Annotated in this window: 49 protein-coding genes, 4 tRNA genes and 1 pseudogene (1 of these 54 only partly in view); 35 read left to right on the top strand and 19 right to left on the bottom strand. The window is 59.8% G+C overall.

The window, feature by feature from the left end; all coding sequences use genetic code 11:
• Together mfd and AA0535_RS05800 are read left to right on the top strand one after the other, a co-directional pair.
• Positions 1-2,581, top strand: partial view of a transcription-repair coupling factor gene (mfd, locus tag AA0535_RS05805; protein ID WP_264814975.1) — the 3' portion only. The gene continues 875 nt to the left of window position 1, outside the view; only the last 2,581 of its 3,456 coding nucleotides appear in the window; the start codon falls outside the window, past its left edge; it ends in the stop codon at positions 2,579-2,581.
• 533 nt (positions 2,582-3,114) lie between these two features.
• Positions 3,115-3,912 carry an SDR family NAD(P)-dependent oxidoreductase gene (locus AA0535_RS05800; protein ID WP_264815020.1) on the top strand — a complete coding sequence of 266 codons (798 nt, stop codon included), beginning with the start codon at positions 3,115-3,117 and terminating at the stop codon, positions 3,910-3,912.
• On the opposite strand, the gene AA0535_RS05795 is transcribed toward AA0535_RS05800, so the two are convergent.
• Together AA0535_RS05795 and AA0535_RS05790 are read right to left on the bottom strand one after the other, a co-directional pair.
• Positions 3,900-4,610: a hypothetical protein gene (locus AA0535_RS05795; RefSeq protein ID WP_264814974.1), complete on the bottom strand. Its 711-nt coding sequence runs from the start codon at positions 4,608-4,610 to the stop codon at positions 3,900-3,902. The genes AA0535_RS05800 and AA0535_RS05795 overlap by 13 nt on opposite strands.
• 283 nt (positions 4,611-4,893) lie before the next feature.
• Positions 4,894-5,805 carry a DUF2125 domain-containing protein gene (locus tag AA0535_RS05790; protein WP_264814973.1) on the bottom strand — a complete coding sequence of 304 codons (912 nt, stop codon included), beginning with the start codon at positions 5,803-5,805 and terminating at the stop codon, positions 4,894-4,896.
• A gap of 110 nt (positions 5,806-5,915) precedes the next feature.
• On the opposite strand from AA0535_RS05790, the gene AA0535_RS05785 reads away from it, so the two are divergent.
• Entirely contained in the window at positions 5,916-7,319 is a 1,404-nt protein-coding gene (locus AA0535_RS05785; protein WP_264814972.1) for a pyridoxal phosphate-dependent decarboxylase family protein, read from the top strand.
• Between the two features lie 56 nt (positions 7,320-7,375).
• On the opposite strand, the gene AA0535_RS05780 is transcribed toward AA0535_RS05785, so the two are convergent.
• The 3 genes from AA0535_RS05780 to AA0535_RS05770 form a co-directional block, all read right to left on the bottom strand.
• Positions 7,376-9,238: a cobaltochelatase CobT-related protein gene (locus AA0535_RS05780; protein ID WP_264814971.1), complete on the bottom strand. Its 1,863-nt coding sequence runs from the start codon at positions 9,236-9,238 to the stop codon at positions 7,376-7,378.
• 13 nt (positions 9,239-9,251) lie between these two features.
• Positions 9,252-10,268 (bottom strand): AAA family ATPase, encoded by a 1,017-nt coding sequence (locus tag AA0535_RS05775; protein WP_264814970.1) that lies wholly within the window; start codon positions 10,266-10,268, stop codon positions 9,252-9,254.
• A 97-nt stretch (positions 10,269-10,365) separates the two neighbouring features.
• Positions 10,366-10,953 (bottom strand): DnaJ domain-containing protein, encoded by a 588-nt coding sequence (locus tag AA0535_RS05770; protein WP_264814969.1) that lies wholly within the window; start codon positions 10,951-10,953, stop codon positions 10,366-10,368.
• Positions 10,954-11,004: 51 nt separating this feature from the next.
• On the opposite strand from AA0535_RS05770, the gene AA0535_RS05765 reads away from it, so the two are divergent.
• Both AA0535_RS05765 and AA0535_RS05760 read left to right on the top strand, forming a co-directional pair.
• Positions 11,005-11,292, top strand: coding sequence for a BolA family protein (locus AA0535_RS05765; protein ID WP_373319283.1), 288 nt, complete (start codon positions 11,005-11,007; stop codon positions 11,290-11,292).
• Positions 11,289-11,888, top strand: a complete 600-nt coding sequence (locus AA0535_RS05760; protein WP_264814968.1) for a LolA family protein — start codon at positions 11,289-11,291, stop codon at positions 11,886-11,888. The genes AA0535_RS05765 and AA0535_RS05760 overlap by 4 nt, the downstream gene beginning before the upstream one ends.
• Here AA0535_RS05760 and lipB read toward each other — a convergent pair.
• Positions 11,831-12,556 carry a lipoyl(octanoyl) transferase LipB gene (gene lipB / locus AA0535_RS05755; RefSeq protein WP_264814967.1) on the bottom strand — a complete coding sequence of 242 codons (726 nt, stop codon included), beginning with the start codon at positions 12,554-12,556 and terminating at the stop codon, positions 11,831-11,833. The genes AA0535_RS05760 and lipB overlap by 58 nt on opposite strands.
• Before the next feature lie 57 nt (positions 12,557-12,613).
• On the opposite strand from lipB, the gene AA0535_RS05750 reads away from it, so the two are divergent.
• The 10 genes and pseudogenes from AA0535_RS05750 (at position 12,614) to AA0535_RS05710 (ending at position 18,736) form a co-directional block, all read left to right on the top strand.
• Positions 12,614-12,699, top strand: a tRNA-Leu gene (locus AA0535_RS05750).
• A gap of 290 nt (positions 12,700-12,989) precedes the next feature.
• Complete coding sequence (gene galU, locus AA0535_RS05745) at positions 12,990-13,865, top strand: UTP--glucose-1-phosphate uridylyltransferase GalU (protein WP_264814966.1); 876 nt, start codon at positions 12,990-12,992, stop codon at positions 13,863-13,865.
• Entirely contained in the window at positions 13,865-15,295 is a 1,431-nt protein-coding gene (locus AA0535_RS05740) for a phosphomannomutase/phosphoglucomutase (RefSeq protein WP_264814965.1), read from the top strand. The genes galU and AA0535_RS05740 overlap by 1 nt, the downstream gene beginning before the upstream one ends.
• On the top strand, positions 15,292-15,468 hold the full coding sequence (locus tag AA0535_RS05735; RefSeq protein ID WP_264814964.1) for a DUF3553 domain-containing protein: 177 nt from the start codon (positions 15,292-15,294) through the stop codon (positions 15,466-15,468). Before AA0535_RS05740 ends, AA0535_RS05735 begins: the two co-directional genes overlap by 4 nt.
• Positions 15,468-15,659, top strand: a pseudogene (locus AA0535_RS15745) (double zinc ribbon domain-containing protein); the annotation flags it as partial. The gene AA0535_RS05735 and the pseudogene AA0535_RS15745, both read left to right, overlap by 1 nt.
• 27 nt (positions 15,660-15,686) lie before the next feature.
• The gene (locus tag AA0535_RS05730) at positions 15,687-16,259 is read left to right on the top strand and encodes a ComF family protein (RefSeq protein ID WP_264814963.1); all 573 of its coding nucleotides are present in this window, start codon (positions 15,687-15,689) and stop codon (positions 16,257-16,259) included.
• A gap of 9 nt (positions 16,260-16,268) precedes the next feature.
• On the top strand, positions 16,269-16,529 hold the full coding sequence (grxC, locus tag AA0535_RS05725; RefSeq protein WP_264814962.1) for a glutaredoxin 3: 261 nt from the start codon (positions 16,269-16,271) through the stop codon (positions 16,527-16,529).
• Positions 16,526-16,951, top strand: a complete 426-nt coding sequence (locus AA0535_RS05720) for a DUF1178 family protein (protein WP_264814961.1) — start codon at positions 16,526-16,528, stop codon at positions 16,949-16,951. Before grxC ends, AA0535_RS05720 begins: the two co-directional genes overlap by 4 nt.
• Positions 16,899-17,438 (top strand): DUF2147 domain-containing protein, encoded by a 540-nt coding sequence (locus AA0535_RS05715; RefSeq protein ID WP_264814960.1) that lies wholly within the window; start codon positions 16,899-16,901, stop codon positions 17,436-17,438. Before AA0535_RS05720 ends, AA0535_RS05715 begins: the two co-directional genes overlap by 53 nt.
• Before the next feature lie 35 nt (positions 17,439-17,473).
• A complete protein-coding gene (locus AA0535_RS05710) occupies positions 17,474-18,736 on the top strand; it encodes a lactonase family protein (RefSeq protein WP_264814959.1) in 1,263 nt (420 codons plus the stop codon).
• Between the two features lie 94 nt (positions 18,737-18,830).
• Here the strand turns inward: AA0535_RS05710 and ubiG are convergent, their stop codons facing one another.
• On the bottom strand, positions 18,831-19,580 hold the full coding sequence (ubiG, locus tag AA0535_RS05705; protein ID WP_264814958.1) for a bifunctional 2-polyprenyl-6-hydroxyphenol methylase/3-demethylubiquinol 3-O-methyltransferase UbiG: 750 nt from the start codon (positions 19,578-19,580) through the stop codon (positions 18,831-18,833).
• A gap of 157 nt (positions 19,581-19,737) precedes the next feature.
• On the opposite strand from ubiG, the gene AA0535_RS05700 reads away from it, so the two are divergent.
• The 6 genes from AA0535_RS05700 to prfA all read left to right on the top strand — a co-directional run bounded on the left by AA0535_RS05700 (position 19,738) and on the right by prfA (position 27,081).
• Positions 19,738-20,985 carry an aspartate kinase gene (locus AA0535_RS05700; protein WP_264814957.1) on the top strand — a complete coding sequence of 416 codons (1,248 nt, stop codon included), beginning with the start codon at positions 19,738-19,740 and terminating at the stop codon, positions 20,983-20,985.
• Between the two features lie 2 nt (positions 20,986-20,987).
• On the top strand, positions 20,988-22,076 hold the full coding sequence (locus tag AA0535_RS05695; RefSeq protein ID WP_264814956.1) for an NAD(P)H-dependent flavin oxidoreductase: 1,089 nt from the start codon (positions 20,988-20,990) through the stop codon (positions 22,074-22,076).
• Between the two features lie 2 nt (positions 22,077-22,078).
• Entirely contained in the window at positions 22,079-23,464 is a 1,386-nt protein-coding gene (locus AA0535_RS05690) for a helix-turn-helix domain-containing protein (protein WP_264814955.1), read from the top strand.
• Between the two features lie 146 nt (positions 23,465-23,610).
• Complete coding sequence (gene ispG / locus AA0535_RS05685; protein WP_264814953.1) at positions 23,611-24,765, top strand: flavodoxin-dependent (E)-4-hydroxy-3-methylbut-2-enyl-diphosphate synthase; 1,155 nt, start codon at positions 23,611-23,613, stop codon at positions 24,763-24,765.
• A gap of 4 nt (positions 24,766-24,769) precedes the next feature.
• Positions 24,770-26,014, top strand: coding sequence for a histidine--tRNA ligase (hisS, locus tag AA0535_RS05680; protein WP_264814952.1), 1,245 nt, complete (start codon positions 24,770-24,772; stop codon positions 26,012-26,014).
• A gap of 2 nt (positions 26,015-26,016) precedes the next feature.
• A complete protein-coding gene (prfA, locus tag AA0535_RS05675; protein ID WP_264814951.1) occupies positions 26,017-27,081 on the top strand; it encodes a peptide chain release factor 1 in 1,065 nt (354 codons plus the stop codon).
• A 20-nt stretch (positions 27,082-27,101) separates the two neighbouring features.
• On the opposite strand, the gene AA0535_RS05670 is transcribed toward prfA, so the two are convergent.
• A complete protein-coding gene (locus AA0535_RS05670) occupies positions 27,102-27,542 on the bottom strand; it encodes a hypothetical protein (RefSeq protein WP_264814950.1) in 441 nt (146 codons plus the stop codon).
• A 32-nt stretch (positions 27,543-27,574) separates the two neighbouring features.
• On the opposite strand from AA0535_RS05670, the gene prmC reads away from it, so the two are divergent.
• On the top strand, positions 27,575-28,456 hold the full coding sequence (prmC, locus tag AA0535_RS05665; RefSeq protein ID WP_264814949.1) for a peptide chain release factor N(5)-glutamine methyltransferase: 882 nt from the start codon (positions 27,575-27,577) through the stop codon (positions 28,454-28,456).
• A 253-nt stretch (positions 28,457-28,709) separates the two neighbouring features.
• Positions 28,710-29,114 carry a DUF4167 domain-containing protein gene (locus AA0535_RS05660; protein ID WP_306310223.1) on the top strand — a complete coding sequence of 135 codons (405 nt, stop codon included), beginning with the start codon at positions 28,710-28,712 and terminating at the stop codon, positions 29,112-29,114.
• Between the two features lie 16 nt (positions 29,115-29,130).
• On the opposite strand, the gene AA0535_RS05655 is transcribed toward AA0535_RS05660, so the two are convergent.
• Both AA0535_RS05655 and AA0535_RS05650 read right to left on the bottom strand, forming a co-directional pair.
• Positions 29,131-29,994 carry a glycosyltransferase family 2 protein gene (locus tag AA0535_RS05655; protein WP_264814946.1) on the bottom strand — a complete coding sequence of 288 codons (864 nt, stop codon included), beginning with the start codon at positions 29,992-29,994 and terminating at the stop codon, positions 29,131-29,133.
• Positions 29,995-30,048: 54 nt separating this feature from the next.
• Positions 30,049-30,123 (bottom strand) — tRNA-Met (locus AA0535_RS05650).
• A gap of 188 nt (positions 30,124-30,311) precedes the next feature.
• Here AA0535_RS05650 and AA0535_RS05645 point away from each other — a divergent pair.
• A complete protein-coding gene (locus tag AA0535_RS05645; RefSeq protein ID WP_264814945.1) occupies positions 30,312-31,520 on the top strand; it encodes a mechanosensitive ion channel family protein in 1,209 nt (402 codons plus the stop codon).
• A 213-nt stretch (positions 31,521-31,733) separates the two neighbouring features.
• On the top strand, positions 31,734-32,021 hold the full coding sequence (locus tag AA0535_RS05640; RefSeq protein ID WP_264814943.1) for a hypothetical protein: 288 nt from the start codon (positions 31,734-31,736) through the stop codon (positions 32,019-32,021).
• A 146-nt stretch (positions 32,022-32,167) separates the two neighbouring features.
• On the opposite strand, the gene AA0535_RS05635 is transcribed toward AA0535_RS05640, so the two are convergent.
• Positions 32,168-33,160 (bottom strand): bifunctional enoyl-CoA hydratase/phosphate acetyltransferase, encoded by a 993-nt coding sequence (locus tag AA0535_RS05635; RefSeq protein WP_264814942.1) that lies wholly within the window; start codon positions 33,158-33,160, stop codon positions 32,168-32,170.
• A 1,640-nt stretch (positions 33,161-34,800) separates the two neighbouring features.
• A tRNA-Val gene (locus AA0535_RS05630) sits at positions 34,801-34,875 on the bottom strand.
• 85 nt (positions 34,876-34,960) lie between these two features.
• On the opposite strand from AA0535_RS05630, the gene AA0535_RS05625 reads away from it, so the two are divergent.
• From AA0535_RS05625 to AA0535_RS05600, 6 genes are all read left to right on the top strand, one after another.
• A complete protein-coding gene (locus AA0535_RS05625) occupies positions 34,961-35,881 on the top strand; it encodes an N-formylglutamate amidohydrolase (RefSeq protein WP_264814941.1) in 921 nt (306 codons plus the stop codon).
• Between the two features lie 317 nt (positions 35,882-36,198).
• Positions 36,199-37,677 carry a malate dehydrogenase (quinone) gene (gene mqo, locus AA0535_RS05620; protein ID WP_264814940.1) on the top strand — a complete coding sequence of 493 codons (1,479 nt, stop codon included), beginning with the start codon at positions 36,199-36,201 and terminating at the stop codon, positions 37,675-37,677.
• A gap of 1,026 nt (positions 37,678-38,703) precedes the next feature.
• A complete protein-coding gene (locus tag AA0535_RS05615; protein ID WP_264814939.1) occupies positions 38,704-41,496 on the top strand; it encodes an ATP-binding cassette domain-containing protein in 2,793 nt (930 codons plus the stop codon).
• Positions 41,493-42,554 (top strand): ABC transporter permease, encoded by a 1,062-nt coding sequence (locus tag AA0535_RS05610; protein WP_264814938.1) that lies wholly within the window; start codon positions 41,493-41,495, stop codon positions 42,552-42,554. Before AA0535_RS05615 ends, AA0535_RS05610 begins: the two co-directional genes overlap by 4 nt.
• A gap of 108 nt (positions 42,555-42,662) precedes the next feature.
• Positions 42,663-43,688, top strand: a complete 1,026-nt coding sequence (locus AA0535_RS05605) for a rhamnose ABC transporter substrate-binding protein (protein WP_264814937.1) — start codon at positions 42,663-42,665, stop codon at positions 43,686-43,688.
• Between the two features lie 57 nt (positions 43,689-43,745).
• Positions 43,746-44,840 carry a LacI family DNA-binding transcriptional regulator gene (locus AA0535_RS05600; RefSeq protein WP_264814936.1) on the top strand — a complete coding sequence of 365 codons (1,095 nt, stop codon included), beginning with the start codon at positions 43,746-43,748 and terminating at the stop codon, positions 44,838-44,840.
• On the opposite strand, the gene ruvX is transcribed toward AA0535_RS05600, so the two are convergent.
• Complete coding sequence (ruvX, locus tag AA0535_RS05595) at positions 44,798-45,265, bottom strand: Holliday junction resolvase RuvX (RefSeq protein ID WP_264814935.1); 468 nt, start codon at positions 45,263-45,265, stop codon at positions 44,798-44,800. The genes AA0535_RS05600 and ruvX overlap by 43 nt on opposite strands.
• 74 nt (positions 45,266-45,339) lie before the next feature.
• Between ruvX and gatC the strand changes: the two genes are divergently transcribed.
• The 4 genes from gatC to AA0535_RS05575 all read left to right on the top strand — a co-directional run bounded on the left by gatC (position 45,340) and on the right by AA0535_RS05575 (position 48,740).
• Positions 45,340-45,627, top strand: coding sequence for an Asp-tRNA(Asn)/Glu-tRNA(Gln) amidotransferase subunit GatC (gene gatC / locus AA0535_RS05590; protein ID WP_127102495.1), 288 nt, complete (start codon positions 45,340-45,342; stop codon positions 45,625-45,627).
• Complete coding sequence (gene gatA, locus AA0535_RS05585) at positions 45,627-47,105, top strand: Asp-tRNA(Asn)/Glu-tRNA(Gln) amidotransferase subunit GatA (RefSeq protein WP_264814934.1); 1,479 nt, start codon at positions 45,627-45,629, stop codon at positions 47,103-47,105. Before gatC ends, gatA begins: the two co-directional genes overlap by 1 nt.
• Positions 47,102-48,559, top strand: coding sequence for an Asp-tRNA(Asn)/Glu-tRNA(Gln) amidotransferase subunit GatB (gatB, locus tag AA0535_RS05580; protein WP_264814933.1), 1,458 nt, complete (start codon positions 47,102-47,104; stop codon positions 48,557-48,559). Before gatA ends, gatB begins: the two co-directional genes overlap by 4 nt.
• 88 nt (positions 48,560-48,647) lie before the next feature.
• Positions 48,648-48,740, top strand: a tRNA-Ser gene (locus AA0535_RS05575).
• Positions 48,741-49,445: 705 nt separating this feature from the next.
• On the opposite strand, the gene AA0535_RS05570 is transcribed toward AA0535_RS05575, so the two are convergent.
• From AA0535_RS05570 to AA0535_RS05545, 6 genes are all read right to left on the bottom strand, one after another.
• Complete coding sequence (locus AA0535_RS05570) at positions 49,446-49,694, bottom strand: hypothetical protein (protein ID WP_264814931.1); 249 nt, start codon at positions 49,692-49,694, stop codon at positions 49,446-49,448.
• Between the two features lie 48 nt (positions 49,695-49,742).
• Positions 49,743-50,237, bottom strand: a complete 495-nt coding sequence (locus AA0535_RS05565) for a lysozyme (protein ID WP_264814930.1) — start codon at positions 50,235-50,237, stop codon at positions 49,743-49,745.
• An 86-nt stretch (positions 50,238-50,323) separates the two neighbouring features.
• Complete coding sequence (locus AA0535_RS05560) at positions 50,324-50,641, bottom strand: hypothetical protein (protein WP_264814929.1); 318 nt, start codon at positions 50,639-50,641, stop codon at positions 50,324-50,326.
• Between the two features lie 54 nt (positions 50,642-50,695).
• Positions 50,696-52,378: a hypothetical protein gene (locus tag AA0535_RS05555; protein WP_264814927.1), complete on the bottom strand. Its 1,683-nt coding sequence runs from the start codon at positions 52,376-52,378 to the stop codon at positions 50,696-50,698.
• Positions 52,375-52,893, bottom strand: coding sequence for a hypothetical protein (locus AA0535_RS05550; protein WP_264814925.1), 519 nt, complete (start codon positions 52,891-52,893; stop codon positions 52,375-52,377). Before AA0535_RS05550 ends, AA0535_RS05555 begins: the two co-directional genes overlap by 4 nt.
• Positions 52,894-54,748: 1,855 nt before the next feature.
• A complete protein-coding gene (locus AA0535_RS05545; protein WP_264814924.1) occupies positions 54,749-56,113 on the bottom strand; it encodes a Hint domain-containing protein in 1,365 nt (454 codons plus the stop codon).
• Between the last annotated feature and the right edge of the window lie 1,079 nt (positions 56,114-57,192).

The following is a 57,192-nucleotide window of genomic DNA, read 5'->3' as shown; positions in this document are numbered from 1 at the left end:
CGCGGACCATTTCGAGGCGCGCAAGGCGCCTGCCCGTGAGGGGGAAGCCATTTACCGCGCTCTGCCGTCACATCTGCTGTATCTCAACCGCGCGGGCTGGGACGCCATGCTGGCGCGCGTACCCTGTCTAGCGCTCAACCCCTTCGCCAAGCCTGACATGGCCGAAGGGATCGATGCCGGTGGTCGTCCCGGGCCAATCTTCGTGCGCGGCAAGGATGGCACGCGCGAGGGCGCCTTCGAGGCGCTTCGTACCCAGCTCGAGGGCTGGGAGAAGGCCGGACGGCGCTGCTACGTCACGGCCTGGACCAAAGGCTCACGCGAGCGCATCGCATCGCTGCTCAAGGAGCACAAATTCACAACCGAGTCCCATGACAGCTGGGCGAGTGCGGCAGGTATTGCGCCGGGCACGATCGGGCTGGTTCTACTCGGGCTCGAACGTGGTTTCGTGGCCGAACGCATGGCCTTCATTTCGGAGCAGGACCTGCTGGGTGAGCGTATAGCCCGGCCGCCGCGCCGCAAGCGACGCGCTGAACAGTTCATTACCGAGGCCTCTGAAATTGCCGAGGGGGATCTCGTCGTTCATGCCGATTACGGGATCGGAAGGTACGAGGGGCTCGAGACGGTCAGCGATGGCGTCGCGCCTCATGACTGCCTGAGGCTGCTTTATGACGGGGCGCAGAAGCTCTTCCTGCCCGTCGAAAACATCGAATTGCTGAGCCGCTTTGGCTCCGAACAGGGCGGCGTCGCGCTGGACAAGCTGGGCGGTCAGGCTTGGCAGGCCCGCAAGGCCAAGATGAAAGAGCGTATCCGCGATATGGCGGGCGAGCTGATCCGCACGGCTGCGGGTCGCGCCATGAAGGAAGCGCCTTCTCTCATGCCTGCGGAAGGGATGTGGGATGAGTTCTGCGCCCGCTTCCCCTTTGTGGAAACCGAAGACCAGTCCCGCGCGATTGCCGACGTGCTGGAAGATCTGACCTCCGGCCGTCCCATGGACCGCCTCGTTTGCGGCGACGTAGGTTTCGGCAAGACCGAGGTGGCGTTGCGTGCGGCTTTTGTTGCTGCGCTTTCGGGCGTGCAGGTGGCCGTCGTGGTTCCCACAACGCTTCTGGCGCGTCAGCATTTTCGCAGTTTCTCGACCAGGTTCGAGGGCTTTCCTGTGCGCATCGCGCAGCTTTCACGTCTCGTCACGGCGAAGGAGGCTGCTGAGACACGTCGTGCCCTGGAGGAGGGTCAGGTCGATATCGTGGTTGGAACCCACGCTTTGATCGCCAAATCGATCAATTTCGCGAATCTGGGTTTGCTGATCATCGATGAGGAGCAGCATTTTGGTGTGGCGCATAAAGAGCGCCTTAAGACCATGCGCGAAGATGTGCATGTTCTCACGCTTTCGGCCACGCCACTGCCGCGAACCTTGCAGCTTTCGTTGACCGGCGTGCGTGAAATGAGCCTGATTGCCACGCCGCCGACCGACAGGCTCGCGGTACGGACTTTCATCACGCCTTTTGACAGTGTGATGATCCGTGAAGCTATCCAGCGTGAGCGGTTCCGTGGTGGTCAGGTCTTCTGCGTTGTCCCGCGCATCGAGGATATGGACCGCATGGCGGATCGTCTGCGCGATATCGTGCCCGATGCGAAAACCGTCCAGGCACATGGTCGCCTGACCCCGGCTGAGCTCGAGCGCGTCATGACCGAGTTCTCTGACGGGCGCTACGATATTTTGCTTTCTACCAATATCGTGGAGAGTGGGCTTGATATGCCCGCAGTGAATACGCTCATCATCCATCGGGCCGACATGTTCGGCCTGGGGCAGCTCTACCAGCTTCGCGGGCGCGTCGGGCGCGGCAAGCAGCGTGGCTACGCGTATCTGACCTGGCCGCAGAGCCATCGCCTCTCCCCCGCGTCTGAGAAGCGTCTTGAGATCATGCAGACGCTCGATACGCTTGGCGCAGGGTTCACCCTTGCCTCGCACGATCTCGATCTGCGTGGGGCTGGCAATTTGCTGGGTGATGAACAGTCCGGGCATATCAAGGAGGTTGGGATCGAGCTCTACCAGCAGATGCTCGAAGATGCCGTGACCACGATGCGCCTGCAGAAAGACCAGAAGCGCGCGGAGGACAAGGACTGGACGCCGAACATCATTCTCGGACTGCCAGTGCTCATCCCCGACGCTTATGTGCGCGATCTTCCCGTTCGGCTGGGGCTGTATCGACGGATTGCGGGTCTCGAAGGGGAGGCCGAACTGGATGCCATTCGCGCTGAACTGGTCGATCGTTTCGGCTCTCTGCCGCAGGAGGTCGAAAACCTGCTCGATGTCGTCGTGATCAAGCGGCTCTGTACCGCTGCCGGAGTCGATCGCCTCGAGGCGGGTCCCAAGGGCATGGTCATCCAGTTCCGCAACCGCAAATTCCGCAATCCCATGGGGCTGCTGAAATGGGTGGAACGTCACAAGGATCAGGGCGTGAAGCTGCGCCCCGATCAGAAGCTGGCAGTCGTGCGCGAAATGACGAACGCCCAGCGCATTACGATGGCCCGCAAGGTCATGGGAGCGCTGAAAAAACTCGCTGAAAAGGCGGATAGCTGAACGCGGTGAGTGGCACCTGACCGTTTTGGGTTAGTCATAGATAGGGAGCCTAGACGGTGTGCTACCTCGCCACTTCCAAGAGGGCGGCTCCCTCTTGCGCAGCTTATGGCGCAGCCTGTTCCTCAGGGGGACTATTCTCTGGCGAGGTATGTCAAAGCTCTGGTGGTTCCGTCTGCAACGTCGCCATCCTTCCGTAAGGCCGTGCCCCGCTTTCCTCGGAAAGACCGCCCTTATGAACGATGCCTCGGTCATTGCGGGTTTCGAAAGGATGACCGTCCGTCGGTGAGGGATTGAAGAAAGCCCCATTGCAGCGGTTCGGGGTATTGCTATCTCCCGTGAGGCGCTCCTTCGCCCTCCTGGAAGACTGCCTTGCGGTCGTATGCGAGGCAACTCCCCTTCGCCATTGTTGTCGTCCCGGCCTGGGGCGCGTGCGAATGCGCGTCTCTTGAGTGGGAGGTCGGGCGTACATCGGTGCTACGCAACTTCCTCGCATGTCACTTGTTCGATTGATATCGAATAAATGGAGACAAATGATGCTCAAACTGGATCTTTCAGGAAAGAAGGCACTGGTCACAGGGTCGACAGGCGGGATCGGATTGGCGATTGCGCAGCGGCTTGCCGAGGCAGGCGCGCATGTGATCGTGAATGGTCGAGGCGAGGAGCGGACAAACGCTGCCATCGAGACCATCAAAAAGGTGGCACCCGAGGCCAAGCTGACCGGGTTCGCGGGGGATGTGGCGAAACCCGAAATCATCGCCCAACTGGTCGAGGCGCATCCCGGGGTCGATGTGCTGGTCAATAATCTGGGTATTTTCGAGGAAGTGCCGTTCGGCGAGATCAGCGATGAGGAGTGGCTGCGCTTTTTCGACATCAATGTCATGAGCGGAGTGAGGCTTTCGCGCGCTTATCTGCCTGGAATGGTGGACCGCAAGCAGGGACGTATCGTCTTCATTTCAAGTGAGTCGGGTCTCAATATCCCTGCCGAGATGATCCATTACGGGTTCAGCAAGGCCGCACAGATCGCTATCGCGCGTGGGTTGGCGGAGAGCGTCAAGGGGAGTGGCGTGACGATCAATAGCGTTCTTCCAGGCCCGACACGCACCGAGGGGGTCATGAGCATGATCGACAAGGCGGCAGAAAAATCGGGTCGAACGGCGGAGGAAGTGGAAGCGGGCTTCCTGAGGGAGAACAGGCCGACCACGCTGATCGATCGACTGGCCGATCCGGAGGAAGTGGCGAATATGGTCGCCTATGTCTGTTCGCCGCTGGCCTCGGCGACTTCTGGCGCTGCGTTGCGGGTCGAGGGTGGGTTGTTGCGTCATCCCGGATGAGAGCGGGCGCGTCCCTGCTCCGGCAGGAGCCGATCGATGAAACAGCGATCGCCGGCGCGACCTGCGATGTCGATCAGGACGCCGCTCAGAATCCCTCGCTTGTCGTACAGGGAGGCAGCACCAAAGCCTCCGTCGCTCCCCGTACTGGCGATGAAGAGGGATGCATGGCCGGTGGAGACGGAAAGAGTCACGGCGAAATGGGCGCCGGGTGGAATTCGGGCGGTGAGCCATTCGAACGTGGTGCCCGGCCCTTCGACTGCGTCCAGTTTGACTAAGGCGGTGCGACCTGTCTCGGTAAAGATCCCGATACAGCCAGCATCTACGCTGAATTCGAGGACCATCTGCTTTGTGTGCGGCATGGTCCCCGCGGCCTCAAGCCAGATGAGGCTGTTGGTATGAGCGTAATAGGCGTCGCTTTCATCCCCCGATTCGAAAACCCATGGGGTCAGGGGAAAGGCCGCTTCGGGTAAGGTCACATGCCCCAAAGTCTCGATGTCGCTGAGGGGATCGCCGAGATAGAGAGTCGGCCCCTCGGGGAGGGGGTCGAACGCCGTCCATGAGAAAGGTCGGCCAGACTGGATGGCGAGCCACTCGCGTGCTGCTGATAGGTGAGACGCATTCTGTCCTGTTCTGCCCAAGAGGGGCTCGCGTCGCGCCGCACCTTTACTGCCTGGTACAAGGCGCGACCACCAAGCCATGCCTCTGCTCCCGAACACGGTTTTCCGAATCAGCGCTTAAGGTGCACCCAGGCATTGGCCTCGACCAAACCATGTTGTCGTGATCGAGGGCGACGATCTGCTTCGTGGCTAGGCGGGGAGTCAATATGTCGACACGAGCACTATGGGGGGCGGCTTTATGACCTCATAGGAGATTGCCGTATGGCAGGGGTGCTTCACCCGCTACACCAGAACGGTGACTCCCACGCCGCGCAACTGCGTTGCCCCATACCACCCGTCCAATGCGCCTGGGATTCTCTGCTTCTCAGTTAACCGGGATAGGGATGGAATTGACCTTGAGAATGCCGCTGGAGAGCGTCAGATCCCAGGTCACCTTGTTTCCGTCACGATGTCCCATGAACTGGGCTACAGAGAGCGCAGTGCTGACGCCGGTCGGCAAGACAGGCCGGATGACGGCAAGCAGATCGTTGAGATCGGTGATCGTCAGGTGAAGCTCGCCCGAACTCGAACCCGCGGTATGACCCGGGGCGACCCAGCCATTGCCGTCCAGCCGGCCCTTTGCCCAGATCCCCTCAAGAGACGAAATCGTGATGCGCCCGGTAGGCGATTTGGTGTCATCGAGCATCTGCTCGGGGATCGTCAGTGTCGTGCGTACGCTGCCTGGCAGGGCCGAGCCGCCAGGCGAGGTCAGCCCGTTCGTTGCGAAGACAATATCGATACTCCCCCGTGCCTGACCGGCTCTCAGCGTAGCGGTAATCTGATCCGCCGCGTAACGGGAGTCTCTTTCAGAGAGGCCGACCTGGTGCCAGACGAGCTCCGCAACAGCGCCCTTATGCAGGGCTTCACGCAAATTTTTTAGTGCGGGGCGTCCATCGACGCCGCGGCAACCGGCAGGACTGCCGTCATGGACGAGTTTGAGCAGCCCGAAGGAGATCAGGGCGTTCGCGTCGCGCAGATTGGGCAGGGTGAGATGGCCCTGTCGATCCTGAACTGAAACCTGCCCTACCGTCAGATGGGCGCTGTTGCCTGAAAGCGTGGCCCCGTATCCCGTCATCGCGAGGCTGGCCGAGCCCATGGTACGTGAGGCGGCAGAGACGCTCATGCAGGCGGCGGGGATAGCATCGGCGCGTGCCTGACCCGACAGGGTACCCAGAGCGATCAGACCGATGAGAGAGGCGGCAGCTATTTTCATATGGGAGAGGATGGGGCTCTTCATACCGGCACACAACCGGAATTTTGCGGCAGGAGTTAGGCGCGCCGCCTCTCGCCCGCTATGAGAGAGGAAAGGCCGGTCAGGCTGGGTCATGTCGTGGGGGAGTGGTGTCGATGAGTGGTCTCGATCCGAAAGACTGGACGGCGCTGCGCGCCTTGTCGCATCGCATGCTGGATGATGTATTCGATCGTGCCGAGCATATGGGGGAGGGGCCGGTCTGGCAGCCTATGCCCCAAGAGGCACGTGACGCGTTTCGCCACGACCTGCCACAGGAGGGTGAGGCGGCCGAGCTTCTATACTCCCGGTTTCTGGGGCAGATACGCCCCTATTCGAATGGCAACACCCATCCCGGTTTCATGGGGTGGGTCCAGGGCGCGGGTACGCCCATCGGCATACTGGCCGAATTGCTGGCGGCAAGCCTCAACGATAATTGCGGCGGGCGGGATCATGCGGCCATCGAGGTCGAACGTCAGGTGATCCGCTGGGCGGCTGAGATGGTGGGGATGCCGGTCGATTCCTCGGGCTGTCTGGTCACAGGCTCGTCACTGGCCAATTTCATCGGGATCATCACAGCCAGCCGTGCGGCTGATCCCGGATTACGGGCAGGTGGGGTAGGGCAAAGCAAGCTAATTGGCTATGCCGCCGAGACCGCCCATGGCTGCGTGAGCCGCGCCTTTGATCTCGCCGGGCTTGGGAGCGACGCACTGCGGCTGATTCCTGTCGATGAGCTTTATCGCATGGACAGCGCAGCTCTTGCGGCGCGCATCCGGCAGGACCGACAGGCAGGGTATGCCCCTTTCATCATCGTGGGCACAGCCGGCAGCGTGGATTGCGGCGCGGTCGATCCGCTCGATGAATTAGCCGCCATCGCCCGTGCAGAGAAATGCTGGTTCCATGTCGATGGTGCGTTCGGCGCCTTCGCAAGGCTCTCCCCTGAGCATGCGATCATGCTGGACGGAATCGAGCAGGCGGATAGCCTTGCCCTTGATTTCCATAAATGGGGGCAGGTGCCCTATGACGCGGGGTGTGTCCTCGTGCGTGACCGGGCGCTCCATGCCCAGGCCTTCGCGCAATCCCTTAGCTATCTGACGCGCGCTGACCGAGGGCTGGCGGGTAACGCGCCCTGGCCCTGCGATTTTGGCCCTGATCTTTCGCGTGGATTTCGGGCGCTCAAGGTCTGGATGACCATTGCCCATTATGGCGCTCGCCGCCTGGGGGAGATGGTGGCGGAATGCTGCGCCGTGGCCCGATATCTGGCAGAGCGCGTGGAGGCCGATGCGCGTTATCTGCTCATGGCACCGGTAGCTCTCAATATCGTCTGTTTCACTCTGGCTGATCGCGATGATGCGGCGATCGATGAACTGGTGAAGGATCTGCATGAGAGTGGCGTTGCGGCTCCCTCGACCACCCGCATCGAGGGGCGGATGGTCATCAGGGCTGCTATCGTCAATCATCGGACAACACGGAAGACTATCGACGCCATGCTATCTAAAATCGAAAGACTCGCCTGTATCTGACGTCTCTCCACCGGCCTTCAGGGGCCGGTGGGCGCGGTTCGATTCAGGATAGCCTCTCAGCGGGCGACAAAGAGATCCGAAAGCTGTTTGATCATGGTTCCGCCGAGTTCTTCCGCATTGGTGAGCGTGACTGAGTTCCGGTAATAGCGCGTCACGTCGTGGCCGATCCCGATAGCGAGGAGTTCGGTTTCGGGTGAGGCTTCGATGCGGGCAATGACCGAGCGCAGGTGATCCTCCAGATACGAACTCGGATTCGTCGAGAACGTGCTGTCATCCACGGGTGCGCCGTCCGATATCACCATCAGGATGCGCCGGTGTTCAGGGCGGCGGCGCAGGCGTTTCCAGGCCCAGACAAGGGCTTCGCCGTCGATATTTTCCTTGAGGAGCCCTTCGCGCAGCATCAGCCCGAGATTATTGCGCGCGCGTCTCAGTGGGGTATCGGCGTCCTTGTAGATGATATGGCGCAAATCATTCAGACGTCCCGGATCGGGCGGGCGTCCGGCCGCAACCCAGCGTTCGCGGCTCTGGCCGCCTTTCCATGCGCGTGTTGTAAAGCCGAGCACCTCGGTTTTGACGCCACAACGCTCCAGCGTACGGGCGAGGATGTCGCCGCACATGGCGGCCACTGAAATCGGTCTTCCGCGCATCGAGCCCGAATTATCGATCAGCAGCGTCACCACGGTGTCGCGGAATTCGGCCTGACGCTCGATCTTGTACGACAGGGACAAGGTCGGATTGGCCACCACGCGGGCAAGCCTTGCCGCGTCGAGAATGCCTTCTTCCTGATCGAAAGCCCAGGAGCGCTGCTGCTGCGCCATGAGCTTGCGTTGCAGGCGATGAGCAAGGCGCGAAACGACGCCCTGCAGGCTACTCAGCTGCTGATCGAGCTGCTGACGCAGGCGAGCAAGTTCGTCGGGATCGCAAAGATCCGCGGCATCGGCTTCCTCGTCGAAGGCCGTGGTGAAGACTTTATACGCCGGGAGGGCAGAGGCGCCCTCGCTTTCCTTGCCCTCGTCGTCTTCGAGGGTTCCTGCGGGCTGCTCAGCGCCTTCATCCTGGAGCTCGGAGTCGCTCGCCTCGCGGCTGTCAGGCTGCTCGGTCGGCTCGGGCTGAAAGCCGTGTGTCTCGCTGTCGTCCTGATCCTGGGGGGAGGGCTCGTCATCCGGCTGGTCCGACTCGGTCTGACTGTCATCATCCTCGTCCGGATCATCCGCCTCGCTCTGATCTTCCTGTTCGGGCTCCTCGGTCAAATCGAATGCCTTGAAGAGCCCCGAACAGGCCTCGGCAAAGCGCGTCTGATCCATTTGCGCCGAGGCCAGACGCGCAAGGGCGTGCTGAGCCTCGGGGGAAAGCGTGTCGCGCCACGATTTGAGGGCGGGGCCAGCCTGGTTTGGTGATTTCTCACCCGAGAGGGCCTCGCGCACCAGGAGGGGTAGAGCAACAGTCGCGGGCATGTCGTCACGCGCGCTCATGCGACCGTAGCCGCCTTCATTGCAGTCGAGGGCGAGTTTCTGCCTCAGATTAGCCTGAACCCCCGCCATATGACGCGCGCCGAAAACCTCGCAACGCACCTGCTCCAATGCGTCGTAGAGCGGTCGCGTTTCGGCACTGTCGGCGTTGGCGGGCAGGGGAGAGAGCGTCGCGTCATGATGCTTGAGACGCAGGGCCGCCGCATCGGCCGCGCCTCGCACCCGTGTCATCTCCTGCGGGGTCAGCGCACGCGAGACGTAGGGAAGCTGGATACCACTGCCGGATTTGGCAGCCGCAGAAGCTGCGAAGCTGATTTCCGTCTCGGGTTCGCCGGACATAGCACGCAGGGCAGCAGTCGTTGCGCGACGAAAGGCATCCGTGCGTTCGCTGCCCGGAAGAGCCAGATCGGTCGTGCTCCTGTCAGGGGTCTTTGCTCTGGGAGAGGCCATGAGCGCGCGCCTGTCAGCTGTTCAACGGTGAGTGATTGAAACAGCGCTGATAATATTCGGCCACGATTCCGCGCTCGGCCTCGTCGCATTTATTGAGAAACGTCAGGCGAAAGGCGAAAGCCAGATCACCGAAGATGCGCTCGTTCTCGGCCCAGGTAATCACCGCGCGCGGTGACATGACGGTTGAGATATCACCTGCCATGAACCCGGCGCGCGTCAGGTTGGCCAGCGCGACCATGCTCTCGAGGCGCTTGGTCACGGTGGCGTCGTCGTTTAGGCCAAGCTTGGCACGGACAATCCCCACTTCCTGCTCGAGGGGCAGATAATTGAGCGATGCCACGATGTTCCAGCGATCCATCTGGCCCTGATTGATCTGCTGCGTACCGTGATACAGCCCGGTTGTGTCGCCCAGCCCCACGGTATTCGCCGTGGCGAAAAGGCGGAATCCGGCGTGAGGGCGAATCACGCGGTTCTGGTCGAGCAGGGTCAAATGCCCTTCGGCCTCGAGTACGCGCTGGATCACGAACATCACATCCGGGCGCCCCGCATCATATTCGTCAAAAATGAGCGCCACAGGGTGCTGCAGGCACCAGGGCAGGAGCCCTTCGCGGAATTCAGTGATCTGCTTGCCGTCGCGCAGCACAATGGCATCCTTGCCGATCAGATCAATACGCGAAATGTGGCTGTCGAGATTGATGCGCACAGTGGGCCAGTTCAGCCGTGCCGCAATCTGTTCGATATGCGAGGATTTGCCAGTCCCATGAAAGCCCTGCACCATGACACGGCGATTATTGGCAAACCCGGCAAGTATGGCGCGCGTGGTATCGCAATCGAACTGATAGCTCGGGTCGATATCGGGGACATGTTCTGTGCGTATCGAGAAAGCTGGCACTTCCGTGTCGCAATCGATTCCGAAAACGTCACGTGCAGAGACGATCCGGTCCGGCGCGCCGAGGACATGGGTCGGCACCGCGTTCTGTTCGGCAGTGACAACCGTTTCCGGCGCGTCGATGGAGGCGAGATCGCTCATGGTTTCAATCCGTCTTTCACTCAGTCATGTCAGGTTCCGGCCAAGGATATGGTCATGTTTCCCCCCATGGCCAGAGGCAAAAGCGCATTAATCCGGTCTACAGACTGACCAGATGGGCGCGAATCGCACTATAGGCGACGCTCACGGTCTTGAAGCGGTCCTCAGAGGCAGGATCACCCGCATTGGCATCGGGATGATGCTTGCGCGCCAGTTCCTTGTACCGGATCTTGAGGGCATCCACTGTGACGGGCCAGTCCAATGCGAGGGCGCGCAGATGATCGCGCAGGGCAGGGGGGGCGGATTCACGACCCCGGTCATGACGCTGCTTGGCGGCCTGCGCACGTCGCGCGCGCGTGGAAGAGAGGATATCGAGCGGGTCGAGTACTTCCTCTTCATCGAAACTCTGGCCCCCTCGCGTACCGAGCTTCCATGAAGGGCGCTGCCATGAGATGTCGGCGCGCAGCTGGGCTTCAATCTGTCCCGGTGTCATGCCCTTATAGAAATCCCAGCGTGCATTGTACTGACGCACGTGTTCGAGACAGAACCAGAAATACTGCCTGAGTTGCGTACGGTCCTTGGGCGCACGATATCCGGCATGTTCGGTGCAGCCGGGCATGTCGCAATAGCGCTCGGGCGCGTCTGGATCCGGGTCGAATGCCCTGTGTCTGGTGGATTTGCGCTGCATGATCGGGTTTATGTGCGTCCTAAGAGACGCCGATGCAAGAAGGGAGTGCTCATGACTGAACTGAAGGAACGCGCCGCCAGAATGAAGGCGCGGCTCGACGAGGCGCTTCAGCCGGAAACCCTGACCATTCGTGATGACAGCAAGCGTCATGCAAAGCACGCTGGTCGCAATGGTATCAAGGGGGACGAGACCCATTTCACTCTGACGATCGTGAGCGCCCAGTTCGATGGCCTCAACCGCGTCGCGCGGCACCGGTTGGTCAATGGGCTTCTCAAACCCGAGTTCGAGACGGGGCTGCATGCGCTGTCGCTCACGCTGTCCACTCCGGGTGAGGCATGAGCCGCGTTGCGCGACGGGGAGGCCAACTGGTTGCGCTTTCCCTGAGCGTGGCGCTGGCAGGCTGTGCGGTGCGAGGGATGGACGGGCTGACCGACCAGCAGAAAAAGCAGGCCCATCGTGTTGAGGCCTATCTCAACCGCCCTATGACCCTGGAAGGCCATTTCACTCAGGTCGGACCGCAGGGAAATGGCGGGGCGGGGGAGTTCACATACAGCCCCGGTGCGCTCGCACTTGACTATACAACCCCCCACGCAATGACACTTAGAGCAAGCGGCACCCATCTGGTGCTGAACGACTCGCAGACGGGCGCTGTCACACGGGTCAGTCTGTCCCGCAATCCGCTCGGTCTGTTGCTTCATGAGCCGGTGCGGTTCGGCGGGTCGATCCAGGTGACGAATATCAGTTCGGTTCCCGGAGCGAGCCAGATATCGCTCGCGCAAGCCGATAATCCGTCACAGGGGCTATTGACCCTCCGTTTCGCAGAGCGCGACCAGAGGCTTGTTCTGGAAACGCTCGACGGTGTGGATGCACGTGGCAATCACATCGTGCTGTCTCTGTCGGAGGTGAGCGAGACCGGGGCCTCGCCGAAAAACTGAGGCCATTGCGTCAGAAGGGCTCGGTCGAGATCGTCCATTGTGAGATCGGGATTGAAACGTCTGATACTGGTCACCCCGTATTCCCGGATGCCACAGGGGATGATCCCGTCGAAATCGGCAAGGTCGGGGTCAAGATTGATAGCGATCCCGTGCCAAGACACCCAGCGACTTACCCTTATGCCCAGGGCGGCGATCTTGGACTCCTCGCCTGTGGTGGGGTCATTCACCCACACGCCGATTCGACCGCACTCGGTTCGTCCGGAGATTCCGAGCGAGGACAGACTGGCGATGATCCAGCGCTCCAGGCTCTGGACGAAGGCGCGCAGATCGCGCGGGGGTGTCGGGCCGTGCTCGCGCATCAGATCGAGCATGACATAGACGATTCTCTGACCCGGCCCGTGATAGGTCCACTGGCCACCACGCCCTGCTTCGTAGGTTGGCAGGTTCTCCGGATTGATCAGGTCGGCCGGTTTCGCCGAAGTGCCCGCGGTGTAAAGGCGCGGGTGTTCAAGGAACCACAGCAGTTCCCCGCATTCGTCTCGCCGTATTGCGGCAGCTCTCTCCTGCATAACGGCAAGGGCATCGTCATAGGAAACGAGGCCTTTCTCCCTTTTCCAGGATATTTTCTCAGAAATCGCCTTTTCCGCGATTGCCTGCTCATCGGTCATCGGCTATAGCCCCCTTCACACGAGCGGTATCGCCCAGAGCGGCCCGCTTGTCACGATGCGGTCGTGGCGGAATGGTAGACGCGCAAGCTTGAGGTGCTTGTGGGGGCAACCCCGTGGAAGTTCGAGTCTTCTCGACCGCACCATGAGAACTGGAAGCACCCCCTTCGGGGGGTGCCAGTTCACCCGGCGCCGGCCTGAACGGATCCCCAAAAATTATCGCGATCGAAATGAACTTTCGTTAACGCTACGCCTTCTTCCTGTGTGGCATTTGATTCTTTTCTTTTTCTGCCATCACTTTGTCGAAGTCTTGTGGCCGGATAGTGGTTACGGGACAATCGTCGTGTAAGCTGGTGTCCCGGCGGTAGGTAATTGCTCAGACGAGACCCGGCCGCCGCAGCACCATGCTCCTACAGAGATCTAAAGGTCGGATAACGTGATCAAGCCGCTCAGAAAAGCAGTACTTCCCGTTGCGGGTATGGGAACGCGCTTTCTTCCCGCCACCAAGGCGATGCCGAAGGAAATGCTGCCAGTCGTCGACCGTCCACTGATCCAGTATGCGATCGATGAAGCGCGCAAGGCGGGGATCGATCAGTTCTGTCTGATCACCGGTCGTGGCAAGGACAGCCTTATCGATTATTTCGATGTTGCGTTCGAACTCGAGACGACATTGAAGGAGCGCGGCAAGAATGCCCTTCTCGAAACGCTTCAGCCCAGCTCGATTGAAGCCGGTTCGCTCGCCGCAGTCCGTCAGCAGGAGCCGCTCGGTCTTGGTCATGCCATCTGGTGTGCACGTTCTTTTATCGGGAACGATCCATTCGCCATTCTCCTGCCCGATGACATCGTCCAGGGCGAGAAGGGCTGCGTGGCGCAACTCGTCGACGTCTATAACCAGACGGGCGGCAACGTGGTCGCGGTGTCCGAGGTACCCAAGGAGCACACCAACCGCTACGGTATTCTCGATGTGGGACAGGATGATGGAAAGCTCGTGGAGGTGAAGGGGCTGGTCGAGAAGCCGAACCCCGAGGACGCGCCTTCCAACTTGTCGATCATCGGCCGCTATGTGCTGCTGCCCGAAATCATGACCCATCTTTCCAAGCTTGAGCGTGGCGCGGGCGGCGAGGTGCAGCTGACCGATGCCATGGCGAAGATGATCGGTCATTCGCCCTTCCATGGCCTTCGCTATGAAGGCACACGCTATGATTGCGGTGACAAGGCCGGGTATCTCGAGGCTCAGATTGCTTTTGCGCTCGAGCGTCCTGACCTGCGTGAGGCCATGCGCGGCTTCATCAAGAAATACGCCAATGCCTGATGGGTGCTCTGTTCCGGCATGAGTTCCATCCTTCGATCCTGCGGGAGTATGATATCCGCGGGGTTGTTGGAAAGACGCTTTTCGAAGACGACGCCCGGGCTCTGGGCGTCGTTTTTGCGTCTGAGCTGAGTGAGGACGGGCCACGGCGGATCTTCGTCGGGTATGACGGCCGACTGAGTTCTCCGGCGCTTGAACAGGCTCTGACGGAAGGCCTCGCGAGCCAGGGCGCGAGCGTGACCCGCCTTGGCTGTTGCTCAACGCCAGCCCTTTACCACGCCTCTCACCGCGCGCGCGCCACTGGTGCAATCATGGTGACGGGAAGTCACAACCCCCTGGGGTATAACGGTTTCAAGCTGCTCCGGGATAACCGGCCTTATTACGGCTCCGAGCTCCAGGCACTTGCCATGCGGCTACGAAACGGCGTGCCGGAGAAGGGTCAGCGAGGAAGCATAGAGCGTGCAGACCCGCTCGCGGATTATGTGGCGGCGCTACGATCAGGCCTGCATTCAGGCGGGCGGTCGCTTGTCGTTGTCTGGGATAATGCCAATAGTTCCGCGGGACCCGTCCTCGAGGCGCTGGTTTCGTACCTGCCGGGAACGCATATCGTGCTCAACGGTGAGGTGGACGGGCTTTTCCCGGCGCATCATCCCGATCCGACCTTGCCGGAAAACATGGTCCAGCTTCGTGAAGCCGTTCTGCGTTACGGTGCAGATCTGGGCCTGGCATTCGATGGCGACGCGGATCGTCTGGGCGTCTTGGACGAGACGGGTGCAATCATTCCGGCGGATATGCTCAGCCTCCTCCTGAGCGAAGCCGTGCTTCAAGAGCGGCCCGGAGCTGTCATCCTGGGCGATGTAAAGATGTCGCAGGTGGTGTTCGACGGTGTGAGAACGCTGGGTGGCGCTCCGGCTATGTGCCCGAGCGGGCACTCCGCAGTGAAAAATGCCATGAGAGAGACCGGTGCGGCTTTTGCGGGAGAGATGTCCGGCCACTTCTTTTTTGCAGATCGTTGGCCCGGCTTCGATGATGGCCTGTATGCGGCACTGAGGGTGATGGAGGTTGTGGCTGCCGGGTCACGACCATTGTCGTCGCTCCTGAATGCGCTCCCTCTTGTGGCTGCAACGCCCGAACTAAGATTCGACTGTCCGGACGATCGCAAATTCGGGGTGATTGAGGCAGTGATCAAGCGATGCCAGGAGGAGAGACTTGAGATGACCCTGATCGATGGCGTCCGGGTGCGTGAGGCCGAAGGGTGGTGGTTGCTCAGAGCCTCCAACACCCAACCCGCTCTGGTGGCCAGGGCGGAAGGGAAGAACGCAGCATGTCGCGACATGCTGCTTGCGCGCATCGATTCCATGCTTGCCCATCAGGGAATACAGCGCCCCAAGGAGACGACGCACGGCGTTTTTCCTGCGGATCTGAATTCATGACGTATGAGGCGGGGTTTTTCGAACCTGGACAATTCGTCACCCATCCACGGTGTCCTGAATGGGGTGTCGGGCAAATCCAGAGCGTGATCGGTCACCGTGTCACGGTCAATTTCGAGCATCAGGGCAAGGTTCTGGTCAACACAATGCTCGTCGAGCTGGTCGTTATCGACTGATGGCCCCGAGAGTGGCGACGGGTAGTTTGCGGAACTTGACCCGCGTCGGGCTCGACTTCGTCTTTCCTCCCGTTTGCCTGGCCTGTGACACAGAAACCAGCTCGTCAGGTCTGGTCTGTGTATCATGCTTCAGTCGGCTGTCTCATCTCGTCGGGGCCTGCACCCGTTGCGCCTTGCCGCTTCCTGCCGGTGACTACGCGGATGCGACAGGCCAGTGCATGAGTTGCGCGTCTTCTCCGCCGCCATGGGCTGCTGCTAGGGCGGCTTTCATCTATGAGGGTACGGCACGCAAGCTTGTGCTTCAGGCCAAATACGCAGATCGGCTCGACATCCTGCCTTTTCTGGCAAAAGCCATCCTGCAAGAAGGCGCGTCATTGATGCGTGACGCGGATTATGTTGTTCCGGTGCCGCTCCATCGGACCCGATTCCGGCGCAGGCGTCTCAATCAGGCGGCTCTTCTGGCGCGGTTCATCGCCCGGTCCTCCCGGCAGGTAAGGCTGATTCCGGATGCCCTGATCAGAACGCGCGCAACCACGACTCTTGCACGGCTCAGGCCCGATGAGAGACGGCTGGCCCTCGAGCAGGCCTTCACGGTCGCGGCATCGGCGCGTGGCCGTCTGCTTGGGAGCCATATCGTTCTGGTCGACGACGTCTTGACCACAGGCGCGACCGCCTCCATCTGCGCAACACTGCTCCTGCAGTCGGGCGCAAGACGTGTGGATCTGCTCGTGGCAGCGCGAACGGTCAAACTGTCCGACATGGCTGGGGCGGATGAATACGCAGAGGAGTGACCCCGCATCGTGCCGAACATCGAAATCTATACCCAGCCTGGCTGCCCGTACTGTGTCCGCGCCGTGCAGATCCTCGCCTCGAAGGGTGTCAAGTTCAACGAGATCAACGCGCCGCATGGAACACAGGAGCGTCTTGATTCCATCAGCCGCTCGGGTGGTGCGCGGACTGTGCCTCAGATCTTTCTCGATGACCGCTCCCTCGGCGGCTGCACGGATCTGATGCATCTCGAATCGACGGGCGAACTCGACAGGCTCCTTACCCTGGGATGATCTGCTACCGCCTGCACTGTGCGACAGGACATGAATTCGAGGGGTGGTTCCCTTCGGGCGAGGCCTTTGATCGTCAGAGGGATGCGGCGCTAGTCACGTGTCCCGTTTGCGGAGTGACCGAGATTGCGAAGAGCCTCATGGCGCCGGCAGTGGCGAAAACGGTCGAAACGCCCCCGCTCCCGGCAGTAGAGCAGATCCGGCAAGCATTGCGTCGGCTTCGAAAAGAGGTGGAGGCGCAATGCGATAATGTCGGGACGCGATTTGCCGAAGAGGCTCTCAAGCGGCATGATGCAGGCCTCGAAGGTGACCGGCAATCGGCGCGCGGCATCTATGGCACGATGAGCGATACCGAACGCGAAAGGCTTGAAGATGAAGGTGTGGATTTTACCCCGGTACCGTGGATCGATCTCACCGAAAACTGAAAACCGTGGCGTCGTTCGAGCGCCACGTCGTTCTGCATTTTTCGCCACAGTGGTGGCGACCCTCTCGCTCGGCTTCACGCTTCACGCATCCATGGCGCAGAGCATTGGAAACCCGCCCGCCGCCGAGGAGGGGTTGTGGCTGGCGCAGGACCACGATGGCGTGTTCCAGATCGGTCATTGCGGCGATACGCTCTGCGGAAGGCTGATCGGCATGCAATATGACGGGCCTGTTCCCAAGGATGTGTGGGGACGTTCACAATGTGGGCTGGTCATGCTGACCGATTTCCGACTAATCAGGGACGAGAACGTGTGGCGGGGGCATATCCTCGACCCGGAGACCGGACGGACCTACGACGCCCGTATCCATGCCGAGTCGTCTGAGGTGCTCAAGCTGCGCGGGTTCATTCTGGGAATCCCCCTCTTCGGCAAGACGCAGACCTGGACCCGTTATCACGGCACGATCGGTCCGGCGTGCAAACTGCCCTGAGCGGGAGGATCGCTCGAGGAGCTTGAGAGCAGAACATGACGACTTCGCTTTCCCGTCGCGGCTTTGCGTTGGGTACATTGGGACTTCTGGGCTGTGGCCACGCGCTGGCACAGGACGCAACGGATCAGGCACCGGCCACACCGCCGCCGCCGCCCAAACCGGTCTCCAAGACCATCTGCTTCGTAGGCGGCTACACCAAGCATGCGCCTCCGGGTGGCGCGGGCAATGGCGAGGGTATTGCGGTGTTCGAGATGGATCGCCAGACCGGCGTTCTGACTCCGGTGACGACTTTTACCGATATTGCCAGCCCCTCTTTCATCACCCTGTCTCACGACAAGCGCTTTCTCTATGCACTGAGCGAGATCGACGATTTCAACAAGGATGGTGACGGCTCGGTCACGGCCTTCGCGGTGGATCGCAAGACCGGTTCGCTCAAGAAGCTGAATGCCGTCAGCTCCGGTGGCGCGGTACCCGCGCATCTGAGCGTTCACCACTCGGGTCGATATGTTCTGGTGGCGAATTACATGGGTGGCTCTGTGGCTGTACTGCCCATCCGTCCCGATGGCTCGCTCGGACCGGCAACCGATGTGGTGCATAATACGGGACCCCGCCAGCCCGAGCGCGCCGCTGACAACCCCCAGGGCAATTTCGCGGTTTCGGATCACTCGGGCTCGCATCCCCACATGATCCAGAGCGATCCGAGCGGAAAGTTCGTAATCGCCGATGATGCAGGGCTCGATCGCGTCTATGTCTGGACGCTCAACCTCCAGACCGGCAAGCTCGTTCCGGCCAAGACGCCCTATTACGACATGACGCCGGGCAGTGCTCCCCGTCACTTCCAGTTCAACCGCTCCGGCAAGCTGATGTATAATCTGTGCGAGCAGGACTCGAAGATTGTTGTCAGCGCCTTCGATCCCCAGACCGGGGCAATTAACAACCTGCAATCGGTCAGCACGGTCACGTCGCATTTCCGGGGCAGCACTCTGGCCGCCGAGATCCTGATCTCAGCGGATGACCGTTTTGTCTATGCGTCGAACCGTCTGGGTGACTCGCTGGCCGTGTTCAAGGTTGGGGAGGATGGAACCCTGACCCTGCAGGACGAAGCCTGGATGCATGCCGATTACGGCCGCGCCATGATGTTCGACCCCTCGGGCAGCTTCCTCTTCTGCGCTAATCAGCGCAGCGATGCCGTGACCTCGTTCCGCATCGACAAGGCCAGCGGCCAGCTCGGATTTACCGAGAACTTCACACCGGTGGGCAGCCCGACCACCTTTGCTTTCATGGATACCGAAATCTGAGGGTCATGCGGCGCGTAACGGGAGATCATCTCCCTGTGCGCTGCAGGGGAGAGGGGAAACCAGCTGGGTTTTCCCCTTCGATCCCGGAGGGCCCTCAATCCCTCACGAACATCGTGATGTAATTGATGCTTGTATCGCGTGTGATGCGCCAATGCATCGGGCGATAGCTCATTCCGGCCACGTCGATCATGCGCAGACCGACCGCGCGACCCATTTTGTGCAGTTCATCGGGTTTGATGAATTTCTGCCAGTCATGCGTGCCTACCGGCAGGAGCCGCGCGATGTATTCAGCGCCGATCTTGGCAACGGCCAATGAGAGCAGCGTGCGATTGAGCGTGGACACGGCGATCAGACCGCCCGGACGCGTCAGGCTGCGCAGCAGACCGAGAAATTCCTGCGGGTCATTGACGTGCTCGATCACTTCCAGCGCCGAAATGGCATCGAAGCTCTGCCCCTCCCGCACCAGCGCCTCGGCGCTGCCATTACGATAGGTGAGGGGGCCGGAATTATCGGGGAGCGGATGCTCAGCCAGATGCGCCTGAGCCGCGCGGATTCCCTCTGGAGAGGCGTCGAGCCCGAGAACGTCATGCCCCATGTGCGCATAGGCCTCGCTCGCAAGGCCTGCACCGCAGCCGATATCGAGCAGGGACAGCCGACCGCCCCGTAGCCCTTCCAGTCGGCGAAGATGGGCATTGACCCATTCCGTACGCATCGGGTTCATGTCGTGCAGGGGCTTCATGGGACCTTTGGGGTCCCACCATGTGGCGGCCAACTGGTCGAAATGGGCGATCTCGCGATCGGAGACGGAAGAGGCTGCGTGATCCGGCATTGTGGTTCCAGGCATACAGAAATGGGTCCGTTGTTCCAGAGTATCTGGACGGCGCGATCTGGACTTAGTATGTGACCGGCCTTTCCTTGCGCAACATCGCAGGCTGGAAAATCCTTCCCCGGCGCTCTGTGATCGACCGCTTTCTGCTACGTACGGAGCCAGGTGCACAATTATGACGTCTTCAGACCCGTGCCCAACCCGGATCGTCATGAAGTTTGGCGGGACCTCTGTCGCTGATCTGGACCGCATTCGCGCCGTTGCCGAGCGCGTGCGCAAGGAGCGTGAAAAAGGGCATCATGTCGCGGTGGTGGTTTCAGCCATGGCGGGAGTCACCAATCAGATGGTCGGGTATGTGAATGCCCTCGACCCGATGGCCGATGCCCGTGAATACGATGCCGTCGTCGCCAGCGGAGAGCAGGTCACGAGCGGTCTCACCGCCATTGCGCTTCAGGCGCTCGGCGTTCCGGCCCGATCCTGGCAGGGCTGGCAGATCCCCTTCCGTACCGACGAGGCGCATGGCAAGGCTCGTATTGGCGACGTGGAAGGTGCGGCGTTGATCGCCTGCATGGAGCGGGGCGAGGTGCCGGTCATTGCCGGGTTCCAGGGTGTCGCGCCGGGTGAGCGGATCAGCACGCTGGGTCGTGGTGGCTCCGATACCTCGGCGGTTGCCGTGGCGGCGGCCATCAAGGCCGATCGTTGCGATATCTATACCGATGTCGATGGTATCTACACCACCGACCCGCGTATCGTGAAAAAGGCCAAGAAGCTGGATCGTATCACCTTCGAGGAGATGCTCGAGCTGGCTTCTGTAGGGGCCAAGGTACTCCAGACGCGCTCAGTCGGTCTGGCCATGAAAGAAAAAGTGCGCGTGCGCGTGTTGTCGAGTTTTGAACCCGAGACGGAGCTTTCGGGATCGCTGGTGGTGGATGAGGACGAGATGATGGAAAAGGAACTGGTCACGGGGATCGCCTATTCTCTGGACGAGGCAAAGATCTCGGTCAGCCGCATCCCGGACCGTCCGGGCATCGCCGCCGCCATTTTCAGCCCCCTGACCGAGGCGCGGGTGAATGTGGACATGATCGTCCAGAGCGTCGGCTCCGATGGCTCGACCAACATGACCTTCACCGTTCCCAAGGGCGATCAGGCGCGCGCGCTCGCCGCGCTCGAGGCTGCACGAGCCGATATCCAGTATGGCGAGATCCACACCGCCAATGACGTGGTCAAGATCAGCGTCGTGGGCATTGGTATGCGCTCCCATTCCGGCATGGCCAGCACCATGTTCCAGACCCTTGCCGAGCGCGGGATCAATGTGCAGGTGATCTCCACCAGCGAGATCAAGATCTCGGTGCTGATCGACGCCGAATACATGGAACTCGCCATGCGCGCCCTGCACACGGCTTACGGTCTGGATGGGGAATGAGCATGACCGATACTGATCAGGCTCGGCAGCAAGCCCGTCAGAAAGCCCGCGCAACGCTTGAGCGCCTCTGGGCACCGGGCTGTGCCTTCCTGGGTACCCCGACCGCCATTCTCGGCGGCGCGATGTCGTGGGTGAGCGAGCGCAATCTGGTCTCCGCCATTTCGAATGCTGGCGGTTTCGGTGTGATCGCCTGCGGTGCGATGAACCCGGATCGTCTGGCCGAAGAAATTGCCGCGACCCAGGCCCTGACCGACAAGCCCTTTGGTGTCAATCTGATCACGATGCATCCCGAGTTGGACAAGCTCGTCGATGTTTGCGTCGAGGCCAGGGTTGGTCATGTGGTTCTGGCCGGTGGCGTGCCCAGCGGCGCGACCATCAAGCAGGTGCGCGACGGTGGCGCCCGGGCAATCGGTTTCGCCCCGGCCCTCGCGCTCGGCAAGCGTCTGGTCAAGCAGGGGATTGAAGCGCTCGTGATCGAGGGTTCCGAGGCTGGCGGTCATGTCGGTCCGGTGTCCCTCAATGTGCTGGCGCAGGAGATCCTGCCCCATATCCATGATGTGCCGGTTTTCGTGGCGGGCGGTCTGGCCCGTGGCGATGCGGTGCTGGGCTATCTCGAGCAGGGGGCCTCGGGCGCGCAGCTCGGAACGCTTTTCGCCGCCAGCAGCGAGAGCATTGCCCACGAAGCCTTCAAGAAGGCCTTTGTGCGCGCCTCAGCCCGTGATGCGATCACCTCGAATCAGATTGATGAGCGCTTTCCGGTCATTCCGGTGCGTGGCTTGAACAATGGGGGGACGCGTCGTTTCATGGCGCATCAGGCGGCCACGCTGACGCGCTTCACCTCCGGGGAACTGAGCAAGGAAGAAGCCCAGCTCGAAATCGAGCATTTCTGGGCGGGCGCCCTGCGTCGTGCAGTGATCGAGGGCGACGTGGAACAGGGCTCGGTCATGGCCGGTCAGTCGGTAGGTATGGTGAAGGCCGTGCGTCCGGTTGCCGAGATCATGCATGATCTGGTTGAGCAGGCCGTGGACGCGCTGGTTGCAAGAGAGGCCCGTTGCGGGCATCTTCACCCCACAGAGACCGCAATCGGGTAATCATGCCAGAGAAGACGACAGACCGTATTCCGGGATGGCAGGGCGGCAACGCCGAGGGCGCGCGCGGCCTCGGGGCCGATCTGCGCGCCAGGCGCGATGAACTCGGCTGGGCCCTGCCAGATGTGGCCAACTGGCTGCGTATTCGCGAAAGCTATCTGCGCGCGCTCGAGGAAGGCAATCTGTCAGTTTTTCCGGGCAGCGCCTACGCGTTGGGTTTTCTGCGCAGCTATGCCCAGGCCCTGGGTATGGATCCCGATCAGGCCGTAGCGCGTTTCCGGCAGGATGCCCGTGGCGCGCTGGCGGCCAAGCCCGAATTGAGTTTTCCTGAGCCCGTCTCCGAGCGTGGCGTGCCAGTGGGGCTCTGGGTCGGAGCAGGCCTTGCTGTTCTGGTGGGGACCTATATCGGGTATTATCATTTCTTCGGCGCCGATCCTGCCCCGACCCATCAGATGCCGCCAGTGGCGGAAATCATGCCCGGGGTCACCCAGCATGGCACGACGTCACCGCAGATTGCGGCGGTCATGCCCGATCGCGGTCTCGCTCCGTCTCCTCAGCTTGCTCCAGCCCAGACGAATGCCGCGCAGTCGGGAACTAGACAGGGGAACGCGGCCAGTGCGGATAATGCCGGGAATGCCGTTCAAGGCGCGGCGAATCAGCCCGGTGCCGTGCCGCTTCCAGCCAATGCCATACCGGCTGGGCAGGATGGCCAGCAGAGCGCAGCCACAACCCCGGCGCCCGCTACTGTCGCTCCGCCCCTACCGAGCACCGGAATGACTCCCCTGAATGTGGCGACGCCCGTTGTACCGGCACCGGCGGCGGTTGCCACCCCGGATACCGCTAATCCCGTGACGGCGACTGCAGCGTCACCCGCTGCGACTATGATCGTTCTTCATGCGGGCGCAGACGCCTGGGTGTCGATCCGGGACAAGAATAACGCGACCGTTTTCAGTCGGGTGCTGAAATCGGGCGAGACCTGGCAGGGGCCGGAAGAGAACGGCCCCTACCATATGACGCTTGGCAATGCGGGCGGCCTGACACTGAGTGCCGGCGATGTCACCACGGCCGCACTGGGACGCATTGGCGCGGTGCGTCGCAATCTGACGGTTACGGCTGACGCGATACGTTCGGGTCAACTCGGACAGGAGGGCAGCGCCGTTGCGCCTCCGATGCCCGCAAATGTATCCTCCGGCCCAGCACAGGGCCTGTCGGGTCAGAGCGCTCTGCCGCAACATGATGAGACGCAGAATGGCGACACCTCGCGCGCGACGGGCGCCTCCGCAACCTTGAAAAAGACGGTTGCCACTCCAAAGGTTAGGGCAGCCGAGCATGAGTCGGAAACGGACCGGCTCAATCGAAGCCAATTGGAAAAGACGGCGCAACCGCGCTAACAAGACGGGCAGAGCTCCCTCAAGCATCGGGAAGCTCTGGCCAACATGACAATGGACAAGGGGTGGTGACACGGAACGGGGTTCCGGCAGCGCCCCCCGGGTTGCACGGCAGGTCTTGCCGCGCCACCCGTTACGGAGACGAGATTATGAGCGGATATCGCCCCTACCAGTATATCGAACGTCGCAAATCCCGTCAGATTCATGTTGGCAAGGTAGCGGTCGGCGGCGATGCGCCGATTTCGGTCCAGACCATGACCAACACGCTCACGTCGGATGCGAAGGCGACAATCGAGCAGATCCGCCTGTCGGAAATCGCGGGCGTCGATATCGTGCGCGTTTCCTGCCCGGACGAGGAAAGCACCGCAGCGCTTGCCGAGATCGTGCGCGAAGTGAATGTGCCGATCGTTGCGGACATCCATTTCCATTACAAGCGGGCTATCGAGGCCGCCAAGGCCGGTGCTGCCTGTCTGCGTATCAACCCTGGTAATATTGGCAGCGCCGAGCGTGTGCGTGAGGTCGTGAATGCGGCGCGTGACTATGGCTGCTCCATCCGCATCGGCGTGAATGCCGGATCACTCGAGAAGCACCTGCTCGAGAAATACGGTGAGCCCAACCCCGATGCGCTGGTCGAGAGCGCTTTGGAGCACGCCAAGATCCTGCAGGATCATGATTTTCACGAATTCAAGATCAGCGTGAAGGCATCGGACGTCTTCATGGCCGTCGCGGCTTATCAGCAGCTTGCCGAAGTGTGCGACCATCCGCTGCATATCGGCATCACCGAAGCCGGGTCGAAGCGTGCCGGTACCGTCAAATCCTCCATCGGTCTGGGCAACCTGCTCTGGGCGGGCGTGGGCGATACGATGCGCGTCTCGCTTTCCGCCCCTCCGGAAGAGGAAGTTCTGGTTGGCTGGGACATCCTCAAATCCCTTGGCCTGCGCCATCGCGGTGTGAAGATTATCTCCTGCCCGTCCTGTGCGCGTCAGGGCTTCAACGTGGTCGAGACGGTGCAGACCCTGGAAGACCGCTTGCAGCACATCAAGACGCCGCTGACGCTTTCCATCATCGGTTGCGTGGTCAATGGCCCGGGCGAGGCCCTTATGACCGATCTGGGTGTGACCGGCGGTGGCGCTGGCCGTCACATGGTCTATTCGGCCGGCAAGCAGGATCATCGACTGAACGAAGGTCAGGATATGATCGAGCATATCGTTGACCTCGTGGAAGAGCGCGTGGCGAAGATCGAAGCCGAAAAGGCCGCGCAGGAAGAGGCCCAGAAGGCCGAGGCCGCGCTGGCGGGCGTCTGAAATCATGAGCCAGTTGCAGCCGGTTCGCGGCACGCATGACCTGATTGGCGACACCGCGCGCCGCCATGCCCATGTGGTTGAGACGGCGCGCGAGGTCACGCGCCGTTATGGCTATGAAGAGTGGTCGACACCGATCTTTGAAGACACGCGTGTGTTCTCCCGTACACTGGGCGACACCTCGGACGTCGTCACCAAGGAGATGTACACGTTCGAGGATCGCGGCGGTGACAGTCTCACCCTGCGCCCGGAAGGAACGGCGGCTATCTGCCGTGCCTTCGTGACCAACGGTCTGACCCAGGCCCTCCCGCAGCGTGTCTTCTATAACGGGCCGATGTTCCGCTACGAGCGCCCGCAAAAGGGGCGCTTTCGTCAGTTTCATCAGATCGGGGCAGAGTTGCTGGGCGCAACCGATCCCTTGATGGATGCCGAGACCATCGCCATGGCGCATGCCATTCTCAAGGCGCTGGGTCTGGGCGACGCGGTCGCCTTAGAAATTAACACGCTGGGAGATCTCGACAGCCGACAGGCATGGCGCGATGCTCTGGTGGCGTATTTCAAGGCGCATGAGGGGGCGCTCTCGGAAGAGAGCCGCGCGCGCCTTGAAGCCAACCCATTGCGAATCCTCGACAGCAAATCGCCTCAGGACCGCGCGCTTCTGGAAGAAGCGCCGAAATTCAGCGCCTATCTGAACGAGGCATCGCGAATTTTCTGGGACGATCTGCGTCGCAAGCTCGATCTGTTCGGTGTTGGCTTCGTCGAGAATCCGCACATCGTGCGCGGCCTCGACTACTACAGCCATACCGCGTTCGAGTTCGTGACCGACCGCCTTGGCGCCCAGGGCACGGTTCTCGCCGGGGGTCGCTATGAGGGGCTTGTGGCCCAGATGGGCGGTCCGGCTACGCCAGCGATTGGCTGGGCAGGCGGTATCGAGCGTCTTGCGCTGCTGACCGAGTCCGCTCCTGCTCAGCCGCGCCCTGTCGCGATCCTGCCTACGGGTGAGGCGACGCTGGCTGCCGCCATCACGGCGGCGCAGAGCCTGCGAAATGCGGGCTTTGCTGCCGAGATCGAGACCCGTTCATCGCTCAAGAAGCGTATGGAGCGTGTCGTCAAATCCGGTGCAGCCCATATGGTGCTGGTGGGTGAGGACGAGTTGGCCCGTGGCGCCGTGACGGTGCGCGACCTCGGTAAGCGTGAGCAAACCGAAATTGCTCTCAACGCTCTGGCGGATCATTTCCTGAAAGCACAGTAACCGTGGCACTGGACGACAGGCTGGAGCGTATTGTCGCCCGGTCGGATGAACTGCAGGCGATGATGTCCAGCGGCGAGATGCAGGGTGAGGATTTCGTACGGGCGTCGCGCGAATTTGCCGAACTTGAGCCGGTCGTGTCGTCCATTCTTGCCTATCGACAGGCGGAGGCGGCGCATAAGGACGCGCAGGCTTTGCTGGACGACCCCGAGATGCGCGAGCTCGCACAGGGTGAAATCGAGGTCATCGAGCGCCAGCTTGGTGGTTTGCATCAACAGGTGCGTCTTGCCCTGCTGCCGCGTGACGAGGCGGATGAGCGCAGCGCCATTCTGGAAATCCGTCCCGCTGCGGGTGGAGATGAAGCCGCACTTTTCGCGGCTGAACTCTTCGGCGCCTATAAGCGCTTTGCCGATCTGCATGGCTGGCGTTTCGAGATCATGGAATATGACGAGAGCGACCTTTCCGGACTACGGGAAGGCGTTGCCACAGTGTCCGGTCGCTCTGTCTTCGCCCGACTGAAATATGAGTCGGGGGTGCATCGCGTGCAGCGCGTTCCCGCTACGGAGAGCCAGGGGCGTATTCACACTTCAACAGTGACGGTCGCTATCATGCCCGAAGCTGAAGAGGTGGATGTAGCGATTGACGAGGGCGATCTGCGTATCGATGTCTATCGCGCTTCAGGTGCCGGTGGGCAGCACGTCAACAAGACCGAAAGCGCCGTGCGTATCACGCATATGCCCAGCGGCATTGTGGTGGCGATGCAGGAAGAGAAGAGCCAGCACAAGAACAAGGCAAAAGCCATGAAGATCCTGCGCGCGCGCCTGTACGAGATGCAGCGCGCCCAGGCTCATGCCAGCCGCGCGGCCGACCGTAAATCTCAGGTTGGCACCGGCGATCGCTCGGAGCGGATACGCACTTACAACTTTCCGCAGGGGCGGGTGACGGATCACCGCATCAATCTGACCCTGCATAAGATTGACCGGGTGATGCTGGGCGAATTCGATGAGATCATCGATGCACTGACGCAGGAGGAGCAGACAGCCCTGCTTGCAGCAGAAGGGCTGAATTGATCCTTGCTGCGCTGCGTCGATCAGCTGACAGGCGAGGCGCAGATTTCGGCATGTCCGGGATGATGCTTGGCAATTTCCGGGTCATTGGGATCACGCAGAAAGAAATCGGTGAAGCCTTCGTCGCCCAAAGCGAGGAGGTGATGCCCCTCGGGGCGGTTCAGCGTGCCTTCACTGCTGACCTGATGCGTCTCGGCCCGTCCCTCGGGGTTGATGACCGTAATCTGGCCGCACAGCGCGTAATGATGGTTGATCCTGCCCAACGGGATCTCGATTGTTTTGGTCAGGCTCGGGGTCTTGTCATCCAGCCGGAATGTCGCCGCCAAAGTTCCGTCGATATAGAGACGCGACACCTCGGAAATCTCGATGGGCGCCCGGTCATCCGTGACTGTGAAGCTTTCGGCAAGGGCCAGGGCAGGATGCGCGCCGAACAGCCCGGCGAGCAGGAAGACGATCTTTCTCATGGCTGTTTTATAGGCCGATTCAGGAGAAACAGGTGAGCGCAAATCCAGTCTCGCTCAAACAAGTGCTCGATGACACGGCAAGGGCGCTCGCTCAGGCCGGAATCGAGTCCGCCAGGATGGAAGCGCGTCGTCTGGCCTGCTGGGCGCTCGGTTGTGACGCGGCAGGGCTGTTGACGCGTGACACCATTCCGGAGGACGTCCGAGAGCGGCTCATATCAGCTGTGAAGCGGCGTTGCCGGCGGGAACCCATGGCCATGATCGAGGGAGAGACGGGGTTCTGGAGCCTGACGCTCGGTGTTTCCGAGGCAACGCTCATCCCGCGTGGGGATAGCGAGGCCCTTATCGAGGCTCTGCTCGCTCTGCGACCGGACCGGGCATCTGTCAGGACGATACTCGATCTTGGCACGGGAACGGGATGTCTGTTGCTGGCGGCCCTGAGTGAGTATCCGGAGGCTTTCGGCGTGGGCATTGACCTCGCCCCCGAAGCTGCACGTCTTGCTTTGCGTAATGCCGCGCGCAACAGGCTCGGGACGCGCAGTGTGTTTCTTGCAGGAAGCTGGTTTACTGCTCTGAAGGGGCAATTTGATCTCATTCTGAGCAACCCGCCTTACATCCCGGCTGGCGAGATCGCCGGACTGATGCCGGAGGTACGGGATTATGAGCCGTCTCGCGCTCTGGCCGGAGGGAATGATGGTCTGGACGCCTATCGCGCAATCCTGACCGAGGCATCTGACTATCTGTCTCCGAGCGGTTTAGTGATCTTCGAGATTGGCCAGGGGCAAGAGAGGGACGTGACGAGGATCGCACAGGAGAAGGGGCTGAAGCTGTGTGAGGCCCGCGCTGATCTTGGCGGCATTATCAGGGCCTTATGCTTCGAGAGGGAGGACAGCGCTCTGAGTCCGGGTTACGAATAATGATTGGCAGGTCGCGCCAAACTTGCTAGTTTCCTTTGATCGGTCCGTCGCGGTCACCGGTGCATGCACCGACAAGACGAACTGTTTTCCGCAATCGTGCAGTGATCAGTATGATCAGGCTGAGCGGATTTATGGCCTGATCATGTCATCCGGCCAGCTAGAGACAAACCAAGGGTCATTCATTCCCTGCAATCGCGCCGCATCCCGCTGCAAGCGGGTCGGGATTGCGAATACGAAAGTGCTACGCGGATCCATGAACATGAAACGTATGAGAAGCCGTCACCATCGTCCGAGCGGTGGCGGGTCGCGTCATTCGAATGGCCAGACGCCCTTGAACCGCAACCACGTGTTCGACAGCAACGGTCCGGATATGCGCGTGCGTGGCACGGCCCAGCAGCTTTTCGAGAAGTATCTGCAGCTTGGTCGTGACGCGACCGGGACGGGTGATCGCATCCTGGCTGAAGCCTATTTCCAGCATGCCGAGCATTATTTCCGCATTCTCAACGCCATGACCCAGGCCGCGCAGCAGAGCCAGATGGAGCGCCAGGAGCGTCATCAGCAACGTGCACGCGCGCATAATGATCAGGACGACCGACGCCAAGACGAGGGGTCGGCCGAAAACGAGAGCGAGGAAGCTGTTGAGGAAACCGCTGAATAAGGCGATTCCCGGGTTTCTAGAATTGTGTTTTGAGGCGATCCGGCACAGCCCATAGCTTGTCGCCGGACAAGCCAAGGTCGATGGGATACGGGTCTTGTGCCCGTTCCTTGCCCTCGCGGATGAGCCGCTGACGCCAGGTTTTGAGGGCAGGGTCCTCCTCGCCAAGTGTAGCGGGCTCGAACGGAAGCCCCGCCATATTCCCAAGCATCTCTCGCCAAGGTTCATCAGCCATGCGCTGATGCGCGCCTGCATCCTCGTTGCACCAGGGCTGCGCCCGCGTCCGCGCGAGGCGGTTGAGCCCTTCATCGAGATCGCAATAGCGCAGGTGGAACAGCATCAGCGCCGGGTCAGGGTTGGGCAGGGCCTCACGGATGCTGTGAAAGCCCGGCGACCACGTGACGGGCTCCCTGATCAGGCATGGCTTGCACATGGCCGCGGAAAAGCGCAGCGCGCTGCGCTGTGTAAGAATGGGCGCGCTGAAATCGAGCGCAGGCTCTGTCGTGATGCGATGCAGGAGATCGAAGCCAGTTGCAGTCAGGCAGGGCGCCGGGCATGCCTGACTGAGCTCGGCGAGAGAACCATATAGGGCAGGGTCGGCGACGAGGATCTCATCCACGTCGCAATAAATGACAGCCTCGTACCATTCCAGCAGGCTGGCGCAGAACAGACCGATCATCCGGGTGCGCCGTGCATCGTCCTGGGGGGAACGCGGAAGGCGCAGGACGTTGCAGGGGAGGGTGTTGGTCGAGCCGTCATCCGAACCATGATCGATGACATGACATGCCGCCATCCCCGCTTGGGACGCATAATGGCGCAGCCAGACCGGCAGAAACACGGGCTCGTTATAGACCATTGTGACCACGGCGAGGGGCGCTCTCATGAGCGATGTCTACGCAGCGAAACGGTTTGTGTCTATGTGGGAATACCGGTCGGATGGTAGCGGCGGACGGATTTGAACCGCCGACCAAGGGATTATGATTCCCCTGCTCTACCGCTGAGCTACGCCGCCATCGCGACCGGTGGGCGTGGAATTAAAAGGGTTGGGCCGATGTGTCAACACTCCGCTGCGAGGTTTTTTGGTGCTTCGTGTTTTTACGCAGTCCATACTCTGTGGCATTGTATCCCAAGGGGTTATCCCATGATGCCCGGGCGTCAGCCCGGTACGACCCATCCCTCCCAAGGATCCGGATCTCCAGTTTGAAGCAGCAGTTTCTGAGCTCACTTTTCGCCCTGCGTTCCTATTTCGACTGGCTGCCTGCGCAGCTCGTCTCCATTCTCATGCTCTTCGTGCTGGCGACCGTCGCCTTTTATGCCAGCAAGCTCGTGTCAGTGATCATCCTGCGCATCTTCGGCAACCGCGAGGACGCGGTTCTGCGCAAGATCATTCTGGCCATGCGTCGGCCTGTGCGCGTGATGGTCGTTCTGGCCGTATTGCTTTCCGCCTTGCCTGCGGCTTCGGGCTTCACCTGGGAGACTACGCAGCTCCTGCAGAAGCTGCTGCTTTTCATCGGTATCCTGATGGTCGGCTACGCCGCGATTGTCGCTTTCCGGATCATGACCGAAGCGTATCTGCAGCGAATTACCTCGCGCGATCATAGCGACGACATCATGATCCGAACGCATCAGACCCAGATCAGGGTGCTTCGCCGGCTTACCGAGATTCTGGTGGGTATCGTCACGGTCGCCGCTGCCTTGATGACATTTGACTCGGTGCGACAATATGGCGTTTCGCTATTCGCCTCGGCCGGTGCGGCCTCACTGATCGTCGGTCTTTCGGCGCGCGGCCTGCTGACCAATCTTCTTGCAGGTGTGCAGATCGCCATCACGCAGCCTATTCGTATGGAAGATCTGATCATCATCAATGGCGATTGGGCGTGGGTCGAGGAGATCACTTCGACTTATGTCGTGCTCCGCGTATGGGACTGGCGGCGCCATATCGTCCCGATTTCCTATTTTCTCGAAAACCGTTTCGAGAACTGGACGCATAACTCGGCTGCGATCATTGGTGTCGTGTTTCTCTACGTCGATTATGAGGCTCCGATCGATACAATCCGCGGGTTTCTAAACGAGATCATCAAGACCTGTCCTTTGTGGGACGGGAAGGTTTTCGATTGTCAGGTGGCCGATTGCGACGCACAAACCCTGAAAATCCGTATCATCGCCAGCGCTCGTAACGCTCTGCAGAGCTGGGATCTGCGCTGCGATATCCGGGAGAAGATCATCATGCGCATGAGGGCGGAGTGCCCTGAGGCGCTTCCCCGCTCGCGCTTTGCCATGGTCCCACCGCGCCCGGGGGAGGAGGCCTGGCCCAGTGCCGAGGCGATTTCCCCGGTCATTGATCGGCCGCCACCGGGCTCATACATGGGCCCGGGGAGTGTCATGCCCCGGGGAGGTGCTGATCTCTGAGCATGAATTGCCGCAACCAAAGACTCAGAGCGCGGAAATGAATTTCAAAAATGGTCATGGATCGTGCCTCCTGATGAGGGAGAAATACGCAAAACGCGGCACGTCTATGGCAAATATTTCACGTAACGGTCACATTTTTGACGGTGCCTGAGCAAGGAACTGTCAAAAACCGTTTGCTGGCCGGAATGGCCGTTAAAACTGGAGTCCGATGATTTGACCACCTACCTCGTTGCCTACGACAAGATCCCCGGTGAGACCTATGATGCGGTTGAGCAGAAGCTCGCAAGTTTCAGCGAAGGCTTTCACGAAATTGACAATTTCTGGATCGTTTCGTCGAACCTGATCATCTCCGACCTGCGTGACGTTCTCGCAAAGCTGCTGCCGGAGGGATCGAAACTCATGGTCATGAAATATGTCCCCCATAACAGCATGGAAATGGGAGCTGCTGCCTGGCACGGCTTCGATGTGCCCCAGGAAGGCTGGCTCGCCGCGAGGCTCTGAGCCCTGTGTTCATGCCGAGGAGCATCGTCTCGTCGGAGCATGATTCTGGCGAGGTGCGACATCAGGCCACAGCACCATTGAGTCTGTTTTTTGGCGCTGTGTTGCCTTTCCCTGGCGCCCCACAACGCCAGGGTCATACTGGTTGATTATCTTTTCGATCTGCTCTCGAGATAATGGGCGTAGAGCGCCCCTATCGCTGCAGAGGCGAGGCGTGCTGTTGCATCATCTGCGCGGCTGGTAAGTAACACGGGAACCTTGGCCCCCATAACGATGCCGGATGTTGCCGCCTTGCCGAGAAATGCGAGGCTTTTGACTAGAATATTACCTGATTCGAGGTCCGGGGCCACGAGGATCTGCGCCTTGCCGGCAACCTCGGACGTCACATTTTTGATCCGGGTCGATTCCGCGCTCACAGCCACATCCATCGCGAGGGGGCCATCGAGAATCCCGCCGGTGATCTCCTGGCGGTCCGCCATTTTGCACAATGCGGCAGCATCGAGCGTGCCCTGAATTTTTGTGTTGATTGTCTCGACTGCCGAAAGCAGGGCGACGCGTGGCGTGCCCAGTCCCAGGGCGTGATGCAGATCGATGGCGTTCTGGACAATATCGCGCTTCGTTATCAGATCGGGGGTGATATTGATGGCGGCGTCGGAAACGAGCAGGAGATCCGGGTAATCGGGCACATTCAGGCAGAAGACATGGCTCATGCGGCGTTTCGTACGCAGTCCACTCTCCTGCTTGATGACACCGGCCATGAAGGTGTCCGTATGCAGACTGCCTTTGCTCAGGCCATGCGCTTCGCCGGCATGCACCAGGGCAATGGCCTGAGCGACCGCCGCTGCAGGGTTCGCAGCGTTTTCGATCCTCATCCCGGAGATATCGAGATCGGCCTCCCGGGCAATGCCTTGGATCAACTCCCGATCGCCAACAAGGATAGGCAGGATCAGGCCATAGCGGGCCGCCTCGACTGCGCCCCCGAGGGCGTGGCTGCTGCACGGCCATATGATCGCGTAAGGAACCGGCCCAAGTTTGGCCGCACGGGCGACAAGATCGCGCATGAGTATATGGGCGTCTGGAAATACGCGCGTCAGATCCGGTGCGTCAGCGGTTCTGGGGTCGGTGTGCACGATGCTCGACATGACGATTCGTTCCTCCGGCATGATGCCATGGCGTCCGGGCCGATCGGTGAGGGTATCACCTGTCGCCTGACGGGGGATTCCCCGGATCGTCACAGGGCCGAGGGCGGTCAGACGAAGGGGTCACTGCCGCGCATGCCGGGTCTCGCGTCCGGGAGTATGTGCGGGTCTAGCCTATCTGCCGGGATCAGGCGCGCAACAACGCGTTGCACGGGGGGAAATTTCGTTCAGATTTTCTTGAGGAAATACGCGAGCGACCTGTCTGATCGCCTTTTTTACCCGTCTTGCACCAGGATACGAACCGACGGATGGCTATCGATCGGTGGGTGAGATCGTCCCCAGATGATCGATGTCTCCACTGACGCCAATGCGAGAGCTCAATGCTCGAGTTACTTAAGGCGTCGTTCCGGCCCACGTTGCGATCGCGACTTTATCCATTCTCCCGGCGGGAGTTCGGCTTAAGTAATTTGCCGGAATTACCGGGGGTGGTTCATAGAACGGCTGGCAATGCTTGCACGGTGCGATCCCAGAGCCATACGGATGAAAATGAACAGGATCCCACTCGCAAACAGGGCTTCCCCGCCGAGATCCATTACATCAGTGACCTGCGCGATGCCAGGAACGCCCATGCTGCTCAAAAACGAGGACACAGCCCACACGCTGAGGGCGGCGAGTATGAGAAGAGAATTTTTGAACATGGGGCTCCGCATACAAAATGTAACTTTATTCACAAAGAGGTGTCTGGGGCAGTTAACGAATTTTGACGATACATACGCAAGTTTTTTTACGACGTACGAAAAAGTCTCTTACGGAATGAAACTCCTGGCGCCGAGAAACGATAGGGGCAAATAATCTTACCTCCACTGGGGCCATTGGTTTTCCTACGGTACAGACAAGATAGCGACCCGCTCGGCCGCGAGGTAAGGGGCAACGAGTGAAGCGATTTATTTTGTAATATGTGGCCACGCTCTCGCGTGAATTTGTCGTAGATAGACGTATTATCGTTAATATTGCGCTTATGTTCCCTCAGATAACGGCAGAGTATTTTATCTTTTTCTTCATCTTGGAGCGGTGAATCGCTTTCTTTCCCCGTGCAGAGTTGGTGTGTTACATAATATTACATATCAGAAGATTTTTTCACTCGCTTGTGCTTGGATCGTGCGCAACGCCACCCGCGTACGCGCTCAGCGCACAGATCAGTGCAAGTCTGGGGAGAATTGTGCGGGGCGACGCTCTCCACTGGGGATGACGACATCCAGGGCTGTGATAGCGTGGTCACTATATCCGCGCGCGCACCAGCGTAAGGATTTTGGTTTCGGGAAGCGTCGATAATGCGGATAACACCCGGCAGATGACGCTCCTTTTTGACAACAGTTTGTCCGTCTGGTTTGGAGGACAGTCCCGGAGGGAGCGCGTGCATTCCCCGGTGCCGCCTGGCAGGATCGATGCGATATCGGACGCGAGTGCGCCCCGCTTATGTATGGCTCAGGCGGGGTGGAACGTTTTCTTGCTGCGGCCGACTGGCGTCCATTCTCGCGGCTGGAGGCCCAATTCGGGAGGGGCTCGCGGGCAAGGCGTTATCACGACTGAAGGAACAATCGCGGCACTATTTGATCTTTTTGGAGATTATTCGACGGACCGGATGGTGGGCGCAACAGGGATTGAACCTGTGACCCCTACCATGTCAAGGTAGTGCTCTACCGCTGAGCTATGCGCCCATCCGGTCCGTGAGCGGCGTTTTAGCGGGCGTTGACGGGGCTGGCAAGATGGGTTTTCTAAAAAAATCACCAAAGCGGAAAAAAAATGTCCAGCGGCCTTTTGCCTGATCCAGAGCATTGTGTTTCCAGTGCTTTTTCTCTCTTTGATCATGCGGAGCCTGTATCACCGCTGGTTCTGGCCTCGCCCCATTCGGGCCGCCTCTACCCTGATTCTTTCCTTCGCCAGTCACGGCTCGACCTGCTTTCGCTTCGGCGCAGCGAAGATGCCTATGTAGATCTCTTGTTCGATACGGCGCCTGATTTAGGTGTTCCCTTGCTCTGCGCCAATTTTCCGCGCGCCTTCTGCGATGTGAACCGGTATGCCTGGGAGCTCGATCCGGGCATGTTTCGCGAAGCCTTGCCTGAGGGAAGCCTGACCAACACGGCCAAGGTACGCAGCGGTCTAGGTATGATGGCGCGCGTGGCGGGGCCTGGGCGTGGTATCTATCGTCAGCAATTATCCGTTGCGGAAGCCCATGACCGTGTCACCCGTTACTGGCTGCCCTATCATGAGGCTCTGGAGGCCATGATCGCCCGGTGTGTCGCGACATTCGGCACCTGCCTCCTGCTCGATCTGCATTCTATGCCAGTTCTGCCCCATCTCCGTTTGCCCGATATCGTTCTGGGCGATCTGCACGGGTCGAGTTGCGCCGGCGAGGTTGTCGATAATCTCGCGAGACAGCTTTCTGCGGAGAACCTCTCAACCGGGCGGAACCGTCCTTATGCCGGGGGATACATCACGGCACGTTATGGGGCGCCCTTGCGCCATGTTCATGTGATACAGGTAGAGATCAGTCGTGGCCTCTATCTCGATGAGACCACCGTTACCCCCGGAGCCGGCTTCACGGCCCTTCGTGAAACATTCAGAAGGCTCGTTCCTGCTCTCGCCGAGGTGGCGTGGACCCTGCCTGATGTTTCCAGAGCCGCAAGGCATAGCAAGCAGCAATCGGCTGACGAGCAAGGGTGAGGCGTCATCCCTCGCGCTCTTTGTCTGGGATGACCTTGTGCGTCAGCGGCGACGCACCTCAGTAAAATGGTCTAGACGGGTCAGGCGCGCCCATGGTCGAAGCCATATTCTTTGACCGTTACTCGAAACGCCCCCGAGCGTTGTAACGCGCGCAGCGTTATCTTTCGCGCCGCTCATGATCAACTCCGGCTGATTCCCGGGGAGAGGGGCTCGATTGATGCTATGAAGCTGTGTTTCAAGAAGCAGGTGCGTCTCATCCTGACTGATAAGTCAGCCTCGGGCCGCCCGATTTGTCACAAGACTGGAAGAGATGCCTCATGACCCAGACCTGCCAAGAACGTCCCGATATTGTCCTGATCGGGGCAGGCGTCATGAGTGCGAGTTTCGCCTCCCTCATACGGTCGCTCGACCCGTCAATGACCATAACGATGTTCGAATCTCTCGAATCCTGCGCCAGGGAGAGTTCGGAGGCATGGAATAACGCGGGGACAGGTCACGCAGCTTATTGCGAGCTGAACTACACCTCCCGCCGTGCCGATGGCAGCATCGACATGACCAAAGCACTCGACGTCAATACAGAGTTCGATCTTTCACGTCAGCTCTGGGCGCATCTGGTCGAAAAACGCTGGATTGAGCGGCCAGACAGCTTCATCCGGCGCTGCCCTCACATGAGCTTCGTTCAGGGGGAAGAAAACGTCGCCTTTCTGAAGGCACGATACGAGACGATGGTGCGTCATCATTGCTTCGACACCATGCAGTACAGCGAAAACCCTTCGGAGATTGCCGGATGGGCACCCTTGATGATGGCCCGCCGTGGGCCCGGTACGGTTGTTGCCGCCACCCGGGTCGAGCAGGGCACGGATGTCGATTTCGGCACACTGACCCGAACGCTCTTCGAGAAGCTGCGCGACGAAGACGGCGTGAGCCTGCATTATCGTCACAAGGTAACCGCTCTGGACCGCGCATTTGATGGCCGCTGGAATGTAAGCGTTCAGAACATGCAGACGGGAGAGAGTAGGGTCGTCTCTGCCGGTTTCGTGTTTGTCGGTGCCGGGGGCGCTGCCCTGGAGTTGCTCAAGGGTGCGGATTTGCCGGAAGCGCATGGCTATGCCGGTTTCCCGGTCAGCGGCCTGTTCCTGCATGCTGATAATCTGGACCTTTGTCAGCGCCATAGTGCCAAGGTCTATGGAAAGGCCGCTGTGGGGTCGCCCCCAATGTCAGTGCCTCATCTCGACACCCGGATCATTGGAGGCAGGCCCTATCTGCTGTTCGGGCCCTACGCAGGTTTCACAACCAAATTCCTCAAATCGGGTCGCTGGAGCGACCTGCCGCGATCCATCACGACTGATAACGCCAAGGCCATGTTCGACGTGATGGTCGATAACCGCGATCTCGTGCGCTATCTGATCGGTCAGGTCCTGCAGAAAAAATCGGCGCGCTTCGAAGCACTTCGTGAGTTCTACCCGGCAGCCCGCACACATGACTGGCGTGTGGCTGTGGCCGGGCAACGCGTGCAGATCATCAAGACTGAAAACGGACGCGGCACCCTGAAATTCGGTACCGAGGTGCTGAGTACACAGGATCACACTTTGTCAGCGGTGCTCGGTGCCTCCCCGGGTGCGTCGATTGCAGCATCGGTCGCGCTGCAGGTCGTTACCAGAAACTTCGCCCACCGCTTGCCGGAATGGCAGGAAAGGCTGAAGACAATCATCCCGAGTTATGGGGTCGATCTGCGGAAGGATGAGCCTGTCTGCCGCGCAATCCGGGAGCGGACAGGGACGATTTTGGGGATCTGAGGCGCGGCTCAGATGCGCCTGGACGCCTTTACAGGGAAGCCCTCTCTCAATGAGGTGCATGAGGCGACCGTATTGTCATAGGGTGGGAGCATCACTGTTCGTTGCGGCGCACGGAGTTGCATGTTGCGACCGCTTCGTCGAACCACGGTTTTCCGGCGTAGTCAGGGCTACGAGCGGAACCGCAGCTTGGCGTTGGAAAGAATGCTGAGCAAGAAGCATTGCCGACGCATGAGGATGACGAGGGCCCATGCGCAGGATGACACTCCTAGCATGATACGTTAGCCCTCCGGCAGCTACTGTTGTGTGTGCATCACATCGACCATGTGATTTTCCGACCGGTCCGCGTAGGGCAGGGGTACCGCAGGGGGCCTGTTGGTATCTCGGTGGCGGTGGGCAGCGATACCGATCCCGCCGCTGAAGTATCGCCGGAGCGTCCGACCAATGGCTGAAACGCATCCGGATCCTGAAGCTTGGACAGTGCACTCACGTCGAGACATTCACCGAAAAGCCCGCCTGGAAAGGTGGGTCCGTTTCGCCCGCAGCTCAGGATTGGCTGGTGAAATTCACGGCTGACTCACCAGTTGCTTAATCAGTCTTGGCAAGCCTCATTGCTTCCTCGACGGTCGGTATTAGGGCGCAAACGGCGCATTCTCGCGCTGTCAGAAGACGCACTCACCCCCTCGATATGTGTTTCCGCCCCGGCTTGGGAATAACTCCAGATCACCTTGTGTCCTCATCACTGCGGGCTAGAGATTCAGTGTGCGCCTTGCAGGCACAAGACCCAGACGCAGTCTTATTTGTCCCGCAAAAACTGGCCGTGCACGTTCCCTACATCCTCGGCCCCGATGCCTTGCCGTTCGGGGAACAGAAGGGCGTCACGCGTTAATGTTATCAGAAAACAATTATGTGTGATATTCGTAGACAAGCGCTTGCGCAAGCGCTTGCGCCTTCATAGCTTGGGCTTCTGCCTCACGCTCATGCAGGGCGTTTTTCGGGCATGGATCGGCCTCTGATCGGAGTATTCCAATGGCTGACACCGCACATCCGGCCGTGGCTCCACACGACGCCGCTCCATCGAGCATCCATCAACGCGCCGCGCCGCTGTCCGAGCGTCATAAGCCCGAGGAAATGCCAGCACCGGCCGCTGCGCTGAGCGGTGTGAGCAAGGTATTCGGCGGGGTCGTCGCCCTGGCTCATGCTGATTTCGCGCTCTATCCCGGTCAGGTCGTCGCCCTGCTGGGCGAAAACGGCGCCGGAAAGAGCACCTGCGTCAAGATGTTCGCCGGCGTTCATCGGCCTGATACGGGTACCGTGCGGATCGGGGGGGAGGATATCGTCCTGCGTTCTCCGCAGGACGCCCTGACCCGCGGGCTGGCGGTCATGCACCAGCATCCCGGCCTGTTTCCAGATCTGACGATCGCCGAGAATATCGCCATCGGGCATATGCCGCGCACCGCGTTGCATACGCTTGATCGCACCCGTATCGACAGTGAGGCCGTGCGCCTGCTGAGAATCGTTGGGCTGGACGCGCCGCCTGACCGTCTGCTGGGTCTGTTGCGCTCATCGGAGCAGCAACTCGTCGAGATTGCCCGCGCCTTGTCGGTCGATGCCAAGGTGCTCATCATGGATGAGCCCACGGCCTCGCTCTCTCGTGGTGAAGTCGAGAAGCTTTTCGCAGTCGTGGATGACCTCAAGCATCACGGCGTAGCGATGATGTTCGTCGGTCATCGCATGGAGGAAGTCTATCGTATTGCCGATCGTATCGTCGTGCTGCGCGACGGGCGTCAGGTTGGGGAGGGGGCGGTCGCGACGATTGACCCGGACACCGCCGTCCAGCTCATGATCGGTCGCGAATTGCAAAATCTCTACCCTCCGCTCTCACCGCCTGGTCAGGACGAGATCCTGCGCGTCGAGGGTCTATGCCGTCAGGGTGTCTTCGCTGATGTGTCTTTCGGTCTGCGCAAGGGGCAAATTCTCGGCTTTGGCGGGTTGGTGGGCGCGGGGCGGACCGAGGTTGCACGTGTGCTGTTCGGGATCGACCGCGCCAGTGCGGGCCATATCGTGCTGGACGGTCGTGAAATCACTTTCGCAAGCGCAAGCGAGGCGATGAAGGCAGGGATCGCCTATGTCTCGGAAGACCGGCTCGGACAAAGCCTGGTCATGGATTTTTCCATTCTGGACAATGCGGCGCTTTCGGTTCTGCCCCAGACCACGCGAAACGGGTTGGTGAGCCGGGATAAAACACTCGATCTTGTCGCGAATCCTCTGGAGCGCATGAGACTGCGCTTCTCCTCCTATGATCAGCCCGTGCGAACCTTGTCGGGTGGCAATCAGCAAAAAGTCGTGCTGGCGAAATGGCTCGCAACCGGGCCGCGTGTGCTGATTCTGGATGAGCCCACCCAGGGCATCGACATCAACGCCAAAAGCGAGGTGCATGCCCTGATTGCCGATCTGGCCCGTCAGGGCATGGCCATCATTCTGATCTCATCCGACATGTCCGAATTGCTGGGCATGTGCCACGATGTCGCTGTGTTCCGCGAGGGGCATCTCTCCACCATCATGCCACGCGAGCTCGCCACGCAGGAAGCCGTTCTCCTTGCCGCGACAGATGCCGGGGCAGCAAGGCCCGTCGTACTCGAAACCGATCTATCCCTGCCGCAAAGTCGCATTCCGGCAACGGACACCGAGCCTCTGGCAGAATATGCGATAGAAGACAGCACAGCCGTGATCGCTGCACGACGCGACCCGGCCACGAATCCACGCCCTGCCGGGCGGCATTGGCTGCTGGGGCGTGAACTCGGGCTGCTCGCGGCTATTATGGCAGTGATCATTCCGGCGGCGTTGATCAACCCGCGCATGCTGCAACTCGCCAATATAGAAACGGTGGGGATGGATCTGGCTCTGCTGATGATTGCATCGGCTGGCATGATGCTCGTGATGATCACGCGCAATATCGACCTCTCCGTGGCGTCGGTCATCGGGCTTTCGGCCTATATGGCGGCAGACTCGCTCCGGCTTTTCCCCCATATGCCCGTAGCTCTGGCGGTGATGATTGCCTGTCTGGTCGGGGCAGGCTGCGGTCTCGCCAACGGTCTGGTCGTGGCCTATGGCAAGGTTCCCTCGATTGTGGTGACGCTGGGAACACTCTCGCTTTATCGCGGCGTGAACAGCCTGATTGCCGGGGGACGCCAGATCAGCTCCGAGCAGGTGCCTCAGTCATGGCTCGATATGACAGGCGGCCATGTTCTCGGTATCCCGGGTATTCTCGTTCTGGCGGCGCTGGTCATGGCCGCTCTGGCCTTCTTCCTGAAACGCAGCGCAACGGGCCGCGAGCTCTTTGCCGTCGGGTCCAACCCGGATGGGGCCAGCCTGATCGGCATCCGGCGCGAACGCCTCGTGCTGATGGCCTTCATCGCTTCGGGGCTCCTGGCCGGTCTCGACGGCGCACTCTGGGCGTCACGTTATGCCGTGGTCGATGCTCGTGTCGCTTATGGGTACGAGCTGACCGTGGTGGCCGCTGTCGTCGTAGGCGGCACAGCGATCAGGGGCGGTGTCGGCACGATCACGGGTGTCATTCTTGGCGCACTTCTGCTTCTCGCCATTCAGAACGGTCTGACACTGGTTCGTGTCAATCCGCTTTGGCTGCAGGGGGTTTACGGCCTTGTCATCGTGCTGGCCATCGCGCTCGATGCCTTCGTCTCCCGGCGGGCCACTCGTACGGTCACGCACCGCGCAGCCCAACAGGGACCCGACAGAAAACAGACCCCACGCGCGTCGTCCTCTCTCCCGACATCCGCACAGATCGGAGCCGTATCATGAGTGCGTCCCTTTCCCTGCAGGGCAGGAAAGCCGGAGCTGTACGCTCCCCAAAAATCTCTCTGCGCGATTTTGCGAGCTGGGATACGGGGCTTGGCATTATCACCCTCATTGCGCTCATGCTGGCAGTGGTTTTCGTGCCGCGCTTTGCAACCAGCTTCAATCTCTCCCAGGCCATCGCCTTGGTTTCGGAAAAAGCCCTGATCGTCCTGCCCATGGCGCTGCTGATGATCGTGCGCGAGATCGACCTCTCCGTGGCTAGTATCCTGGCGTTGACGAGCTGTATTTTGGGCGTGCTGCTTCAATCAGGCTGGCCGCTTATGGGCGCTATACCGGTCGTGCTTCTGGCAGGCGCGCTTTGCGGTGCGCTCAATGGATGGCTGGTCACCCGGCTCGGCCTGGCATCGCTGCTGGTCACGTTGGGAACAATGGGGCTGTATCGTGGGCTGGGCTACGTGCTTCTGGGCGCGAACTCAGTGAATGAACTGCCCGATGGATTGACGGATTTCGGCATTGCGCCTTTGTTCACCGCCGCCATTCCACAGACGATCCTGCCTTTTCTGATCCTCGCTCCGATTTTCGCGATCGTCCTGCATCGTACAGCTATCGGGCGGCGCATCTATGCAATCGGCGGCAGTCCCGAGGTGGCCCGCTATTCGGGCATTCGCAGTGACCGCCTGAGGCTATGGCTGTTCACTCTTTCCGGTCTGGTCTGCGCCATTGCCGGGATCGTTTTCACGGCGCGGCTTTCCAATGCGCGCGCCAATAACGCACAGGGCTTCGAGCTTGAGATCATCACCATGGCCCTGCTGGGCGGGATCAGCGTCTTTGGTGGGCGCGGTCGCCTGTCAGGTGTGATCTGGGCGGTGATTCTAGTAGCCCTGCTGCGCGATGTGCTGGGCCTGGAAGGGGTAGGGGGGAATGCACAGGGCATTTCCATCGGGCTGCTCCTGATTCTGTCGCTGCTGCTTGGGGGCGTATTTCAGACGCGTCTCGATGCGGCACGGCGCCGGGCCCCACCGCCGCCACCCGAGGTGGTACTGCCAGAGCCCGCCTCCTAGGTTGGGCCTGGTGCCGGGCCTTCGGGGCGCATTGATCAGTCGCCCGCCTCTCGGCCCGTTCAGGACATTTCTCTCTCTCGTTCCCGCTCTGACAAGGTTCAGAAGATCATGTCTCTTTTCTCTTTCCGTACCGCTTCACGTATGGCCTGCCTCTCGGGTGTCGCCGCTCTGGCCCTCGCGCTTGGGGGCACGGCACAAGCCGCCGAGTGCCGCAAAGGCCCGGTGACGGTGGGGTATATTCCCAAGCTCGATACGGATCCCTTTTTCCAATCCGCCAATACAGGCGCCCAAAAGGCACAGGGGGAGATCGGCGGCAAGATCGTGCTGCAGGCCCCTTCGGAGGCGACTGCCGAGGCCCAGATCGCGTTCATCAACAACATGGTGACGCAGGGCGTGGATGCCATCGTAATCTCGGGAAATGACGCCAACGCCCTGGCGCCAGCACTCAAGCGTGCTCAGGCCCAGAACGTATGGGTTCTCACCTACGATTCCGACGTGGCACCCAAGGCACGTTCGATTTTCATCAATCAGGCGCAATCGGAACTCCTGGGTCAGAGCATGCTCGAAAGCCTGGGCAAGGCGATCAACTACGATGGTGAATTTGCCATCCTGTCTTCCACTCCGACCGCGACGAACCAGAATCGCTGGATCGCGAACATGAAGCAGACCATCGCGAGCGACCCGAAATTTGCGAAGATGAAGCTGGTCCAGGTCGCCTACGGGCAGGAGAGCGAACAGATCAACCAGCAGCAGACTCTCGCTCTGGTTCAGGCCTTTCCCAATCTCAAGGGCATCATCGTCCCGGCGGGGATCGGTCTGCCCGCGGCCGCACGCGCCCTCGATCAGGCCGGGCTCTCAGGGAAGATCAAGCTTTCCGGCCTCGGTCCGGTGAGCCTCGTCAAGAAATACGTCAAGGACGGTTCACTGGCCGATGTGTGGTGGAACGTGCCTGACCTTGGCTATCTCTCCTATTACGCGGCTCAGGGTCTCGCACAATGCAAGTTCAAGCCAGAGGCCGGGGCGACCTTTACGGCGGGGCATCTCGGCTCGTACACGGTCGGAAAAGACGGGCTCGTCCTGCTTGGTCCGCCCAAGGTAGCAACGCCCGCCAATGTGGATGAATTCCCCTTCTGAGACGGGGAGGGCGGCCCCGGTCCTGCGGTATTGGGACGGGGGCGCCTTTGGAGGGGAGTGACCGCCCTGGTTACGATGTCGGATGTCGCCCGCCGGGCCAATGTGGCGGTTTCAACGGTCTCTCATGTCGTCAACAATACGCGCCATGTTCAACCGGAAACACGGGCAGCCGTTGAGGCGGCCATAGCCGAGACCGGCTACGTGCCCAACAGCCTCGCCAGGCAGCTCGCGCGTGGCGGCGGGCAGACCAACACGATTGGCGTGGCGCTGGCGGCGGTGTCCAATCCCTATTTCATCGATCTGGTGGGGGCGATCGTCCGCGGGCTATCGGCGCGGGGCAAGATGGTCTTTCTGGCCGATACGGCCGAGGACCCTGCACGGGAGATCGAGATCATCAGATCCTTCCATCGTCGACGTGTGGACGGAATTCTGCTGGCCCCTGCAGGCGTCTGTGCTCCCTGGCCCACGCTGGAATATCTCGCCCGCAACAACATGCCGAGTGTTCTGGTCGACAGGCTGATTGCGCCCGCTTTCAGTCAGGCCGGATGCGATAATGCTCTTGGGATCACCCTCTTGTATGATCATTTGCGTCGTCGCGGGCATGAGCGCATCGCTCTCGTGGCGGGGCAGCCCCTCATTGCTTCCACCACGCAGCGTGTAGCGGCATTTCGGACCTGTGCGCAGGCGGCAGCCGCGCCTGTGGCGGGACTGATCGTGACCGGGACAAGCGATGTTGCGGCCGCACGACGCGCCACCTGCGCACTGCTTGCGGCGCCGAAGCCGCCCAGCGCGATCATGGCAGGAAATAATCATGCGATGATCGGGGTGATGCAGGCGATCCGCGACTATGGGCTGTCGGTGCCCGAGCAGATGGCAGTGGTCGGGTTTGACGATTTCGAATGGGCGGATTGCTTCCAGCCCCGCCTGACCGTGGTCCGTCAGCCGGTCGAGGCAATTGCCGAGGCCGCGCTCACCCTGCTGGATCAGGCAATGGAGACACCGGCCGCGCCGCCGCAGACGCGCGTCTTCGCCCCTGAGCTCGTCATACGCGATTCTTGCGGCGCGCCTATGAAGCCATCATCCCCGGAGGGCGCCCGGGTGAGGCAGGCTCATTCGGGTTTGGTCGCATCCAGCCAGGATTGCAGCGTGTAAGCTGCTGCCATCTTGTCCACGACTTCGGCGCGACGCTTGCGCGTCATGTCGGCCTCCTGAATCAGGAAGCGATTGACCGCGCTTGAGGAGAGCCGCTCATCCCAGCAGCAGGCGGGAAGGCCGAGGCGGGTGGAGAGCTCCGTCATCCAGTCCTGGGCTGAGCGGGCCGCAGGGCCGAAACTGCCATCCAGTGAAAGCGGCAGTCCGCAGATCAGCCCCCCGATCCCTTCCTTGCGCACGATGCGCCCGATCTCGTCCGCGGTTTCCCCGAATTTCTTCCGCTTGAGGCTCAGATAAGGCGAGGCAAGCATGAGCGTGACATCGCTCAAGGCGAGGCCGATCGTCTTCTGGCCTGGATCGAGCCCGAGCAACCGAGCACCTGAGGGGAGGGCGTCGCGCAGGGCGTATGGATTGAACAGAGTCATGGGAAGGCGTTATGATCTCGCGAAATTCTGGACACTCGGGATTATCCGCTCACTTTCAGGAAAGTCGATCCTTTATGTCGTTGGAAACGCGCACAGTCAGGCGCATAGCAAAACTGGCCCGAATTGGCCTCAGTGATCAGGAATGCGAGGCGATGCGCCAGGAGCTCAGCGGCATCCTGGGCTGGGTCGAGCAACTGAACGAGGTCGATATCACCGACGTGCCGCCCATGATCGGCACCGGCCTGGCCACGCCGCGCCTGCGTGATGATGTGGTGACCGATGGCGACAAGCGCGATGCCGTATTGTCCAACGCCCCCGACTCTGTCGGCCCTTATTTCACTGTGCCGAAGGTGGTCGAGTGATGCATGATCTGACCCTAGCCTCCGCACGCAAGGCGCTGCGTGAGCGCCGCCTCTCGGCAATCGACCTGACCGATCACTTCCTGGCCGCGATCAAGAAGCTCGATGGCGACATCAACAGCTATGTGACCGTGACCGAAGATCAGGCACGTGCTGGCGCACGCGCTGCCGACGCGCTTCTGGCCACAGGCAACGCCCCATCGCTGTGCGGCCTGCCGCTCGGGATCAAGGATCTGTTTTGCACCAACGGTGTCCGCACAACGGCCTCGAGCAATATTCTGCGCGATTTCGTGCCCCCCTATGAGAGCACAGTCACGTCGAATCTACTGGCCGACGGCGCCATTTTCCTGGGCAAGACCAATCTCGACGAGTTCGCCATGGGCTCGACGAACATGACCTCCGCTTTCGGTCCGGTGACCAATCCCTGGCGTCGCAAAGGCACGGATGTGAGCCTGGTGCCGGGTGGCTCCTCCGGTGGCTCGGCTGCGGCGGTGGCGGCGGGGCTCGCCCTCGGCACGACCGGCACCGATACGGGTGGTTCCATCCGTCAACCTGCTTCCTATTGCGGCATCACGGGGATCAAGCCGACCTATGGCCGCTGCTCGCGCTTTGGCACCATCGCCTTTGCGAGTTCGCTCGATCAGGCAGGGCCGATGGCACGCACCATGGAAGATTGCGCCATCCTGCTTGAATCCATGGCCGGTTTCGACCCCAAGGACAGTACGTCCGTCGATCGTCCCGTCCCGCGTTACGAAGACGCGCTCGAGCGCGGCGTGAAGGGTCTCAAAGTTGGTATTCCGCGCGAGTATCGCCCGGACACTTTGCCCGACGACATTGCGGCCTTGTGGGATCAGGGCATCGCCTGGCTGCGGGATGCAGGGGCCGAGATCGTCGATGTTTCCTTGCCGCACACGAAATACGGTCTGCCGACCTATTATATCGTGGCTCTGGCAGAGGCGTCGTCCAATCTGGCCCGCTATGACGGTGTGCGTTTCGGCGAGCGTGTCGATGCGGCCTCGCTGGACGAGTTGTATGAGGCAACGCGCCATGCCGGATTTGGCGAGGAGGTGCGACGTCGTATTCTGATGGGGACGTATGTGCTGTCTTCGGGCTATTACGATGCCTATTATCTGCGCGCCCAGAAGGTACGCACGCTCATCCAGCGTGACTTCCTGAATGCTTTCGACACGGTCGATGTGCTGCTGACGCCCACCGCGCCGTCTGCGGCTTTCGCCCATTCCGAACGCCCGACGGACCCCGTACAGATCTATCTGAACGACATCTTCACGGTCCCGGCCAGCATGGCGGGCGTTCCGGCCTTGTCGCTACCCGCTGGGCTCGACCATGACGGTCTGCCGCTCGGTCTGCAGCTCATCGGTCGTTATTTTGAGGAAGAGACATTGTTCGCCGCCGGACGTGTCATGGAAAAGGCAGCGGGCTTCACGCACAGACCCGCCCTGCATGCGGGAGCGTTCGCATGAGCAGCTATCACATCGAAGGCACCACAGGCACCTGGGAGATCGTCGTCGGTCTCGAGGTTCACGCACAGGTCATCAGCCACGCCAAGCTGTTTTCCGGCGCCTCGGCCGAATATGGCGGTGAGCCGAATACCCATGTCAGCCTGATCGATGCGGGCTTTCCGGGTATGTTGCCGGTCATCAATGCCGAGTGCGTCGCGCAGGCCGTGCGCACGGGTCTGGGGCTGAATGCCGAGATCCATCTGATGAGCCGGTTCGATCGCAAGAACTATTTCTATGCCGATCTGCCGCAGGGGTATCAGATCAGCCAGTTCGCGCACCCGATTGTGGGCGAAGGCAAGGTCGAGATCGAACTTGCCGATGGCAGCGTGCGCCATATCGGCGTGACGCGTCTGCATCTGGAGCAGGATGCTGGCAAGTCGATCCATGATCAGGACCCGACGCGCTCCTTCATCGATCTCAACCGTGCCGGTGTGGCGCTCATGGAAATCGTGAGCGAACCGGATATCCGCTCGCCGGAAGAGGCTGGCGCCTATCTGCGTAAGCTGCGCCAGATCCTGCGCTATCTCGGCACCTGCGACGGGAACATGGAAGAGGGCTCGATGCGCGCCGACGTGAATGTCTCGGTGCGTAAGGCGGGTGAAGACTATCGCACGCGCTGCGAGATCAAGAACGTGAACTCGATCCGCTACGTGATGCAGTCCATCGAGATCGAGGCGCAGCGCCAGGTCGAGATCTGGGAGGCTGGAGGCACGGTCGATCAGGAGACACGGCTTTTCGACCATGTGCGTGGCGAGACGCGGTCGCTGCGATCCAAGGAAGACGCCCATGATTACCGCTACTTCCCCGACCCGGATCTGCTGCCGCTGTTGATCGAGCAGGAGTGGGTAGACGGTCTCAAGGCTGCCCTGCCGGAATTGCCCGAGGCCAAGCGCGAACGTCTGGAAAAGACCTATGGCGTGTCCCGCTATGAGTCGGGTGTGCTCGTGGCCGAGCAGGCGATTGCCGATTTTTATGAGACTGTGGCGCAGGGCAGTGATGCCCGTCTGGCCGTGAACTGGATGCTGGGTGATTTCTTCGGAGCCCTCAACCGCACCGGGGCGAGCATCGAGACGAGCCCGGTCAAGGCTGATGGGTTGCGCGAACTCCTGGCGCTGATCACGGATTCGACGATCAACGGCAAGATTGCCAAGGAAGTGCTCGAAGACATGTTCGAGACCGGCGAGTCCGCCTCGGCGATTGTCGAGCGCAAGGGGCTGCGTCAGGTCACGGATACGGGGGCCATCGAAGCCGAGATTCGCGGTATCCTGCAGACCCATGCCGACAAGCTTGCGGAGTACAAGAGCGGCAAGGACAAGCTGTTCGGATTCTTCGTAGGACAGACCATGAAAGCCATGAAGGGCAAGGCCAATCCGGCCATGGTGAACGAGCTCCTGGTCAAGCTGCTCGCCGAGTAAAAAATCTGCCAAAGGGGGGTTTGACGCGCGGTTCAAATCCCCCTAGAAGCAGTTCTGCAAACGCCGTGAAAACTGCGTCCCTCTAGGCGGAGGGGTGGCCGAGAGGCTGAAGGCGGCGGTTTGCTAAACCGTTGTACGGTGTCAAGCCGTACCGTGGGTTCGAATCCCATCCCCTCCGCCATTTTCCAAATTGTTGAATTACTCCATTGGTCGTACTCAGCGTTGGCGCCGCTGTATAATTTGATAGGCCGTCTTCGATCTTCGTTCAGGGCATCGAGATGAACCTGCTTATGATACGCGGCTGCTATCTTTTGTTTGGGTTGGTGGGTGGAAGCTGCGCTTGTCCTCCGTATCAAGCTGATTCCAGAGAGCACTGTAAGGATACCGAACAGACCAGAATCCTCCTCGTGCATAGTTGCACCGCCAGAATTCGGACCCGAACCAGCTGGAGACTGAATCGAAGGCTCATAGCTAAGACGTGACGGTTGCAATTCGTATGACGGCAATTAGGCGTCCGTCCGAAGAGTAGGGTCCATCGAGCATACCACAGAATTATTACAAATAAATGGTAAGTCAACGCCATTAAAATAAAAGATATACCTTAAGTCACGTATGATCCTGAGTGGAATGATCGCCGATTCTTAGGTATGGGTCCAGAGAACGAAATCTATACGAGGGATATATCAGATCGTGTTGTCTGATAATAGAGTACAAATATTGTTCTGTAAGTAATGCTAGATAACGCGCGACGTTCAAGATCTTGCTATTAATAGTATATAATACGCAATATAACATTATATGAATATTGGATGAAAATAAAATTATTGGTTTTTATCTACAAGGTTGTGCTGTCATCATTAGTAAATAAATATGCCGAATATAAGGATCACGGCTCCTCACCGTATCCATTCTTTTGATCTCCAGCATTCTCAGCGTGACGCGAGTTCATGGCGAGGCGATTGACCAGCAGATAAAGCGGTAGCCAATTAGAGCCATCGACAGGCCGCGGCCAGAAGCGCGCCGCGACAGCGCAAAGTGCTATGATCGCGGTACCTATGAGGGTGACGTCGCTAGCGAGTGTGGCCGGCAGGAAGGGAAGGAAAGCATCATAGAAGTTGCGCCAGTCCAATTGCATGAATTTTTCGCCTGTCTTGCGTTGAGGAAAGTCTGGGAGGTTGATCAGTCAGTTTGTGAAAGACACCCCTTCGATGGGCCGCCCGGAATAAACTGCAAGCTCGAGCTTCCGTCGTCGTTGCAGGCCGGGCAGGATTATCCTGCGTCCGTTTATCGTCGCCTTGTCCCAACGCAGTAATTGCAGACCTGCGGCAACATAGTGCTCGAGATTAAGGAGTCGAATGAGGGTCGAACTGCGCATTGCGCCGCTCCCTACATTGAATTGCCACGACAGAAGAGCAGCCTCTTGCCATCCTGTCAGAGGAACGGCTGAAGCTGCCCGTAACGCCACGCGTAGATCGACCAAGGTCTGGCCAGCTAGCGTGACGGCTTGGTCCTCTGAAATTGTCTTGGTTGCTGCGGTGACTGGGCTACCGTCGGCGAGGTTGCGGTTCCCGATGCCGATGGTCCAGTAGCCTGCCGGGCAGAGATAGGGCGAGAGACGCAGGCCCTCAATATCGTCGCGACGCAGCAGGGCGAGCGCGATTTCCAGTGAACCGGACATTATATTCCCCTTGTGTTGACGCCCATGATCCGGAATCTCATGGCTCATGGCTCATGGCTCATGGCTCATGGCTCATGGCTCATGGCTCATGGCTCATGGCTTGTATCAGGGCGCTTTTGCTGGCGATCGGCGGGAGCGTGAGCGGGAAGCGTCAAACCGGCTTGCCCGAGTGCGGCTCTGAGCATAGCATTTTGAGCCCGCAGTTCCTCGATCAGCTGGAGATTTTCCTCCTCGCGTTCTTCGAGCTTGTCCACGCGGGCATTGAGCCGGTCTAGATCCTGGCGCTGTGATTCGATGGTGGCCTTCGCGCTCGATGCCCCAAAACCAATCAGCCAGCGCACGGTGAAAAGCACTCCGCCCACCACCGCCACCCACCAGGGTTGGGGGGTGATATTTTCAGGCATACTTGCCCCCGCAATCTAACATCGCAGACCGGGCGGGATCCCTCCCGCCGGGCATTACTGGCCGCGCTCGACGGTGGCGAGCGTGCCTGTCTTGGCCTCGATCACAACCGAGGCATATTGCCCCGGCAGGGCATAGGGGCCGGTCTGGGCCTGTGTGGTCCAGCTGCCCAGCGTCTCGCCGCTCAGGGGCGTGATGGTCACGCCACCCGTTCCAAGCTGCGTGACGGTAATGCGGCACCCCGCCGCAAGCCCGGTGCCGATGGTGACAGACAGGGCATTACTGCCCGATACCGTCAGCGTCGTGCCGCAATCGGTCAGGCCAAGTTGGCGCGTTGCCGCCAGGCTCATGACAGGATGCGCCACAAAGCGCGTCGCACGCGAGCCGTCGAGATACTGCTCCGAAATCGTGCCATCCGCCCCGCCATTGCCGAGGTTCAGATCCACCCAGCGATAGCGCCCCGGATTATTCACGCAAATGGCCTGGAGCGTGTTGATCCCGTCAAGAAACGTGCTGCGGTCCACCTGATTGCGGTTGCCGGTGCCGGGCTGGCAGATGGTGTTGAGAATGCCCAGATTGCCGAAACTCACGCGCCCGTTGCGGTCGGCCCCGATGATGGCATTGCCCACAACGTCGAGTTCCGCTTCCGGGTGATTGGTCCAGATACCGACGCGCCCATAGTTGAAATCGGCAGAAAAGAACGGCCAGGTCCTGAAGCCGCCATCATAGGCCGAGGGGTAGGTGTACCAGTCCTCGTTTCCCATCTCGGTCCAGACCTTGCTGTCATACTGATGATACGCGGTCGGCCCGAAACGCCCGATTACATTGGCCCGCCCGCCTTTGGCCGGGCTCGACACCGTAAGGGTGGCGGTTCCTGCGCCGGATTTGATGGTGGTGGGCTGGGCAAACAGGCCGTATTCGGTTGGCGCGTCGATGACCTGGCCGTCAATGCCAGCCGGGAAGGTGCAGCCGTGACAGGTCACGGTGACAGACCCGGCGGCGGTGTCGATGAACCGTTCCTGAAACGAGGTGAACTCAGCGCCGGTATGCTGCATCATCCAGGCCACGGGTGCGAGGAACGGATTGGCCGTGCCGTCATAACGGCTGATTTCCGTGAAGGCGTAGCCCTTGCCCATCTGATAGGCCAGGCTGCCGCCATAGCCCACGGCGGCGTGCTCGAAATTCACGTCCTTGCCGGACAGGGCGCTCAGATTGGCGTCATTGCCGCGAAAGGTGATGGCCGTGAATCCATTGGCCGCCGTGTTATCGACCGCCAGCACATTCGATCCCGGCGCGTTGGCGGTCAGGGTCAGTTCATTGGCCATGGGGGAGGCGAAATCGAGATGGGCGAGCCCGTCAGAGCCCATTTTCGGGTTCGGGTTGGTCAGGCTCAGCCCCTTGCCCTTCGTGCCGTCAATCGTCCCGCCAGAGCGGGGCAGATAGCCCGTCAGGGCGGCTTGTGTGGCATAGAGGCCATCTGCCTGGCTGGCGCTCAGATAGCCCCCCAGCGCCTCGGCAAGAGCCGCCTGTGTCACGCCTGACTTGCCCAGCGTCTCGATATCGCGCGCGTTGCGCTCGATCCCGCTTTGCATGGTCTGAAGCGTCGCGCCTGCGGTGCCGACCGGCGTCGAGGCTGGCAGGCCGCGCGGCGGCGCGAATTGCGGCTGCGCATGGGCTGCCGTGCCAAGCAGGATCAGCCCGGCCAGCAGGGAAGGGGCCATGAGGGTGAAACGCTTCATGTCAGATCTCCAAGCCGGGTGGGAATGCCCGCATTATTGAACCAGCCGGTGCCGCTCTCGGGCGGTGCGGTCGGCAGGGAGCGCAGCCACGAATCCATCGCCGCACTCGAGAGCGTGCCGCCCGGTGGCGTGGCTATCCCGGGCCCATAAGGCAAAATGGCTGGATAAAGTGCCTCCCGAGGAGAGATGGTGATCGATACTTCGACCTGCCGGGTATTGCCCTCGCTTGTCAGCGCGCAAACGGTCACGCTCTGCGTGCCCGAGGCCTTCCAGCGCATCCAGGCGGTGGCGATGTTGCCGAATAGATTAGTCCAGGCCAGATCGGCCCCGCCCGCCTCAAACCGGAAGGCTGTCACAAATTCACCGGGGGCGAGCAGATGCTCGAAATCGATGCTGTAATCGCCACCGCTCTTCAGATCGGAGGAGGGCCAGACGAGCGTGTTACGCATGCAAAAGGACTCCGCGCCCCCGACAGGCTCGGGGCGCAGGATGTTGACGACGGGGCGCCATGTCATGATGTGATCTCCAGTTATCCGATTTCTGCGATGGATCTCTTCTGTGCAGGGTCGGAAAAGGGGGAGGGGATTGGAGGGTTAGCCTCATACTCTTGCCACCCCTTGTGGCATTGAGCGTGCCTTGGCTTGTCGTCGTGGTAGGGGGAGCTCAGTTGGCATTCCTGCGGATTTGGTTAAGCCAGCTCCTTGCCGAGGGAGTGTGCTTTGAGCGATCCACACAGACAGATCGCCCCCTCGGGTAATCGACTTCGCGACCCCGCAACGCGCCCAAAAATCTCGAAGGATCGCCCGGACTGAGCGATGAAAGAGCCATATCATCTTAGGGTGAGGAAGGTGAGCAACGTGGCTGAGCGTTGTAGGAACCTGCCGAGTTGTCTCAGTGCGTCTGAGGAGACTGCGGCGGTGACGGATCCCAAGGTGCAAATTCCATCGTCATAAGTGTGAGGCGACAACGGGCTAGTATTTGGGCCTCTTTGAGGGAATATCGCCGAGTGGACCGAGAGGCGAAGGAACTCCTATGCGGAAAGATCAATATTCCTGCATGGGGCTCTTCGGCTGATCGAACGGCCGCGACCTTCAATGGGAGATCGTTAGTTTATTCGAGAAAATAGCATATTCAGGAAGCGATCATTTGGCAGAGATAAATTTTATCCTGATATATTTATGATATATAGCACATATTACCGTCGAAAAGAAATGGATAAATAGAAGACGTATCGAATATCTTTCCTTATCGATCCGTCAGGGCGGCCCGGAATACCATCTAGCGTTTCTCTGGGTGCCAATCCAAAACATTTGCTTCACCGTACAGCAAACCGTTTCCACAATCTCTTATCCGCAACGGTTCGTGGGCGCCTGAAAGAGCCTTATGCTCGTTGCATGTCCTATTATCGAGCACGGAAAAGCTGGGTACTTGAATGCTTTTCAGTATACAGGACTCGAACGAAGTGTCTGAAGATAGCTCCGTATTCCCGGCCTCGCTGTAACCGTCGGACGGAGAGCCATACGGCTTGCACGTATACCAAATGTCATGCCCCGGTCTCGCAAAGGATCGATCAGAGAGACTGCGGTTAACGGCCCGGCTTGAGGCGAGGGGTGGCCTTATCGTGCCCCTCGCCAGTACGGCGCTGGTAACGATCACCCTGATATAGGGTTATCGAATAGTTCCTGCCGGGACGCGCTATATAGGCTCTCGCGACGGGGGGAAGCTCGGCTCATCCGCTCCGAGGCATATCTACGCGAGCTGTTAAACGAAGGATGTGCCGCGGAGTTGGGCTAAGAAATTACCGCACACTAAGTCGCTCATGATATAGACAATTAAAATAAAATGATATTAAATAGAATACTATGATAAATAACAAGTTATTTTTATATTATCATTGATTAAAATTATTTTCTGAAAATGCAAACATGCCATATCTATAGTAAAACATAGTTTTTTAATTAAATAGTTACACCGTTCGATAACTTTTATGTTTCCTCTAAGTCGCGATTCTCCGCACCTGTTTTGTCATACGAGCCATGTTCTAGGAAATGGTCCGTTGAAAGATGATGGCGCGCAATTTCTTGGCTCGCTCAGGCCTGGAATGCAGAGTGAGCCCACAGCAGGATTAAGGATATAGGGCATCGTTCGACTTGGTTTGTGCCGTCTGAACTACCGAAAGGGCCGACCACAGCAATAGCCGGTCCCGCTTGCCAGACACGAGAGCTGCCGCAGCAACTTCAAGCAAATTATCTAAACGCGGGTGCTGTCCACCGCCCCTCCCCGGGTCAGAATTCGGCGACCCGGCTGATGCCGGGTCGCCATAATTTAATCCATCTCTTGTGACGGGCGACAAGAGACGGGGGACTGGCTTTATGACTGTGCCGACGGGAGCGCTCCGGTAGCGAGAATCTCAACCGAGAGCAAAGCGGCCCCCGAGCCTGAGCGCTCAGGCAAGCTCAATTGTCCCGCACCGTCCGTCCAACGTGTCTCGGAAGATTCGCTGCTATGCCATCCGCAGGGCATGGAATCGATTGTTGCAAGATCGATTTGACGAGTTCCGTCAGCGTCATACAATTCAAGCTCTCCAACGAGTAGGCCGAGTTCCCGACGATCATCGACATATGCTCCGATGGTGTCGCAAGGTCGTGCCGAGTCCGATCGTAATGTAAGCTCAGTGACAGATTCCGGAATCTGGAACACCACACGGTTGCCTGACCGACGTAGGGGCATGATCACTTTGCCGCAGGAGGTTTCGATGAAAGTCTGCGTCTCGCGTGCTTCTTCGATAATGGACGGTTGCGGCGCAACACCCAGAACCTCTGCCCGCTTCTCTAGCCTGCGAAAGATCGGTTCGACAAAATCGCGCGATGTATCGAGCGGAAAAGCGGCATCATGGCACCAGCTCTTTTCACTATCAATGACGCCACGCGAAAACGACACGTGTCCTGTGTTGAGATAGCTCTCGGTCAACGTGCCATCAGCCATGATGACTGAGTGCTGCTCCAGCTCGACATGATAGTAGTCGTAAGAAGCATAATTGCGATCATAGTAAATCGTGCGATCATTCACGAGCATCCGCACCGGGAAGAACTTCCCTTCAAAGAACATGCAATGCTCCGGTGTCACTCTCATATCCCGATAAGGAACATTATCAGCGATCGCGCCCCGAACGATGCAGACCGGATATCCAGCAGTGCTTGGCCTGCAGCCGGTCTTGACTGTCATATGCGACTTGCCGACCCAAACCACTTTCCTGGAATGCACACCGTCATGTCCAAATACGTCGATCTCGTCACCGATCCGGATGTTGTCGATGGCAATGATCTTGTTTCCGGCGCGGATTTCTGTCCCGGACAGGAAACAGGGTGGCCGGCTCTCATAATGGGGAACGAAGTTGTCATTTCCTTCATAGAGGGTCGCATTTTCAAGCATTGGATTGTTGTAGTTGATCGTCCATGTCGTAGGACTAGTGCTCGAATTGTATTTTAGGGATATGCCGCTCGTATAACCGTTCGGATCGCTGAGTAACATATAAGCGCCAGTCGACAACCTGAGTATGACAATATCCGACCCCTGAACGCCCCACACCTTGTTGTATGTGTAGGTTTTTCCACTGGTTGTGAACGTCCCTGCACCGAACGTCACATCGTGCGGGCCTTGCAGCGAGGGTTGCGTTGTCGAGGTAGTAATCGTCGCGACTACGAGGCTGTAGCTTCCAGACGTAGGTAATGACATCTTTTTTTCCTTGGTGACGATTTCTGTATCTCAGTACACCAGATCGAATTCTTATTTTCATACAAATGTTTACAGAAAACAAAAGTGATATCCAAATATTGGGTTCTGCTGACAATTCAGATATTTAGGTGACATGCGTTCCAACTCTACGAGGGGTCCTTTTCTTGATACCCGCGTTCAAGCGGGATTATCGGTCGACGCACGATTGATCTCTCGCCGGAATTGGCCCCTCAAGAATCATCGCGTTACGAGCCATGTACGGAGCGATCGTCTCTCCTCATGCTGCCGAGGGCATTCCGATTTCTCACCGGATTCGCCGGCATACACCCCACCGTTACGCCGGGCTGGGTATCACCGGCTGCTCGTCTGTTCTCGCAAGTGCAAATCCCACCACCTGGCGGCGATAATGGGATGGCACAAAATGCTCATCAATCCACGCGGTCCCATGGATCGATCGCCCTAATTGCTGCAGCTGCAACCCGCGCGCTGTGTGCCCTATCCCTGGGCAAAACTGTATACCTACCTGTTCCGGCACCGAGTGTGTGCGAGAGCAAGGAATTGTATAAAGTCGCGCGTGTAAGTTGGCTCATCTCGTCTTCTGGAGGCGTTATGTAAACTTATAATATACGCCATTTATCGTGGTTGTGGCACACTTTGGTTGAATGAATATCGGAATAATTGTCTCGTATCGGGTCCGTCTTCTTGCAAATTTTTTGACAGGAAGCTGGTAACCCCCGGTTTGACCCGCGCCTCTGCTATTCGGGGCGTATCGGGAAATTGTTTTTAAGTTCGTCGCCCGGCATCAGGCATTGCAAGGGAAGACATAAGCCCGTTTATGACTCTTTAGAGTGTAGATTTCTTATTACGTGGGTGTTTATCCGGTCCGGGGAGATTGCTTCTTTTGCCTGCCCCTTAGTACCCTGATTGGAGCAACGCTTTTCAGATGAAACGCTGCTGGGTGACGTGGATGTCTCGGTCGCTTCGCAATGCTACTTGGGGCCGCTGCACCTGGAGGGGTCGAAAAACCCCTTTGGTCAGGGGCTGCTGGTGTGATTCTATCCCAGCTGTGATGTTGGGGG

The organism is Asaia krungthepensis NRIC 0535 (genome assembly GCF_025995175.1).
GTDB lineage: Bacteria > Pseudomonadota > Alphaproteobacteria > Acetobacterales > Acetobacteraceae > Asaia > Asaia krungthepensis.
Note: the sequence above shows the minus strand (reverse complement) of the source record. Positions and strands in the feature narration are given on the sequence as shown.

What these genes read in the sequence shown, in the direction of transcription:
- AA0535_RS05570 (WP_264814931.1), bottom strand. Translation starts at nt 49,694, where the DNA reads ATGCAATTGGACTGGCGCAACTTCTATGATGCTTTCCTTCCCTTCCTG.
- AA0535_RS05605 (WP_264814937.1), top strand. Translation starts at nt 42,663, where the DNA reads ATGTCTCTTTTCTCTTTCCGTACCGCTTCACGTATGGCCTGCCTCTCG.
- AA0535_RS05550 (WP_264814925.1), bottom strand. Translation starts at nt 52,893, where the DNA reads ATGACATGGCGCCCCGTCGTCAACATCCTGCGCCCCGAGCCTGTCGGG.
- AA0535_RS05625 (WP_264814941.1), top strand. Translation starts at nt 34,961, where the DNA reads ATGTCCAGCGGCCTTTTGCCTGATCCAGAGCATTGTGTTTCCAGTGCT.
- AA0535_RS05795 (WP_264814974.1), bottom strand. Translation starts at nt 4,610, where the DNA reads ATGGCTTGGTGGTCGCGCCTTGTACCAGGCAGTAAAGGTGCGGCGCGA.
- AA0535_RS05555 (WP_264814927.1), bottom strand. Translation starts at nt 52,378, where the DNA reads ATGAAGCGTTTCACCCTCATGGCCCCTTCCCTGCTGGCCGGGCTGATC.
- AA0535_RS05780 (WP_264814971.1), bottom strand. Translation starts at nt 9,238, where the DNA reads ATGGCCTCTCCCAGAGCAAAGACCCCTGACAGGAGCACGACCGATCTG.
- AA0535_RS05660 (WP_306310223.1), top strand. Translation starts at nt 28,710, where the DNA reads ATGAACATGAAACGTATGAGAAGCCGTCACCATCGTCCGAGCGGTGGC.
- AA0535_RS05635 (WP_264814942.1), bottom strand. Translation starts at nt 33,160, where the DNA reads ATGTCGAGCATCGTGCACACCGACCCCAGAACCGCTGACGCACCGGAT.
- hisS (WP_264814952.1), top strand. Translation starts at nt 24,770, where the DNA reads ATGAGCCAGTTGCAGCCGGTTCGCGGCACGCATGACCTGATTGGCGAC.
- AA0535_RS05715 (WP_264814960.1), top strand. Translation starts at nt 16,899, where the DNA reads ATGAAGGTGTGGATTTTACCCCGGTACCGTGGATCGATCTCACCGAAA.
- AA0535_RS05730 (WP_264814963.1), top strand. Translation starts at nt 15,687, where the DNA reads ATGAGTTGCGCGTCTTCTCCGCCGCCATGGGCTGCTGCTAGGGCGGCT.
- AA0535_RS05670 (WP_264814950.1), bottom strand. Translation starts at nt 27,542, where the DNA reads ATGAGAAAGATCGTCTTCCTGCTCGCCGGGCTGTTCGGCGCGCATCCT.
- AA0535_RS05545 (WP_264814924.1), bottom strand. Translation starts at nt 56,113, where the DNA reads ATGTCATTACCTACGTCTGGAAGCTACAGCCTCGTAGTCGCGACGATT.
- AA0535_RS05720 (WP_264814961.1), top strand. Translation starts at nt 16,526, where the DNA reads ATGATCTGCTACCGCCTGCACTGTGCGACAGGACATGAATTCGAGGGG.
- AA0535_RS05735 (WP_264814964.1), top strand. Translation starts at nt 15,292, where the DNA reads ATGACGTATGAGGCGGGGTTTTTCGAACCTGGACAATTCGTCACCCAT.
- AA0535_RS05695 (WP_264814956.1), top strand. Translation starts at nt 20,988, where the DNA reads ATGACCGATACTGATCAGGCTCGGCAGCAAGCCCGTCAGAAAGCCCGC.
- AA0535_RS05800 (WP_264815020.1), top strand. Translation starts at nt 3,115, where the DNA reads ATGCTCAAACTGGATCTTTCAGGAAAGAAGGCACTGGTCACAGGGTCG.
- AA0535_RS05560 (WP_264814929.1), bottom strand. Translation starts at nt 50,641, where the DNA reads ATGCCTGAAAATATCACCCCCCAACCCTGGTGGGTGGCGGTGGTGGGC.
- AA0535_RS05615 (WP_264814939.1), top strand. Translation starts at nt 38,704, where the DNA reads ATGGCTGACACCGCACATCCGGCCGTGGCTCCACACGACGCCGCTCCA.
- ispG (WP_264814953.1), top strand. Translation starts at nt 23,611, where the DNA reads ATGAGCGGATATCGCCCCTACCAGTATATCGAACGTCGCAAATCCCGT.
- AA0535_RS05740 (WP_264814965.1), top strand. Translation starts at nt 13,865, where the DNA reads ATGGGTGCTCTGTTCCGGCATGAGTTCCATCCTTCGATCCTGCGGGAG.
- AA0535_RS05775 (WP_264814970.1), bottom strand. Translation starts at nt 10,268, where the DNA reads ATGAGCGATCTCGCCTCCATCGACGCGCCGGAAACGGTTGTCACTGCC.
- AA0535_RS05565 (WP_264814930.1), bottom strand. Translation starts at nt 50,237, where the DNA reads ATGTCCGGTTCACTGGAAATCGCGCTCGCCCTGCTGCGTCGCGACGAT.
- AA0535_RS05760 (WP_264814968.1), top strand. Translation starts at nt 11,289, where the DNA reads ATGAGCCGCGTTGCGCGACGGGGAGGCCAACTGGTTGCGCTTTCCCTG.
- AA0535_RS05700 (WP_264814957.1), top strand. Translation starts at nt 19,738, where the DNA reads ATGACGTCTTCAGACCCGTGCCCAACCCGGATCGTCATGAAGTTTGGC.
- ruvX (WP_264814935.1), bottom strand. Translation starts at nt 45,265, where the DNA reads ATGACTCTGTTCAATCCATACGCCCTGCGCGACGCCCTCCCCTCAGGT.
- ubiG (WP_264814958.1), bottom strand. Translation starts at nt 19,580, where the DNA reads ATGCCTGGAACCACAATGCCGGATCACGCAGCCTCTTCCGTCTCCGAT.
- AA0535_RS05610 (WP_264814938.1), top strand. Translation starts at nt 41,493, where the DNA reads ATGAGTGCGTCCCTTTCCCTGCAGGGCAGGAAAGCCGGAGCTGTACGC.
- AA0535_RS05765 (WP_373319283.1), top strand. Translation starts at nt 11,005, where the DNA reads ATGACTGAACTGAAGGAACGCGCCGCCAGAATGAAGGCGCGGCTCGAC.
- AA0535_RS05710 (WP_264814959.1), top strand. Translation starts at nt 17,474, where the DNA reads ATGACGACTTCGCTTTCCCGTCGCGGCTTTGCGTTGGGTACATTGGGA.
- gatC (WP_127102495.1), top strand. Translation starts at nt 45,340, where the DNA reads ATGTCGTTGGAAACGCGCACAGTCAGGCGCATAGCAAAACTGGCCCGA.
- AA0535_RS05790 (WP_264814973.1), bottom strand. Translation starts at nt 5,805, where the DNA reads ATGAAGAGCCCCATCCTCTCCCATATGAAAATAGCTGCCGCCTCTCTC.
- gatB (WP_264814933.1), top strand. Translation starts at nt 47,102, where the DNA reads ATGAGCAGCTATCACATCGAAGGCACCACAGGCACCTGGGAGATCGTC.
- mqo (WP_264814940.1), top strand. Translation starts at nt 36,199, where the DNA reads ATGACCCAGACCTGCCAAGAACGTCCCGATATTGTCCTGATCGGGGCA.
- AA0535_RS05655 (WP_264814946.1), bottom strand. Translation starts at nt 29,994, where the DNA reads ATGAGAGCGCCCCTCGCCGTGGTCACAATGGTCTATAACGAGCCCGTG.
- AA0535_RS05785 (WP_264814972.1), top strand. Translation starts at nt 5,916, where the DNA reads ATGAGTGGTCTCGATCCGAAAGACTGGACGGCGCTGCGCGCCTTGTCG.
- AA0535_RS05770 (WP_264814969.1), bottom strand. Translation starts at nt 10,953, where the DNA reads ATGCAGCGCAAATCCACCAGACACAGGGCATTCGACCCGGATCCAGAC.
- lipB (WP_264814967.1), bottom strand. Translation starts at nt 12,556, where the DNA reads ATGACCGATGAGCAGGCAATCGCGGAAAAGGCGATTTCTGAGAAAATA.
- gatA (WP_264814934.1), top strand. Translation starts at nt 45,627, where the DNA reads ATGCATGATCTGACCCTAGCCTCCGCACGCAAGGCGCTGCGTGAGCGC.
- AA0535_RS05690 (WP_264814955.1), top strand. Translation starts at nt 22,079, where the DNA reads ATGCCAGAGAAGACGACAGACCGTATTCCGGGATGGCAGGGCGGCAAC.